This is a genomic window from Pseudomonas sp. NPDC088429, from assembly GCF_044753305.1.
GTDB lineage: Bacteria > Pseudomonadota > Gammaproteobacteria > Pseudomonadales > Pseudomonadaceae > Aquipseudomonas > Aquipseudomonas rustica.
Genome location: NZ_JBIVMX010000032.1, coordinates 1 through 56,230 on the forward strand (window position 1 = coordinate 1; position 56,230 = coordinate 56,230).

The following is a 56,230-nucleotide window of genomic DNA, read 5'->3' on the forward strand; positions in this document are numbered from 1 at the left end:
CCTGGGCAAGCGTTACGCTACCCGTGAGGGTGGCTACCTGCGCATCCTCAAGTGCGGTTTCCGCACTGGCGACAACGCGCCTATGGCGTACGTCGAGTTGGTTGATCGTGCTACTGCTGGCGAAGCTGTATCCGCCGAGTAAGACGTCAGTCTGAAACAAAGAACCGGGCCTAGTGCCCGGTTTTTTGTGTCTGCATGAAAAATGCGCTGTTCGTACAAGCTTCTGACATAGGTCAGCTGTCACCATGGGGCGGGAATCATAATTAGTAATTATCTATCGATGTGCACGAGTTAATGAATTTGTGGCTCTCACGTCGATGATCAATACTTCCCACCAAGCCGATTAGCCGGCAGTTCCAAGACTGACAGAGGAAGAAGACCGTATGAGCCAGATCAAAACGCTTACGACCGCCAGTGGCGCACCTGTCGCTGATAACCAGAATTCTCGCTCCGCCGGCCCACGTGGCCCGCTGCTTCTCGACGATTTCCACCTGCTCGAGAAACTTGCTCACTTCAATCGTGAAAACATTCCTGAACGTCGTGTCCACGCTAAAGGCTCGGGCGCTTACGGCACGTTCACTGTCACTCGTGATATCACCGAGTACACCAGAGCCAAACTGTTTGAATCTGTAGGCAAACAAACCCCGACGTTCCTGCGTTTCTCTACCGTGGGTGGCGAACGTGGTTCTGCCGACACCGAGCGAGATCCACGTGGCTTCGCGCTGAAGTTCTATACCGAGGAAGGCAACTGGGACATCGTTGGCAACAACACCCCGGTGTTCTTCATCCGTGATCCTCTGAAATTCCCGGACTTCATTCACACGCAAAAGCGCCTGCCGCAAAGCAATCTGAAAAGCGCGCAGATGATGTGGGACTTCTGGTCGCATTCGCCTGAGGCGCTGCACCAGGTGACCATTCTGTTCTCCGATCGCGGCATTCCTGACGGCTACCGTCACATGCACGGCTTCGGCAGTCACACGTACAGCCTCATCAGTGCGCAAGGCGAGCGTCACTGGGTGAAGTGGCACTACAAGACAAAACAAGGCATCAAGAATCTGGCGCCTGCGGATGCTGCCCGTGTTGCCGGAACAGATCCGGATTACGCCCAGCGCGATCTGTTCGAAGCGATCGAGCGTGGTGATTTCCCGAAATGGCGCGTGTGCATTCAGATCATGACCGAGGCGCAAGCGGCGGCGCATTACGAGAACCCGTTCGACGTGACCAAAACCTGGTCGCAGAAAGAATTCCCGCTGATCGAAGTGGGCGAGCTGGAACTGAATCGCAACCCGCAGAACTACTTCGCTGAAGTTGAACAAGCCGCGTTCGGCCCAAGCAATATGGTGCCAGGTGTCGGTCTGTCGCCGGATCGCATGCTGCAAGGTCGCGTCTTCGCTTACGCCGATGCGCATCGCTACCGCGTAGGCACCAATCACCAGCAGCTGCCGGTGAACGCGCCACGTAGCCCGGTAAATACTTACCAGCGCGACGGTTCGATGGCGTTCGGCAGCAACGGTGGTGCGGCGCCTAACTACGAGCCGAACAGCTACATCGAATCGCCGAAACAAGCTCCGCATTACGCCGAGCCTGCGCTGGCCCTGAGCGGCTCGGCTGATCGTTACGATCACCGCGAAGACACCGATTACTACAGCCACGCCGGTGCGCTGTTCCGGTTGATGAGCGACGATCAAAGAGCACTGCTGGTCAGCAACATTGCCGGTGCAATGAGTGGTGTTTCGAGCGATGTCGTTGATCGCCAGTTGCAGCATTTCTACAAAGCCGATCCGGCGTATGGAGAAGCAATCGCAAAGCTGCTCAACGTACAGCTTAACGAAGTCTAAACGAGAAGCAGAACCGCCCTCATTTGGGCGGTTTTTGCGTTATTTAGGCTGCTTTTCTCAGAATATCTTCGCTTTTATTGCGCTAAACGGGTGACCTTCAGGTCAGGTTGGTTCAAACTACAGCCTTTCAAGTAGGGAGATGTAGGGCGATGCAAGGCCACCCAGACGTAATCGATTACCTCAACACGTTGCTGACCGGCGAACTGGCCGCGCGTGATCAATATTTCGTTCATTCGCGGATGTATGAGGACTGGGGGTTCACCAAGCTCTACGAGCGAATCAATCACGAGATGGAAGAAGAAGCGGGTCACGCTGATGCGTTGATGCGCCGCATTCTGATGCTCGAAGGCACACCGCGCATGCGTCCGGATGATCTGGATGTCGGCAGTACTGTGCCGGAGATGCTCGAAGCGGATCTGCGCCTTGAGTACAAAGTTCGTGCAGCGCTGTGCAAAGGCATTGAGCTGTGCGAGCAGCACAAAGATTACGTCAGCCGCGAAATCCTGCGTGTGCAGTTGAACGACACCGAAGAAGATCACACCTACTGGCTGGAAAAGCAGTTGGGCCTGATCAAACTGATCGGTCTCGAGAACTACCTGCAATCGCACACCTCCTGATCGCAGTAGGTACAAAAAAGCCCCTGTCACTGTTGAAGTGACAGGGGCTTTTTCATTCCCGGCGTTTAAGCCCGATCGCGGATCAGCAACGGCTTGAGGTAATGGCCAGTGTGAGACTGTTTCATCTCGGCCACTTGCTCCGGCGTACCCACGGCGATGATCTGCCCACCCTTGGAACCACCCTCCGGCCCGAGATCGACCAGCCAGTCGGCCGTCTTGATCACGTCGAGGTTGTGCTCGATCACCACCACGGTGTTGCCGTGATCGCGCAGGCGGTGCAGCACGTCGAGCAATTGCTGGATATCCGCGAAGTGCAGGCCTGTGGTCGGCTCGTCGAGGATGTACAGAGTTTTGCCGGTGTCGCGCTTCGACAGCTCGCGGGACAGCTTGACGCGCTGCGCTTCACCGCCGGACAACGTGGTCGCCGACTGCCCGAGCTTGATGTATGACAGGCCGACATCCATTAACGTTTGCAGCTTGCGCGCCAGCGCTGGCACCGCATCGAAGAACACCCGCGCTTCCTCGATGGTCATTTCGAGGGTTTCGTGGATATTCTTGCCCTTGTATTTGATCTCAAGGGTTTCGCGGTTGTAGCGCTTGCTCTTGCACACGTCGCACGGCACATAGATGTCCGGCAAGAAGTGCATTTCGACCTTGATCAGACCGTCGCCCTGGCAGGCCTCGCAGCGACCGCCCTTGACGTTGAACGAGAAACGCCCCGGGCCGTAACCACGGGAACGCGACTCGGGCACGCCGGCAAACAGCTCGCGGATTGGCGTGAACAGCCCGGTGTACGTCGCCGGGTTGGAGCGCGGCGTACGACCGATCGGGCTTTGGTCGATGTCGACAACTTTATCGAGATGTTCCAGGCCCTTGATGCTGTCATGCGCGGCGGCTTCCAGCGTCGTCGCGCCGTTAAGTGCGGTGGCGCTCAGCGGAAACAGCGTGTTGTTGATCAGCGTCGATTTGCCCGAGCCGGACACGCCAGTCACGCAGGTCAGCAGGCCGATCGGAATTTCCAGGTCGACATTGCGCAGGTTGTTACCGCGCGCGCCCTTGAGCGACAGAGTCAGCTTCTTGTTGCGTGGCGTACGTTTGGCCGGCACTTCAATCTTCACCCGGCCCGACAGGTATTTACCGGTCAGGGAATCCGGGTGCGCCATGACTTCGGCCGGCGTACCTTCGGCAACAATCTGCCCGCCGTGCACACCGGCGCCCGGGCCAATATCCACGACATAGTCGGCCAGACGAATCGCATCTTCGTCGTGCTCAACCACGATCACCGTGTTGCCGATGTCACGCAGATGTTTGAGCGTGCCGAGCAGGCGATCGTTGTCACGTTGGTGCAGACCAATCGACGGTTCATCGAGGATGTACAAAACACCGACGAGGCCGGCACCGATCTGGCTGGCCAGACGAATACGCTGTGCTTCGCCGCCGGACAGGGTGTCGGCGCTGCGATCCAGCGACAGATAGTCCAGACCGACGTTGACGAGGAATTGCAGACGCTCGCGGATTTCCTTGAGAATCTTGTCAGCGATCTCGCCGCGACGCCCGGTCATCTTCAGTTCGCCGAAGTACACGCAGGCATCGCCGATCGGCAGATTGGTCACCGCTGGCAGTGTCTTCTCGCCGACCCACACATGGCGTGCTTCACGCCGTAGACGCGTGCCACGGCAATCCGGGCAGGACTGGGTGCTGAGGAACTTGGCCAACTCTTCGCGCACGCTCGCCGATTCGGTCTCACGGTAGCGACGTTCCAGATTCGGCACGATGCCTTCGAACGGGTGCGAACGTTTGACGATATCGCCACGGTCGTTCAAATATTTGAAGTCGACGTTCTGCGAGCCGCTGCCATGCAGGATTTGTTTTTGCTGCTCGGCGGTCAGTTCGTTGAACGGTTTTTCCAGGCTGAACTTGTAGTGCGACGCCAGCGAGCCCAGCATCTGGAAGTAATAGACGTTGCGCCGATCCCAGCCGCGTATCGCGCCCTCGGCCAGGGTCAGCTCGCCGTTGACCAGTCGCTTGATGTCGAAGAACTGCTTCACCCCCAGACCATCGCACGTCGGGCAGGCGCCGGCCGGGTTGTTGAAGGAGAACAGCTTCGGTTCCAGCTCGCTGATCGCGTGGCCGCAGATCGGGCAGGCGAAGCGTGCGGAGAAGATCATCTCTTCGCCCGGCTCGTCGTCCATCGGCGCAACCAGTGCGATGCCGTCTGCCAGTTTCAGCGCGGTTTCGAACGATTCGGCCAGACGCTGTTGCAGATCGGCGCGCACCTTGAAGCGGTCGACGATCACGTCAATCGAGTGCTTCTTCTGTTTATCCAGTTTCGGCAGCTCGTCGAGCTCGCAAATACGCCCGTTGACGCGCGCGCGGACGAAACCTTGCGCACGCAGCTCTTCGAAAACTGAAAGGTGTTCACCTTTGCGCTCGCGGATCACCGGTGCCAGCAGCATCAGTTTGCTGCCTTCGGGCTGTGCCAGCACCAGGTCGACCATCTGGCTGACGGTCTGCGCTTCCAGCGGAATATCGTGATCCGGGCAGCGCGGCGTACCCACGCGTGCATAGAGCAGACGCAGGTAGTCGTAGATTTCGGTGATGGTGCCGACCGTGGATCGCGGGTTGTGCGAGGTCGATTTCTGTTCGATGGAAATCGCCGGCGACAGGCCTTCAATGGTGTCGACGTCGGGTTTTTCCATCATCGACAGGAACTGGCGGGCATAGGCCGACAGCGATTCGACATAGCGGCGCTGACCTTCGGCGTACAGTGTGTCGAAAGCCAGGGACGACTTGCCGGATCCGGACAGGCCGGTGAAGACGATCAGTTTGTCCCGTGGCAGGGTCAGGTCGATGTTCTTCAGGTTGTGGGTACGGGCCCCACGTATCAGGATCTTGTCCAAAGTGGCCTCGCTCGGCGGGCGTCGAAAGCGTAAGAGTATACGGGCAAATACTGGATGGATGCACACTATCAAGCGTAGCGTTGTTTGCCCTGAATGAAGAGTGTTTCATCTGTACGCGTCAAAGCGTCGCGATCTACCCCGTCTTTCGATGGGACTGGTAGAATCGCCGCCGGTTCACACGAGGTTTATCCATGCACGATCCCCACAGCGAACGCATGAGTGGCAGCGAGACCCGCGCAGCGAGCGGTCTGGCCCTGGTGTTCGCCTTCCGTATGCTTGGCATGTTCATGGTGTTGCCGGTACTGGCAACCTACGGCATGGATTTGGCGGGAGCGACCCCGGCCCTGATCGGGTTGGCCATCGGCGCTTACGGCCTGACCCAGGCGATTTTTCAGATCCCGTTCGGCGTCATTTCCGACCGCATTGGCCGTCGCCCGGTTATTTACCTCGGGCTGATCGTCTTCGCCCTCGGCAGCGTGCTGGCCTCTCAGGCCGATTCGATCTGGGGCGTGATCGCCGGGCGAATCCTGCAAGGCGCCGGGGCGATTTCCGCAGCGGTCATGGCGTTGCTTTCCGACCTGACTCGCGAGCAGCACCGTACCAAAGCGATGGCCATGATCGGCATGACGATTGGTCTGTCGTTCGCCGTGGCCATGGTCGTCGGGCCATTGCTGACCCGTGCGTTTGGCTTGTCCGGACTGTTTCTCGCCACCGGTGGCATGGCGCTGGTGGGCATCGTCATCGTCATGTTCATGGTGCCGAAATCGACCGGGCCGCTGACTCACCGCGAATCCGGTGTGGCGCGTCAGGCGTTGATGCCGACGCTCAAACATCCTGATCTGCTGCGCCTCGATCTGGGCATCTTTGTGTTACATGCCATGTTGATGTCGAGCTTCGTCGCGCTGCCTCTGGCACTGGTCGAAAAAGCCGGTTTGCCCAAGGAACAGCACTGGTGGGTCTACCTCACCGCGTTGCTGGTTTCGTTCTTCGCCATGATCCCGTTCATCATCTATGGCGAGAAGAAACGCAAAATGAAACGAGTTTTGCTCGGCGCCGTGACGACGCTGATGCTGACTGAGCTATTCTTCTGGCAGTTCGGTGACAGCTTGCGGGCTCTGGTGATCGGCACGGTGGTGTTTTTCACCGCGTTCAATCTGCTGGAGGCTTCATTGCCGTCGCTGATCAGCAAGGTTTCACCGGCGGGCGGGAAGGGCACGGCCATGGGCGTGTATTCCACCAGCCAGTTCCTTGGTTCGGCACTCGGCGGGATACTCGGCGGCTGGTTGTTTCAGCATGGCGGTCTGTCGGTTGTGTTCCTTGGATGTGCCGGGCTGGCTGCACTTTGGCTGGCCTTTGCTGTTACCATGCGCGAACCTCCCTACGTGACGAGCCTGCGCTTGCCGTTGTCGCCCGAGGCGATCCGCGAAGCGGGTCTGGTCGAGCGCCTCAAGGCCCTCGTAGGGGTAACCGATGCAGTGATAGTTGCTGATGAAGCGGCTGTTTACATCAAACTGGACAAAGAATTAGTGGATCGCGACACCCTCGAACGCCTGGTGAACAACCCGGCCGGGGCTGCTTGCGACGCCTAGGAGAACGTTATGGCCCGTGGGGTTAACAAAGTCATATTGGTCGGCACTTGCGGCCAGGATCCCGAAGTTCGCTACCTGCCTAACGGTAACGCCGTGACCAACCTGAGTCTGGCAACCAGCGAACAGTGGACCGACAAGCAAACCGGTCAGAAGGTCGAAAAGACCGAGTGGCACCGTGTTTCGATGTTCGGCAAAGTCGCCGAAATCGCCGGCGAATACCTGCGCAAGGGTTCGCAGGTTTACATCGAAGGCAAGCTGCAGACCCGTGAGTGGGAAAAAGACGGTATCAAGCGTTACACCACCGAAATCGTGGTCGACATGCAAGGCACCATGCAACTGCTCGGCGGCCGTCCACAACAGGGCGACCAACAAGGCGGTGGCAACAACTATCAGCAGTCCGCTCCGGCTCCACGCCAGCAGGCGCCGCGTCCGCAGCAGTCGGCTACGCAACAGCGTTCGGCCCCGGCTCCTCAGCAGGCCGCACCGCAACCGGCTCCGGATTTCGACAGTTTTGATGACGATATCCCGTTCTGATTTGCCCGCTGAATCACCTTTGATTTAGCCTCGAAGCCCCCGCATTGCGGGGGTTTTGTCGTTCTGGACGGGCCAAAGATGTCGTCTCGTTCAACTCATGACCGATGAGTCGTTTGGTCTGGTTACGGAAAGTTTCGCACTGAGTCTTGAAGGCTGCCGCCAGTCGCACCATGATCCTTACCTGCGACTGGAGATTCAGGCGCCTTTTTGCAAAAGCAGGATCCCGGGGAGCTGGGCTGCGTCCATCACAAAAACAAGAGAAAACGATGAGCAGTAGCAAGAACAAGGAAATCGAGTATCTGCGCGGCGTGGCCATCCTGATGACGGTGTTGGCCCATAGTTCGTTGTTGTTGCCATTCCATAGCGACTTCATGCAGAAAGTGTTCAATGTGTTTTCCCCGTGGTCAGGGGTGGACCTTTTTTTCTGCATTTCCGGTTACGTGGTCAGCAAAGCGTACCTCGATTATTTTGATAAAAATCGTGAGCAGGGCCGATTCGGCCTCGCGGCCACCTCGTTCTGGATCCGGCGGGCCTACCGCCTGCTGCCCACGGCGTGGCTGTGGGTATTGATTCCGCTGGCGTTCTCGATCTTCTTCAACCAGTCGAATGCATTCCAGTCGTGGTTCGATAATTTGCGCAGCTTCACGGCCGTCGCGACCTTCACCGGCAATCTGGCGAACCAGTACGGTGTGCTGCTGGGGCCGAACTCGGTGTACTGGAGCCTGGCGCTGGAGGAGCAGTTTTACTTTATCTTCCCGCTGTTTCTGCTGCTGATCACATCCACCCGTTGGCGAGTAATCGCCCTGCTCGCACTGATTGCCGTGCAGTTCCCGTTCAATCGTTATGCCTTCGGCGGGCCAACGGCGGCCATGCTCTTCTCGTTCCGTCTGGATGCGATGATGTGGGGCATTCTTCTGTGCCTGTTCACGCGCACCTCACTGTACAAAGACATTGAGCCAGTGGCGCTGGGCGCCAGCCTGATCAAGCGGTTCGGGTTGACGCTGTTCCTGCTGTACATGCTCGGGGCCATTGCCGGGCAACTGATCGCCATGCCCATCGCGGTGGGGCTGATCGCATTGAATGCATTGGTTCTGGTCTGGCTCTCCAGTTATCAAAAAGGCTATGTCTACTGCCCGGCGTTCTTGAGTGGAATTGCCCAATGGCTAGGCTCGCGTTCTTACGCTTTGTACGTGATACACATGTTCGCCTACCACTTGAGTACCGAAATCTGGAGTCGAGTAGCCAGCGACAGAGGTGTCGAACTGGGGCCTGAGTTCACCGTGGAAATGTTGCTCACCTCGTTTGCGATCATGTTGGTCTGCAGCGAGTTGAACTACCGTTTTGTCGAAACTCCGCTGCGTCGTCGCGGCGCGGAAATCGCACGGCGCAGAATGGCTGGTGTGAGCACGTCGGAAACCGCCAGGGACAAACTCCCGGCAGATCGTCCGGTACGCTCGACAGAGCTGTCTTGACCGAGGGCGAAAAAAAACCGTAGAGCTCACGCGCTACGGTTTTTTTATGGCTGAGAAGTGGCCTATGACTCAGTCGAGGATCAGGTGCGGCAGGAAGCGGCTCGAGTCTTTGGTGATCAGGCTGTTGTCTTCGCGCACGCCAATGCCTGCGGCTTGATCGCCAATCACCCACGAACCAATCAGCGTGTAGCTGTCGCCAAACTTCGGCAGCGGCGCGAATTCCTGCAGGATAAACGGCGCATCGGTGTAGGGCCCGTCCTCTTTGACGATCAGACCTTCAGCCGTGTGCAACTCAATGTTCGCGCCTTCACGGGAAAAGTACGGCTTGCGCACCCAACCCTTGGGCACCGCACTGGCCGGGTTTGGATCAAGGTGCGCCGCGAGCAAGTTCGGATGACCCTTGTGCAGTTCCCACAATAAAGGGAGCGCACCTTTGTTCGACAGAATCGCCTTCCACGCCGGTTCAAAAAACTGCGTATCGCACTCGGCAATCGCCGCGCCGAAAGGTTCGTGGAAGATGAACTCCCAGGCGTGCAGCTTGAACAGGTGCGGGATCCAGCGATCCTGCAGATCGACAAAGCGGCCCTCAGAAGTCAGGCCAATGTCTTCAATGTCGATGTGCCGCGATTCGATGCCGACTTTTTCTGCGATCAGCCGCAGGTAATCGGTGGTGCCCTTGTCTTCGATCGAGTCTTTCATCGAAGAGAAATAGAACGGCCGCGTCAGCTTCAGTTCGGCAAAGGCCTGATGCAGTTTGGTGTCGATGCTGTTGAACTGGTCGGCATTCGCCGGCAGCGTGCCGCGCTCGATGCATTGCTCCAGCCAGCCCCACTGAAACGCCGCTGCCTCGTACAGGCTGGTCGGCGTGTCGTAGTTGAGCTCCAGCAGTTTCGCCGGGCCGTTGCCGCTGTAGGAAAAGTCCATGCGCCCGTACAGATGCGGATGACCTTCGCGCCAGGAGGTGCGGATCATGTCGTAGTACGGCGCCGGGATGCTCAGACGATCCAGCAACTCTTCGCTGTTAACCACGCGGTCGACCAGATCCATGCACATCTCGTGCAGCTCGGTGGTCGGATCCTCAAGATCGTTTTCGATCTGCGCGAGCGTGAACTGGTAGTACGCGCTTTCGTCCCAGTAGGGCTCGTCGTCGATGGTGTGAAACATAAAGCCGAGGCTTTCGGCGGTCTGTTTCCAGTCCGGGCGCTCGGCGCAGAGGGTTTTCTTCATCGTCAGCTGCTCGAACGACCGGAACTGCTGCCCCAGCCACCCCAACCGCTGCGAGCACTCGACTGGCTACCGAAGCCGCCGCGCGAGGTCGACGAGGCAACGTTGACCGGTTTGCTTTTGCTGCTTTCGTAATCCGTTTGGCTACGCGTCGTCGTTTCGGCTCTGCGGTATTGCGTCGAAGTGTTGTAGGGCTGGCGCGTGTCGCGATCGCGGTACACCGTGTGATTGACGTTGTTGCTCATCGCGTTGCCGATCAGCCAACCGGTCAGCCAGCCACTGCCGCCGCCACTGGAGGTGTGCGAAGTGTTTTGCACATTCTGCGCGGCGGCTGCGTCACCCGCCGGCATTTGCGCACCGGCGATGGCGTCGAGGTTCTGCGCCGGTTCACCGTTCTGCGGCACTTTGAAGCCGCCGAGTTTCGGCACGAAGCGGCCATCGGAATTTTTCTGACACCAATCGGCGGCGAAATCCGCGTCGCACTTGGCCTTGTCGTCGTACGCCGGGGCGATGCGCCGGTGTTCGGTCAGGGCAGCGACGTAAGCGTTGGAGCAGATATCGGCGGCCACTTCGGCATCGACGCACTGTTCCACGCTCTGGAAGTTGCGCGGCTGCTCGACCGCTGCCGCTTCACCGGAGATGGCCATGGCCACCGACGCGGCGAGGGACAACTGCACATATTTACTGCGTTTCATCGAAGGCTTCCTGCCGGTCAGTTGGACGGGGTCATGCACGCGGCGTTAAGCATGCCGACGCTGATGGCGACCGCTGCCACGTAAATGCCCGAAGCGATTTCACCGTTGGCAATGCGCTGCGAGGTGCCCTTGAGCACCAGGCCGGTGGCGAGGAATGCCAGCAGTTGCACAACCGCGGCAATCACCGCCCAAAGGACGAAGTCGAGGACATTGACCGAGAAGGCGATCACGTTGCTGGCCGGGATCGCGAAACCGATGATCGCACCGGACAGGGCGATGGCGGCGGCGACGTTGCCGGAGCGAATCAACTCGAACTCTTTGTGCGGGGTGATGCGGGTGTAGACGAATTGGAACAGCATGAACAGCAGCACGGCGCCGATCAGGTAGACGACGAAACCGACCAGCGCGGTTTTGTTCAGGGAAACGGCCAGCACTTCCAGCATGAAAAACTTCCTTTTTTAGATGGGGCTCAGATCAGTCGTGTACAGCGAGATACCCAAAGAGGTGCTCAGGCTGACGGTGCCTTCTTCGTCCTGTTCGACGGAGAACAGCAGCAATTCGCGGCGATCGGTCAGGCCGGTTTCGCGTGCGTAGAGCATCGAGTGGTGTTCGATGGTGTAGGACTCGTCCGGATTGATGACTTGTTCGGTCATCGGCACCAGTTCGGTCTGGCCCTGTTCGGTGCCCCATTCGCGGGTGTACTCGACGCCATCGTGGGTGTAGGTCGGCAGGCCGATCGCGCTACTTGGGCCGGCCAGGCGCTGCAGTTCGGCGTCACTGTTGACGGTCACGTAACTGAGGTAGTTGAACAGCGTGACCGATTCGATCTGGTCGTCGCCGGTAACGTGGATCTGCAGCCAAAAATCCTCGTCGTTCATGTAATAGCGGTGCAGTTTGTTGGACTGGCCGAGGTCGACCCAACCGGCGCTCCAGATCGCTTGATCGAAGGGCACGCGCACCGTGGTCGAACCGTCGAGCAACAGCGCCAGCGTCGTATCGAACCTGACAGCCTTGCCCTGGGCCATGCCGAGTGGGCCACTGGCAACGGTCGGTGTCGGCGCAGCGGTCTGCCAGTTGCTGGTGCCCAGCAAATCTTTAAACCATCCCATGGGTACGTTCCTTGAGGCGGGTGGAAGTGTTCGTCGGCGGAAAAAGCGTGGCTAGTGTACCGGGCCGGGATCCCATGTAGGAGCTGCCGAAGGCTGCGATCTTTTGATTTTGTTTTTAAAGACAAGATCAAAAGATCGCAGCCTTCGGCAGCTCCTACACAGGGCAGGTTGCGATGTTACTGAGCGGATTTCTGCTTCAGGCGCTCAAGGATCGCGTTGGCGCTGCCAGCATTCGGCGTGATGCCGGCTTCTTGCAGCTTGCGATCCAGGTCATTGCCGGTCGCGGCGTCTGCCAGTTCATCGGCAGCGCTCAGTTCGGCAGCGCGTTGTTGCTGTTTGGCTTGCAGGCGGTTCAGCGTACCCACGGCGGTTTCCAGTTTGCCATTGGCGCCGCCGCTGGCGATGGATGCACTGACCTGAGCCTTTTGCACGCTGTCGCGGGCCTTGGCCATGTCGACTTGCTGGCGCAGGCTCTTGATGCGGGCTTCGGCCTTGTTGATGTCTTTGCGCATGTTTTCGGCGTAGACACCAAACTCGTCGCTCTGCTTTTTCTCGGCATCGAGGTCGTTGGTCAGGGTCGAAATCGCTTCGGCCACTTCCAGCGCCAGATCTTCACGGCCAGCGTTCAACGCCGACACAGCCTTGGCTTCGAGATCCTTGATCTTGGCGTCGTACTCGCTCACACGGTCGGCGGCCAGTTTGTGCTTGGCCATGATGGTGACCAGCTCGCGACGTGCGTTCGACAGGGCGGTGTCGGCATCGCGGATTTCCTGATCGAGGATGCGCAGGGCCTGTTGGTCGACGATCGATTCGCCGACTTCATTGGCGCCGCCGCGCAGTGCGGTGAACAACTTGCTCCAGATGGACTGAGTCATTGGATTTTCCCTGTTGATTACTTGAAGAAGTGTTCGAAGGCTTCGCTCGCGCGCTGCACGTTGTCGACGAGGGTTTTCACCTCGGTGACGACGTTGGTCAGGCTCGAGTCGGCGCTGAGGGCGCCAAACATGTTGTAAACGGTCTGCCCGTTGGGCATCGACTCGATACCGATCGACGACAGCGGGAACATTTCCCGGCTGCGCAACACGGCGTCATTGAAGGCGTGCACGTCGGTGATCGAATCAATATCGACCAGCACGGTGTCAACGATGATCTGCTGACCGGCGACGGCGATGTGAATCGGCAGACCGCCGAATTCGTTCATTTCCAGCTTGATGCTGGGTTCAGAGCTCTGGATCAGCGACAGCGTGATCTCGTGCGAAGCCACCTCGTCCAGGGCCTTGAGGGCGTTGAAGAGGCTATCGATGTTCCAGTTGTTGCCTGCGCTCATGTAATTCTCCGACATGAAAGAGCCAGCCAGAATCGGTTGGCGTAGCTGTTGCTCCATTTGCTTGAGCAAGCTTCGGTTTTCGGGAAGCACCCAAGTTTCGTGTTTCACATAACCGGCAGCGGCCAGGCCCGCACGCATCTGCTTCATATAAAAGCTCGACGGTTTTTTTGCGGACGCCTTCGCGCGCTCTCCCTTGGGACTTTCGGATTTCGCGGTGGGGGAACGGCTTTTCATGGCTATGACTCGGTTATGAACATCTCACGCGTGAGCCACACTACAACCAATCCAAAATGCCATCAATGGCTCACGCGTGAGTTTTTTATGACAGACGAAAAAAGGCCCGCAACGTGGCGGGCCCTCTGTTTATAGACTGTTTGCAAAGTGTTGCTTAGCGATCAGCCGACAGAAATTCGTCCGTCGAGATCACATTGGCGTAGGCAAAGCCCAGTGCTGACATGAACGCGGCGTGTACATGGGCGGCAGGCACGGTCAGGCCATTGAATTCCAGATCGCGGCTGGCGCAGGCGTCGTGAATCACCGTCACGGTGTAGCCCAAATCCGCTGCCGCGCGAGTGATGCCATCGACGCACATGTGGCTCATGCTGCCGACCACCACCAGCTCCTTGATGCCTTGTTCATCGAGGATCGATTGCAGTTCAGTCTCGCGAAACGAATTGACGAAGTGTTTGAGCACGACCGGCTCGTCGGCGCGGTTGAGCACTTTCGGGTGCAGCTTGGCGCCGTCTGAGCCCGGGGTGAAAAACGGCGCATCCGGCGAAGTGAATTCGTGGCGGATGTGCACCACTGAATCGCCCGCTTCGCGGAACGCTGCAATCAGTCGCACGGCGTTGTCGGCGGCGGCATCCGCGCCGACCAGCGGCCACTTGCCTTGGGGGAAGTAGTCGTTCTGGATATCGACTACGATGAGTGCTTGCTTGGCCATGGGTGTGTCCTCGAAGTGCTTGTTGGTGTGGTGCAAGTATTGGCGCTGGCCGATGATTCGAGGATTGGCCGCACCGACAATAGACAGGGGAAAACTGACAATGGGCGTTGAAAAAGCCGCCACCGCTGAACTCGGCGTGCTGATTTATCCCGGCGCGCAGATGGCGGCGGTGCATGGCTTGACCGATCTGTTCGGCGTGGCCAACCGCATTGCCGCTGAGCATCAGACCGCGCAATTGCCGGTGCTGCGGGTCAGTCATTGGCAGGTCGACGGTGATCAGCCGCCCGTGCGGGTTTACGACAGTCATCCGAGCGACGAAAGCGATTTGCTGGCGGTGCTGATTCCGCCGTCAATTGGCGGCTTCAGTTCGGCAAACATGCCAGCCAGCCTTGCGCAGTGGTTGCGCGATCAACATGCCCGTGGCGCGACGCTCGGCGGTGTCTGCGTGGGTTCGCTGATGTTGGCGGAAAGCGGTTTGCTCGATGGCCGTAGCGCCACCACCCACTGGACATCGGCCAAGGCGTTTGCCGAGCAATACCCGAAGATCAAATTGAAAGCCGATACGCCCATCGTCGATGACGGCGACCTGATTACCACCGCTGGATTGATGGCCTGGTCGGAGCTTGGCTTGCGCCTGGTCGACAGGTTGCTCGGGCCGAGCATCGCCACCGGTACCGCACGTTTTCTGGTGATCGAACACAGCGACAGTGCCAGTGAGTGCGGGAGCAATTTTGCGCCGATTCTCAGTCATGGCGATGCGGCGATTCTCAAGGTTCAGCATTGGCTGCAAAGCACCGGCGCGACGGATGTTTCGCTGACCGCGATGGCCGAGCGTGCAGGGCTGGAGGAGCGCACGTTTCTGCGGCGGTTTCGCGCGGCGAGCGGGTTGAAGCCGACCGAGTATTGTCAGCATCTGCGAGTGGGCAAGGCGCGCGAGATGCTTGAGTTCACCAATGGCACGATCGATCACATTGCGTGGACAGTGGGGTATCAGGATCCGGGAGCGTTTCGGGTGATCTTCAGGAAGATCACCGGGCTGGCGCCGAGTGATTATCGGGCGCGGTTTGGTGTGACCCCAACCCCAAAAGCAACGAATGCCTAATGTGGGAGCAAAGCTTGCTCGCGAAGGCAGTGTGTCAGTCACATATTTGCCACCTGACACAGCGTTTTCGCGAGCAAGCTTTGCTCCTACAAGGGCCACAGATCGTGCAATTTGCCGGGGTTTAGTTAGCGGTCGTGCAGATTGAAACAGGCGTGGTGCCAGCACGATTTCGGCAAGTTTTTGATTAAACGAGAGTTTCCGTAGAGCAGCCGTTGGCCTGATCTCTGCACCCTTCACCGCTACAGTCATCGAACCGAGGGAAGGGGGACGCATGACCCCGATCACCCGCAGGAAAATCGTCGTCGCCCACTCGGTGCGTGCCGGCGCGCCGCAGCATGAAGTGCAAACCAACAAAGCGCTGGCCCGCTGGCTGGCGCAAATTCTCGGGTTCAAATTCGGTGGCAGTTACGACCCGGAAAAACATCGCGGTCGTGACCTCTACTTGCTGCCGACGCAAACCATCGTCGGCGCCACCCACGCTCACGAGCTCGGCATCAAAGGCCCGGAAGATTTGTGGGGCGGATTTGTCGAGCACGACTTCATTTGCACCAAAGCCATCAGCCACGGTTTGCGCAGCCACTTGGCCCATGCGCCTGAGGGCTGGTCGCCGCTGTTTTCCGAACGGGTGCGCAACGTGGTGCTCGACGGCCTCAGCGTGTTTTCCCTGGAAGATGCGCGACCCGCCGCCGAGCATTTGCTGTACAGCGGGCCGATTCGTTTGAAGCCGGTTCATGCCTGCGCCGGTCGCGGCCAGGAAGTGATCAAGAGCCTCGACGCCTTCGATGAAATCCTCGCCCGGCCCAATATCGCAAAACAGTTCAGCGAAGGCGTGGTACTGGAACAGGACTTGAGCGACGTCGTCACCCACAGCGTCGGCCAGACGTTCATCGGCGACAAAGTGCTGAGCTACTGCGGTGATCAATACTTGACCAAAGATGCCCACGGCGAAGACGTGTATGGTGGTTCGAACCTGCTGGTGGTGCAGGGCGGCTATGCCGATCTGCTGGCGCTGGATCTGGCGGATGATGTCCGGCTGGCCATCGAACAGGCGCAGATTTTCGACAGCGCTGCCGATGAAGCTTATCCGCGCTTCTACGCCTCGCGGCGCAATTACGACATCGCCCAAGGGTTGGACAGCAACGGCAAAACCCGCAGCGGCGTGCTCGAACAATCCTGGCGCATGGGCGGTGCCAGCAGTGCTGAAGTTGCCGCGCTGCAAAGCTTCGTCAACGACCCGGGGATGCGCGCGATTCGTGTGTCGTCGGTGGAAACCTACATCGATCAGCCGCTGCCGGCGGACGCCATCGAGGTGTATCGCGGCCCGGCCGAAAACAGTGAATTTCTCCTCAAATACGTAACGGTCAAATCTTATGACGGCTAGAAGCGAAAGCATTCAAATCGACATTGATGATGAACAGATGAGCGGGACGTTTCTCAGTCCCAAATCGAAAGTCCCGGGGGTGTTGTTTGTTCACGGATGGGGCGGCAGTCAGGAGCGAGATCTTGAACGGGCCAAAGGTATTGCAGGGCTAGGGTGCGTGTGCCTGACCTTCGACTTGCGCGGGCATACCGGTGGCACCGGGATTCCGCTGACTCGCGTCACCCGTGAAGACAATCTGCGAGATCTGCTCGCGGCGTATGACCGCTTGCTCGCGCATCCTGCGCTCGATACCTCGGCGATTGCCGTGGTCGGCACCAGTTATGGCGGTTATCTGGCTGCAATCCTGACGTCGCTGCGCCCGGTGCGCTGGCTGGCGCTGCGGGTGCCGGCGTTGTATCGCGACGAGCAATGGCACACGCCGAAGCGGGAATTGGATAAAGCGGATTTGCGTGATTATCGAAGTACGCTGGTGCGCGCCGACAGCAACCGTGCGTTGCATGCGTGCTCGCAATTCACCGGGGATGTGTTGCTGGTGGAATCGGAAACCGATGACTACGTGCCGCACGCGGCGATCATGAGTTACCGCGCGGCGTGTCAGCAGACGCATTCGCTGACGCACCGGATTATCGATGGCGCCGATCACGCGCTGAGCGAGCCGGTTTCGCAGCAGGCTTACACCTCGATATTGGTGGACTGGATTACCGAGATGGTCGTCGGCGAACGGTTGAGCATTATTCAGTCTTGAAGATCAAAAGATCGCAGCCTGCGGCAGCTCCTACAGGGAGAATGCATTCCAACTGTAGGAGCTGCCGAAGGCTGCGATCTCTTGATCTTAATGCCTAGGTTTCTTCTCTATCCGCAACGCCTTGGCTTTGGCCTCTACCACCAAATACATCACCACCGTAATCAACAACGGCAACAGAAAATAAATCGCCCGATACGCCAACAACCCCGCCACCAGACTCCCTCGCGAAGCTTCATGCTGCAGCAGCGCAACAAACACCGCCTCCAGCACGCCAAGCCCCGCCGGAATATGCGTGATCACCCCGGCAATCGCGCTGATCAACAGCACACCCAGCACCAACGGATAATCCAATTTGCTCGGCAATAACGTGAAAATCACCGCCGCCATCAGCGACCAGTTCAACGCGCCCAACAGCAGTTGCAACACTGCCATGCGCAGCGATGGCAGGTTGATTTCCACGCCACGAATCGACCACTCGCGTCGCTTGGAAAACTGACACGCCGCGAGGTAACCGGCGCTGACCAGCAGCAACAAAACCCCGATGCCCTGCAACGCGTCGCTGCTGACTTTCCACCCCGGCGGCATAGTCACCAGACCACTGCTGAATACCGCACCGGCAATGGTCATATAGCCAAACCAGTTAGTCGCCAGGCTCAGCCCGAGAATCTTGGCAATGTTGCCTTTACTCACGCCCAACCGTGAATACAGCCGATAACGCATAGCGATGCCGCCGACCCACGCGCTCAGGTTCAGGTTGAACGCATAGCTGATAATCCCCACCGGCAGAATCTGTTTCCAGGTCAAATCCTGACGAATGTAGGTGCGGCCGATCAGGTCGAAACTGGCGTACACCAGAAAGCTCAGCAACGTCAGGCTGGCGGCAATGATCAAAGTGCGCACTTTGAAATCGGCGAGGGTTTCCAGTACTTCTTTCCATTCGATGCGCGTAGCGAACATCGTCAGCAACACAATCAGTGCGAGGAAAAACAGCAGCGTCAGCGGGCGTTTCCAGCGGCTCCATTTCGAGTGCGTCGCTGGCGCCGCGTGACCGCTCGGGTGCGCTTCGGAATGGCTCATGAGCGGTTACCTCGAAACGGCTTGAGCCGCGGTTTGTGCGCCGGCAACCAACCCGCCATCGCCGGGAAATGCCGCAGAAAGTGGAACACCAGAAAGCCCACGGTCATGTGCCAGATGCGCCCGCGTGGCGACTTGCTGGCGTCCATGGCTTTGCAATGGTTTTGGCTGAGGTCTTCGAGGCGCTCGAACAGATGCTGATTGAACGCGCGATCGCGGATCAGCACGTTGGCTTCCAGGTTCAGCGACAGACTCAGCGGATCGAGATTGCTCGAACCGACGGTGCTCCATTCTTCATCGACCAGCGCGACTTTGCCGTGCAGCGGACGCTGGCAATATTCGTGAATCTGCACGCCAGCCTTGAGCAAATAATCGTAGGTCATGCGCGCCGCGAGTTTCGCCACCAGCATGTCTGGCTGGCCTTGCAGGATCAGCCGCACATCGACACCGCGCCGGGCGGCATTGCGCATTTCGCGCAGCAAGCGGTAACCGGGAAAGAAGTAGGCGTTGGCGATCACCACACGGCGTTTGGCGCGGCGCAGCACTTGCAGATAAACGTCTTCGATATCAGTGCTGTGTTGGTCGTTGTCGCGGAACACCAGACGCACCTGACCGTCATGATCATCGAAGGCCATTTCCGCGCGACGCTGGCGCCGGCGTTGCCACCAGAACCGCGCGCGACCCGGCCGGCCACTTTGCAGCAGGGCGAAATGATGGATGTCGGCGACCGCCGGGCCCTGAATTTCCACCGAATAATCCTGCTTGGCTTCGGGGCCGAAATCGGCCAGATGATCGCCAGAAAAATTGATCCCGCCGATGAACGCGACCATGCCGTCGACCACGACAATTTTGCGGTGCAAGCGGCGGAACCAGTTGGTACGAATGCCGAGGCGTTTCGGCGCTGGATCGAAAATCTGCAAATGCACGCCGGCCTCGCTCAATGCGGCGAGATAACCGGTGGTCAACTCGCCACAACCGAAGCCGTCGAGGCTGACGGTGGTGCGCACGCCGCGCTTGGCCGCATCAATCAGAATCTCCTGCAGCTCGGCGCCGACCTTGTCTTCGAAAACGATGAAAGTCTCGAGGATAATTTCACTCTTCGCCGCGCGCATCGCTTCAAACACACGCGGGAAATATTCCTCGCCGTTTTCCAGCAATTGCACATGGTTGCCGCCCTGCCAGCGGTACTCGACGTCGACCTGACCGGGCTCGCGCACCGGTGGGGTAATGCTGATGGGTTCCACGGCGGATTTCTCCAGCGGCGCGCTGTTCATAGTTCGATCTCCACCGATAACGGTGCGTGGTCGGAAAGGTGAGACCAGGGCCGGTTGGCAAGGACTTTCGGCTGGCTGGCTTTAAGGTTACGGACATAAATACGGTCGAGGCGCAGGGTCGGCAGACGTGCGGGGAAACTGCGCGCCGGTTTGCCGTGGTGCTCGGCGAACACTTCACACAGGCCCGAGGGTTTGAGCAACGCATCGGCGCGCTGGCGCCAGTCATTGAAGTCACCGGCGACGATCACGGGCGCGTCGTCCGGCAGTTCGGCCAAGCGTTCGCCGAGTAGCTTCAACTGCGCGTTGCGATGACTTTCACGCAGGCCCAGATGCACGCAGATCGCGTGGATCTCGGCGCCGTCGCCGGGCAGGCGCAGCACGCAATGCAGCAGACCACGGTTCTCGTGGCCGCTGATCGACACGTCGAGATTGTCGTGGCGGATGATCTGGAATTTCGACAACAACGCATTGCCGTGATCGCCGTCCGGGTACACCGCGTTGCGCCCATAGGCGAACTGCGGCCAGAGGCTGTCGGCGAGGAATTCGTACTGCGGCATCGTCGGCCAATTGCTGTAGCGCTTGTGATGATGCTCGTGGGTGCCGTGGACTTCCTGCAGGAACACCACGTCGGCGGCGACGCTGCGCACCGCTTCGCGCAATTCCGGAAGGATGAAGCGCCGGTTGAGGGCGGTAAAACCCTTGTGGGTGTTGACCGTCAGCACGGTGAAAGTACGCACCGACGGCGCGACGACCGAGCCTTCATCGGTGAAGCCGACCGGTTCTGAAATACTCATGCCAGCACTCCTTCGCCAGCGGGTTCACCGGGGGTGGTGGCGAGGTCTTTATCCAGCTCGAAACGGTGCAGCAGATCACGGGCGTCGTAGGGCGCGCGGACTTTGATGTCGTTGTCGAAATAGCAGAACACTTCGCGGGATTTGCGTGCGCGCGGCTTCAAGCGCGGGGCGATCAGATGGGCATCTTTCGGTTGCTCGCCATGGTGCCAGGCGTCGATGCGCTCGGCCCAACGCTTGAGGGCTGGCGCGGTGTAACCGCTGGCGTAGAGTTCTTCGGCGCCGTGCAGGCGCAGATAAACGAAGTCGCTGGTCAGGTCTTCGCGGTAGGGCCATTTATCGGCGGTGTCGGCGATTACCAGCGCGGTGTTGTAACGCTTCAGTAACCGCACAAATTCGGGATCGAGGAAGCTGTCGTTGCGGATTTCCACGGCATGACGCAGCGGCTTTTTGCGCCAGGCTTTCATGCTCGCGTGGCCGTGCAGGTGGGAGTCGTGTTGATGGGCGAGGGCGGCCGCCGCTTCGGTGTCGTGCGGCAATAGCGCGAGGAAATGCTCGAAACGCTCGGGCTCGAATTTGAAGTTCGGCGGGAACTGCCAAAGGATCGGCCCGAGTTTTTCCTTGAGCTCCAGAATTCCCGAGGCGAAGAAATTCGCCAGCGGTTTTTCGATATCGCGCAAACGGCGGATATGGGTGATGAAGCGCGGGGCTTTGACGCTGAAGACGAAGTCGTCGGGTGTTTCGGCGTACCACTGCGCATAGCGTTCGGGTCGTTGCAGGGCATAGAACGATCCGTTGATTTCGATGCTGTTGACCGCCCTCGACGCGAATTGCAATTCGCGCTTTTGCGCCAGTCCCTTGGGGTAGAAGTCCCCGCGCCACGGTTCGTAGCGCCAGCCGGAAATACCGATGTGAATCGTTGCCATGCCACCCTCCCGTTGAAAGCCCTCGTGTTGCCGCTGTCTTTTGATGACTGCGGGCGGATCGGGAAAGTTTCGGCGGTATTACGGACGGTCACATCTAAGGCGAAGATCAAAAGCGCTCCCCCTCACCCCAACCCTCTCCCCCAAGGGGGCGAGGGGGAAGGGAGCAGATGTGCGTGGTTTTGAAGGCCTGAGTTCGACTGTAGACCTTCAGGTCGATGCACCAAGACCAGTCGACTCGGTCAGTTCCCTCTCCCTCTGGGAGAGGGCTAGGGTGAGGGGGCTCTTGAACTTGCCGCGCAAAACTTGATCAGTTCCTTACAGGTTCAGCCACGGGAGATCGGAGTTTTGGTCAAGTTCAGGATCGCCATTCTGCTGGGAGCATTGCTGTTTCTCGGTGCCAGTGAAATCGACGCCGCCGCGCTGCCGGGTGTTCCGGCCGCTGCCGAAGAACCGGCCAAACCCGAGCCGCTGGTGCAGGGCGGTCTGCTCGGTGCGATCAGTTCGAGCATCGACGACGTGCAGGACAAACTCGACATCAACGAGCATCTGGTCGACGCCTGGCGCCTGCGCGCCGACCGTGCGGCCGATGAAGTCGACAAACTGGTCAACCAGCCGTCGAACCGCTCAGGCTGGAGTGTCGCCGGAGATTTCCTCACGCTGTCCGGCACTTGGCTCGGCAGTTTTGCGCTGCTCACCGTACTCGGCAGTTTGTTGGCCAACCGTATGCGTGGAGGCCGCTGGTTACGCACCCGCCAACGCAGTCAGGATCTGATCGGCTACTTGCTGCCGTACACGCTTCCGGCGCTGATCTGCCTGCCGTTGACCCTGTATGTCAGTCATTTTCTGCAAGCTTCGGTGGGGCGCGCGCTGGCGCTGTGTCTGGCTTATGCCACCAGCAGCGGCATCTTTTCCACTTCGATGCTGTTATGCGTGGTGGTGATGTTCAACGTCGGGCACAAACGTCCCGCCGCACGCATCATCCGCAATTATTGCCCGCGTCCGTTGTTCCTGATCGGCTTCCTCGCCGCCCTCAGCGATGCGCTGACCAGCCCGCAAATCGCCCGGCAACTGGGCGGCAATATCACCAGCAGCGTCGCCGTGTTTACCGGCCTGATCGCCTCGGTGATTTTCGGACTGTTGGTGATTCGCTTGCGTCGCCCAGTGGCGCATCTGATCCGCAACCGCTCGCTGGCTCAACGTTTGAAACAGCCCTCCTTGCAGGAGTCACTGCGGATTTTTTCCGGGCTGTGGTATTGGCCGATTGTCTTGATGGTGCTGGTCTCGGCGGTCAACCTCATCGGCATCGGCGAGGACAATCAAAAAGCCCTGCGCTGCGCGTTGTTCACCACGGTGCTGCTGATCGGCACGGTATTTCTCAGCACGATTCTGCAGCACTTGTTCAAGTCACGAAAAGCCGAAGCGATCCAGCGCAGCAGCGCTTACAAGGAACGCTTCCTGAGCCTGTTGCACGCCTTGCTGCGGATCGTGATCGCCATCGCCTTCATCGATATTCTCGGACGGATCTGGGGCGTGTCGCTGCTCGATTTTGCCCAGAGCAGCACGGTCGGGCGAGCGATCAGTAACGCGTTGAGCAGCATCGGTTTGATCTTCCTGGTGACCTGGCTGTTGTGGGTGGTGCTCGACACGGCGATTCAGGAGGCACTGAAACCGCCGCTCAGCAAACGCGCGGCGCGCCAGCCGAGCACACGGGTGAAAACCATCCTGCCGCTGCTGCGCAACGCGATCAAAATCATCCTCGTGGTGATCTGCGCGATCACCACCATGGCCAACCTGGGGATCAACGTTGCGCCGCTGCTGGCGGGTGCCGGGGTGGTCGGTCTGGCCATCGGTTTCGGTTCGCAGCAACTGGTGCAGGACGTGATTACCGGGCTGTTCATCATCATCGAAGACACCCTGTCGATCGGCGATTGGGTGGTGCTCGATTCCGGGCATGCCGGTACGGTCGAAGGGCTGACCATTCGTACCCTGCGGCTGCGTGACGGCAAGGGTTTTGTGCACTCGGTGCCGTTTGGCCAGATCAAGGCTGTGACCAACCAGTCGCGGCAGTTCGCCTATGCGTTTTTCTCGGTGCAGTTCACCTATGACACGGACGTGGATAAAGCCATTGAGTTGATTCGCGAGACCGGCGATTCGATCCGCGAAGACCCGTTCCTCAAGTACAACCTGCAAGGGCCGCTGGATGTATTTGGCGTGGATCGGATGGATTTGAATGGCGTGGTGCTGACGGCGCAATTCAGAACGGTGTCGGGCGGGCAGTATGCGGTGAGCCGGGCGTTTAACCAGCGTTTGAAGAAGCTTGTGGATAACACCGAGACGGTGCATTTCGCGCAGACTTATCCACAGCAGGTTTTGTTGCCGAAGCGGCAGGTGCAGGAGGGAGAGGTGGTGGCGACCGAGGTGCCGCAGGGGTCGCGGACTTAACGCAGGTCTCGTGTTGCTAATACTGGCCTTATCGCGAGCAGGCTCACTCCTACAGGGGAATGCATTCCAAAATGTAGGAGTGAGCCTGCTCGCGATGAGGCCAGAACAGTCACCCTCAATGCCGGATCAGCTTGCCGCGCAGCTGCTCCATATCGATCTGATCCAGCTCCAGCCAGAACTGCTGCTTGCCGGCAATCTCCGCCGCCGCCGGCAACCCATCGCGATACACCAATCGATTGCTCACCAGCGCCGGCACTTTCACCCCCGGCAACAACGTCCCGGCCAGGTTCAGCGGATCAACCCCGCACACCGCCACCAGACTGCCGTCATGCGGCCGCCGCCGTACCTCGCGCAAGAGTGGAATGGCTTCGGGCAAGGCAAACTGTTCCCCCGCCAAACCACTGACAAACCGCCCGCCCCGAATCTCGCCGCGTGCTTCCAGCCGATGAAACGTGCGCAGCAATTCCCGCCAACTCGGCAGCCAATCCGCCTCACGCTCCAGCAAGCGCCAGAACACCACGCCGTAACGGCGCAGCAAGGTCATGGCGACATGCTCCAGGGTTTCGCTGTTATCCACAGCCGCCCCGCGCCGTAGCAACGCCCAGCGCCCGGCATCATCCATGCCGCCAACAAACGCCCCGCGTCCACGCCGACTGCTGCGCTGCTGGCGCTTGCTTGCCGGGGTAATCAGCGCGCGCAGGCCGGCGAAGCTGTCGGCGTTCACCAGCCCGGCGCCGACCAGTTCCTGCAAGGCGATTTCCAGTTCGGTGCGCAGCAAATGCGCTTCATGAATCAGCTCATCGAAAAACAGCGCACCGTGCTGACTAAGCGCTTCAAAGACCTTCTGGGTTTTCGGCGAGAGTTCGCTCACGGGCGTCTGTTCGGCCAGCGCGCTCCATAAGCCAACCTGACTGCGCGGCAGCAACACGATCGGCGTGCTGCGCAACGCCGTGCCGCTGACTTTTTGCCGGGCACTGAGGCGTGTCCACACCAGTTTGCCGTTGCGGCACAGCTCATCCAGCCAGCTCGGCGAATAATCCTTGAGACGCGCCGGAAGAATATCGCTGTCCCACGCCGAGGCCGCCGCCGCGTAACCTTCAAACTGGCCGACAATCGCTGGCAACACGGCGCTGCCCTGACCCCGCGTCGCGGGCGAAAGATGTTGCCAGTCGAACAGAAAGCGCATGAAATCCTGCAACGCCACCGGTTCGATTTCCCGGCGCAGACGCTTGACCGTGTAGCGATGAATACGTGCGAGCAGATGCCGTTCGCACCATTCCTCGATGTTCAGTTTCGGCGTGAACTGGCCGCGCAGCACGTAGCCTTCACGCTCCAGTTGGGCGAGGGCTTGATTGACTTGAGCGGTTGGCAGCGCGAGCGGTTCAGCTATGGCGGGTAACGGCAGTGGGCCGAACGCACCGAGGCGCGCGCGGATTACTTCGACCAACGCCTCATCGAATGTCCAGACCTCATTGAATCCCGGCAACGCCTCCAGCTCAGGTTGTACTTTGGCCTGTGGATAAAGCGCTTGCAGGCAGCTCAGGCGTTCGCGGGCCAGCCATAAACAATGTTCGGGATCGACCTGCAATCGGCAGGCGCGACCGCTGCCGGCCAACGTGTCCAGCCATCCACGCCAGCCTTCGTTCGCTCGCACTTCAGCCTCGCTGATACACGCCAGACTCATCAACGCCTCGTGCATTTCATCGACAGCGTTTGGCGACGGCCAGGCTTCTTCGCGTACAGCGTTAATCGCGTCCGCATCCAGCGCACCGAGATCGTCGGTCGATTGCGGATCACTCCAGCGCCGGTTGATCACCGCTTGGGTACGACGTTCTTCCAGCGGTGCATCGTCGAGAAAGGCGTACGGCCGCGCACTGAGAATTTCCGCCGCGAGCGGTGAGGGCGCCGGCAAATCGCGGCTGATCAAACGCACCTCGCCACGCTCCATGCGTCGCAGCAGATTGAGCCAGCCTTCGCAGTCCATCGCCTCGTGCAGGCAGTCGTCGAGGGTTTGCTCAATCAACGGATGCTCAGGAATTTCGCGTTCACCAGCGAGATTTTCCAGGCAGGCAATCTGATCGGGAAACACGCTGGCAATCAGGTCTTCGCTTTTCATTCGCTGCAACTGCGGCGCGACTTTGCGCCCTCCGGTAAAACGCGGCAGCGCCAATGCCACCCCGGCATTCCAGCGCCAGCGCACGCCGAACAGCGGCGCATCGAGCACCGCTTGAATGAGGATCTGCTCAGCGCTGTTGCTGTGCAGGTAACGCCAGATCTCATCCAGTTCAAAGCTGTGGCTGGTGGACAGCGATAGGACGATGGCGTCCTCGCTGGCCGCTGCCTGCAATTCGAAATTGAACGTACGGCAGAAACGCTTGCGCAGGGCCAAACCCCAGGCGCGGTTGATGCGGCTGCCGAACGGTGAATGGATGATCAGTTGCGTGCCGCCGGATTCGTCGAAAAATCGCTCCATCAACAGCGTGTCCTGCGAGGGCAGGGCGCCGAGGGTTTGCCGGGCGCGGGCAAGGTATTCGACCAGTTGTTCGGCGCTGGCGCGGTTGAGGCCGAGGGTCTGCGTCAGCCAGTCGAGGGCTGGTTGCAAGTCTCCGGGGCTGGCGCCAAGCAACGTGTCGAGGTGCGATTGCAGGCGCGCCACGGCGAACGACAGTTCATCGCTGCGCCCCGGTGCTTCGCCGAGCCAGAACGGAATGGTCGGCGGCTGGCCGTGGGCATCCTCGACCCGTACTTTGCCGGTTTCCACACGGAGGATGCGGTAGGAGGTATTGCCGAGCTGGAACACATCGCCGGCAATGCTTTCCACGGCGAAGTCTTCGTTGACGCTGCCGATGTTCAGGCCTTGCGGCTCAAGCATCACGCTGTAATCGGCGTTGTCGGGAATGGTGCCGCCGCTGGTCACGGCAGCGAGTTTCGCACCACGGCGGCCACGCAAAGTGCGGCTGACGGCGTCGCGGTGCAGGTAGGCGCTGCGAATGCCTTGGCGACCGTTGTAGCCTTCGGCGAGCATGCTCAGCAGGGCTTGATAGTGTTTTTCGTCGAGGTCGCGATAGGGCGAAGCTTGGCGGAACATCGCCAGCAAGGCATCTTCTGACCATTCCTGACAGCTGACTTCGGCGATGATTTGCTGGGCGAGTACATCCAGCGGCGCGACGGGAATATGCAGGGTGTCGAGTTCGCCACGGCGTACGCAGTCGAGCAGGGCGGCGCATTCAATCAAGTCATCGCGGGTAGTGGCGAACAAACGGCCCTTGGGCGTGCCGCCGACCTGGTGCCCAGAGCGACCGACCCTTTGTAGAAACCCGGCGATGGAGCGCGGTGAAGCGATCTGACAGACCAGATCGACTTCGCCGATATCGATGCCCAGTTCCAGCGAAGCGGTGGCGATCAACACCTGCAACTCGCCACGCTTGAGGCGTTGTTCGGCGTCGAGACGAAACTCCTTGGCCAGACTGCCGTGATGCGCCGCCACTGCATGTTTGCCGAGGCGCTCGCTGAGGTGCCGGCTCAGGCGTTCGGCGAGGCGTCGGGTGTTGACGAAAATCAGTGTGGTGCGGTGCTCGCGGGCGAGTTCGGCGAGGCGGTCGTAGACCAATTCCCAGACATCGTTGGCCATGACGGCCGACAACGGCACGGGCGGCACTTCGATGCCGAGATCCCGTGGCCGGGCGTGACCGATGTCGATGATTTCGCAGGGGCGATCATGGCCGACGAGGAACTGCGCCACGGCTTCGACAGGTTTTTGCGTGGCGGACAGGCCGATGCGGGTCAGCGGTTCGGCGCACAGTGCTTGCAGGCGCTCCAGGCTTAAGGCCAGGTGACTGCCGCGTTTGCCGGCGGCCATGGCGTGGATTTCATCGATGATCACCGTGCGCGTGGTGCCGAGCATTTTTCGCCCGGATTCCGAGCCGAGCAGGACGTAGAGCGATTCCGGGGTGGTCACCAGAATGTGCGGCGCGGTTTTGCGCATGGCGGCGCGGTCTTTTTGCGGGGTGTCGCCGGTGCGCACGGCGGTGGTGATGTGGATTTCCGGCAGGTTCATCTGCCGCAGCTGTTCGGTGATCCCGGCAAGTGGATTTTGCAGGTTGATGCGGATGTCGTTCGACAGGGCTTTGAGCGGCGAGACGTAAACCACCAGGGTTTCGTCGGGCAGGCCGTCGGGGTTTTCCAGACCACGGTGGACGAGGTCGTCGAGTACGGCGAGGAACGCGGTGAGGGTTTTGCCCGAGCCGGTGGGCGCGGCGATCAGCGTCGAGCGGCGCTGGCGGATCAACGGCCATGCGCGGGCCTGGGCGGCGGTGACCGTCGGGAAGGTCTTGCGGAACCAGGCGCTGACGGCGGGGTGAAAGCCTGCCAGAGCGCTGTCGGCGGGGAGGGGCAGATTCATGGCTTAAGTTATGCGGTCGCAGGGGGGAAGATGCAAGTACCGTTCGGGCCTCATCGCGAGCAGGCTCACTCCTACATATTGGAATGCGTTCCCCTGTAGGAGTGAGCCTGCTCGCGATGGCGCCAGTCGAGGCACTACAAATATCCGGGATGTACACTTTACGGATGACGGTTGCGCACTAAACCCGCAAAATGCAACGATTCCGGCAATTATCGGCGACGCTTCCACAAGATCCGTCGCTCAAGCCATCGTTCCAATCAGACTGGGCCTGCTGACTCTATGCGAATGCGCCTTATGTTACTGGGCGGCGGAAATGCCCTTGGGCAGGCGCTGATTCGCCTCGGTGCAGAGGAAGACATCGGTTTCCTCGCCCCCCGCCCGCCCGAAAACGGCTGGGATGCCGCGAGCCTGACCCAATTGCTCGACGACACCCGTCCCGATGCGTTGATCAACCTCGCCTACTATTTCGACTGGTTCCAGGCCGAAACGGTCAGCGAAAGCCGTATGGCCGGGCAGGAGCGCGCGATCGAGCGTCTGGCCGAATTGTGCCAGCACCACAACATCGTCCTCGTGCAGCCCTCCAGTTATCGGGTGTTCGACGGCTCGCGCGCCACCGCTTACAGCGAAAAAGATGAACCAGTGCCGCTGGGCCTGCGCGGTCAGGCGTTGTGGCGTATCGAACAGAGCGTTCGCGCGACTTGCCCGCAGCATGTGTTGCTGCGTTTCGGCTGGCTGCTCGATGACAGCGCCGACGGCACCCTCGGCCGTTTCCTCGCCCGCGCCGAGCAACCGGAAGAATTGCTGCTGGCCGATGATCGCCGTGGCAATCCGACCCCGGTCGACGACGCTGCGCGGGTGATCATCTCGGTGCTCAAGCAACTCGATTGCGCGGCGCCGCTGTGGGGCACTTATCATTACGCCGGCCACGAGGCGACCACGCCGCTGGCGCTGGGTCAGGCGATTCTGACCGAAGCGCGCAGCCTGCACGCCCTGGCCATCGAAGCGCCGACCGCTCAGGCTCACGCCGCGCGCCCGGACGCTGCCGAAGAACCGCAACACGCGGTGCTGGCCTGCAAGAAAATTCTGCACACTTTCGGGATCAAGCCGCGCGCCTGGCGTGCCGCGCTCCCGGCTTTACTGGATAGGTTTTATCGTCATGGCTGAAGGCCCTGTTTTAATCACCGGCGGCGCCGGTTTCATCGGCTCGCACCTGACCGATGCCTTGCTCGCCAAGGGCCATTCGGTGCGGATTCTCGATGACCTGTCGACCGGTAAGCGCGCCAACCTGCCGCTGGACAATCCTAAGGTTGAACTGGTTGTCGGCGATGTTGCCGATGCGGCGCTGGTCGCTCAGGCGATGCAGGGTTGCAGCGCCGTGGCGCATCTGGCCGCTGTGGCCTCGGTGCAGGCTTCGGTGGATGATCCGGTGAAGACGCACCAGAGCAATTTCATTGGCACGCTGAATGTCTGCGAAGCCATGCGTCAGGCCGGGGTTAAACGTGTGCTGTTCGCCTCCAGCGCGGCGGTGTACGGCAACAATGGTGAGGGCGAGTCGATTGATGAAGACACGCCGAAAGCACCGCTGACACCGTATGCCTCGGACAAATTGGCCGGTGAGCATTACTTCGATTTCTATCGCCGCCAGCACGGTCTGGAACCGGCGATTTTTCGCTTCTTCAACATTTTCGGCCCGCGCCAGGATCCGTCCTCGCCGTACTCCGGGGTGATCAGCATCTTCAGTGAGCGCGCGCAGAAAGGGTTGCCGATCACCGTGTTTGGTGATGGTGAGCAGACGCGGGATTTCCTTTATGTCGAGGATCTGGTCGACGTGCTGGTGCAGGCGATTGAAAAGCCTGAAGTGGAAGCGGGCGCGGTGAATGTTGGCTGGAATCAGTCGATGAACCTCAAGCAGATGCTCGCGGCGTTGCAGACGGTGGTGGGTGAGTTGCCGCCGATCAGCTACGGGCCGGCGCGGTCGGGGGATATTCGGCATTCGCGGGCGAATAATCAGCGCTTGCTGGCGCGGTTTAAGCTGCCGGAGCAGACGCCGATGAGTGTGGGGTTGGCGCGGTTGTTGGGGCGTTCCTGAGAAGAGCCCCTCACCCTAGCCCTCTCCCGGAGGGAGAGGGGACTGATTGCGGTGGATGGTCGAGTTGCGCCGACGTGAAATACCGAGTCGAACTCAGGTTTTGAAAAACATGAAGATCGGCTCCCTTTCCCCCTCTCCCAGAGGGAGAGGGCTGGGGTGAGGGGGTTGGATTTCAGCCACCCAACAATTCCAGCAGACATGAAAAAGGCGCCCTTCAACAGGCGCCTTTTACACGGCCGGAATGTACCGCTATCCCTTGTGGCGAGGGGATTTATCCCCCGATCAACTAACTGGCAGTCGCCTTCAGATTCAAGTCTGCCCACCACCAAGCCTCATCCACCACCACGCGAATGTTCCTTAGAACTTGTAGCCCAACCCCACCATGTACACAAACGGATCGACATCCACATTCACCCGTGCCCGAGTACCCGGCGCCACCGCGTTGTTCTCCACAGTCGCGCGAGTATCGATGTCGATATAACGCACTTGGGCGTTGATCATCACCTTGTCAGTCAGCATGTAATCGGCACCGACCTGCCACGCCAGACCCCAAGAGTTTTTCGCCTTGAAGTTGCTGAAGCCTGCAGTCTGCGCTTCGCTGCCGACGTGTTCGTCATAGATCCAGGTGTAGTTGATGCCGCCGCCCACATACGGTTGGAAGGCCGACTTCGAATCCAGCGGGTAGTAGACGACGCTAAGGGTCGGCGGCAGGTGTTTCAGGGTGCCGAGTTTGCCGTTGGCTGCTGGCAGGGCTGTGTTTTTGAGCTTCACGTCATGTTCGAACGGCGAGGCCGCCAGCAACTCGATACCGATGTTGTTGGTGATCATGTAAGCGAAGTTGAGACCCAATTGGGTGTCGCTGCTCATGGTCGCCTTGCCGCCCAGGTTGGCGCCGCTCAGCGGACCCTGATCGACCTTGACGCTGGAGCTGTCGGCCTTCGGGTTGACGGTGATTGCACCGGCGCGAACGATAATGTCACCGGCATCGTGGGCGTGGGCGAGCGGGGCTGCGAGCGCGAGGGCAAACAACGAAGCGCTGAGCAAGGACTTGTTCATGGGGGCTCCAAAGGACGTTAAAAATTTCTGATGTCCTATGATACGAAGCCAACTGATACGGTCTTTTGACGCAGCTCAATGAAACAGTGAAGTCCGCAAAAGATCGCAGCCTTCGGCAGCTCCTACAGAGAAACATGATCCCCTGTAGGCGCTGCCGAAGGCTGCGATCTTTTGATCTTGAAACTACCGGGATTTACTCCGGCAGCTCATACACATAAATCTTGTCCGCCTCCATCTGATACCCGGCATCCGCCAGCTCGCTGCTCGACGCCTTGACCTGCAACGGCCCCTCGATCCAGTACGGCTGATACAGCTCATCCAGCTTCACACCCAACTCGCTTTTCACATGCACGATCTGGTTCGACGGCGGTGGCGGCACATGGATGCACGCGCCGAAATACGGCACCAGCAAGAAGTCCGTGGTGCGCCCCTCTTCATTGACTTCCAGCGGCACGATGTAACCCGGCAGTCGAATAGTCTGACCGTAGAGCGACTGCACCACCGGCGCATTCGGCATGTCCTGCTTCGCCGCTGGCGCCGACTCCGCCGACAGCGCATCGCTCATTTTCGACATGTCGTGCAGCGGGGTCATGTTCGGCACTTCCGGCGCGGCGTCCGGCGGGATCATTTCCGACCATGTCAGGTCTTTCGGCCCTGCGGCCCACACGGGCAGGGCAACCAGCAACAGCAGCGCAAGTACGGCGCGGGGCATGGTGAACATCCTCATAAACGGATCGACAGGCCATCGGCCAACGATTGGCGATAAGCGCGCCAGGCCGGCACGCTGCCCATCAGCAGCGCGGCCGCCAGAATGCCACCGAGCAGCGTCCATTCATACTCGCTCGGCCACGCCAGCGGCAGAAACAAACCGTAATTGGCCTGCACGTAACCCTGCGCAGCGGCGATGCCGATGTACAGCAACGCAACGCCGGCGATCACCCCGGTCAGCGCCAGAGCGAACGCTTCCAGCACCAGCAGACTCGCGATGTGCCACGGCCGCGCACCGACCGAACGCAGAATCGCCATCTCGCGGCGACGCTCGTTGAGGCTGGTGAGAATCGCCGTGAGCATGCCGATCAAACCGGTCAGCACGACGAACAGCGAAACCACGAACAAGGCTTTTTCAGCGGTGCTCATCAGGCTCCACAACTCCTGCAATGCCACGCCCGGCAGGATCGCCAGCATCGGTTCGCCACGGAATTCGTTGATCTCGCGTTGCAGCGCAAAAGTGGAAATCTTGCTGTTGAGACCGAGCATAAACGCGGTGATCGCTTGCGGCGTCAGATCCATGTTGCGCGCCTGATCCGCCGTGATTCGGCCATTGCCACGTGCCGGCACGCCGTTGTGCCAGTCGATGTGAATCGCCTCCATGCCACCGAGGCTGATGTGCAACGTGCGATCGACCGGGGTGCCGGTGCGCTTGAGAATGCCGACCACGGTGAACGGTTTGTCGTCGTGTTTGACCAGACTGATCGCCGCCACTCCGTGGGCCAGCACCAGTTGGTCGCCGAGTTTGTAATGCAGTGCATCGGCGACTTCAGCACCGAGCACCACTTCAAACGGATCGGTGGCAAACGCACGACCGTCGGCCAGTTGCAGATGCTGCTTGCGACCGTACTGGTAGTGCTCGAAATACGCTTCAGTGGTGCCCATCACGCGATAGCCGCGATGGGAGTCGCCGAGGGACATCGGGATCGCCCACTTCACTTTCGGGTTGTTGGCGAAGTGTTCGAAGCTGTCCCAGCGAATGTTGTTGGTGGCGTTGCCAATGCGGAACACCGAGTACAGCAACAGATTCACCGAACCGGAGCGCGCGCCGACAATCAGGTCGGTGCCGCTGATGGTGCTGGCGAAACTGGCTTTGGCTTCGGTGCGCACCCGTTCAACAGCGAGCAGCAGGCACACTGACAAGGCAATCGCGAACGCGGTGAGGAGGGCGGTAAAGCGGCGGTTAGCCAGGCTGGCCATGGCCAGACGAAACAGATACATCTCAGACCTCGGCAGACGTGGCGGCGCGATTGAGTTCGGCCAGGGACAGATGACGGTCGAACAACGGCGCCAGGCTCTGATCGTGGCTGACGAACAGCAGACTCGATCCGGCTTCGCGGCACTCGGCGAATAACAGACGAATGAAGTTTTCCCGGGCGTCGTAATCCAGCGCCGAGGTCGGTTCGTCGGCGATTACCAGTTCGGGCTGACCGATCAAGGCACGCGCGGCGGCCACACGTTGTTGCTGACCAATCGACAACGAATCAGCGCGACGGCTGAGAATGCTTTCATCCTTCAGACCCAAGTGGGCGAGTAAGGTCGCGGCGGCCTGGTCGACGCTGCCGTGACGCTGTTTCGCCCGTTGCGCACGCAGTTTGGAGAAGTGGCATGGCAGCTCAACGTTCTCGCGCACCGAGAGAAACGGCAGCAAGTTGAACTGCTGAAAAATGTAGCCGGTGTGATCGACGCGGAAGGTGTCGCGGGCGCCGGCGGAGAGTTCGGTCAGTTCCTGGCCGAGCAAACGAATGCTGCCGCGATCAGGTTTCTGCACACCGCCGAGCAGGCCGAGCAGGGTGGTTTTGCCGCTGCCGCTCGGGCCTTTGAGAAACAGGGTTTCGCCCGGTTCCAGACGAAACGCCGGGATGTCCAGCAACGGCGGGTGACCGGGCCAACTGAAGCCCAGGTCGGACAGTTCGATGAGTGCTTGGGTCATGGCACCAATATCATGAGTTTTCATAGCCCTGTAGGAGCTGCCGAAGGCTGCGATCTTTTGATCCTGATCTTCTTAAAGCAAGATCAAAAGATCGCAGCCTTCGGCAGCTCCTACAGGGGGATTTTCGGTGTGATCAGAATTTCAGGGAGGCAGCCTTGGCCGTCACTTCAGCACCTTGCTGGCCGCTCGCGCTGATCAGTTGTACCTGAATTTTCTGGGTCGCCGGGAAGGTATTGAAGATGTTCGCCAGATCCAATGTCTTCAACGCGCCGGGCGTTGCGCACTTGATCTGGTAGTGCGCGTGGATTTCGCTGTGGTCGTGGTGATGTTCGTGACCGTCCTTGTCCGCTTCATCTTCGTCATGATCGTCGGCATCCGGTTTGTCGCCAAACAACGGGCTCTCGAGTTCCTGACCGACGACTTTGCAACCGGCAGCGGCTGGCAGACTGAACAGCGCCAGCGGTTTCTCCAGTTGCGCACGAGCGGCGGCGACTTTGGCTTTATCGGCATCCGTGGTCGCGAGGTGTTCGAAACCCACGAGGTTCATCGCCGGGCTTTCCAGCTCCAGTTCAAGGGTCTGACCGTCGAGCGCGGCGTTCAGGCGACCGACACCGTGCTCATGTGCGCCGAGGCTGCCGTGTTCATGATCGTGGTCGTGCTCATCGGCAGCATGGGCGACGGCCAGCGGCAACAGGGCAAACGGCAAAGCGAGCAGCAGACGGCGCATGGCGAACTCCGGGAGTAAAGTGAAGAGTTTGTTATGTAATCTTATAACGAAAGTCCGCAGAGTTTGCCCGTGCGCTTGGCGTTGCACAAGTCCCGTGGGAGCATGCAGGTCAGAAAAGTGCAGGAGCGAACTCAATGTTGCGGATACGCGGAACCGTCGGTGACCTGCCGGTGGATTTGACGGTGGAACTGGATGACAGCGACTGGGCACGGCTCGGCTCGGCCCTGAATGGGCAAGCGCAGACGGCGCAGCCTGAAGTGGCCACGTCGGCGCCAGCGGCGAAAACGCTGAATCAGGATGATGCGTTGTGGCAGGTGGCGCGGGATCTGTTGCGCAAGGCCGGGCAACTCAGCGGGCCGGATCTGCTTGATCAGCTTGAAGGGCTGACCGGCAGCGCGGTGGCGGGCAAGCGCTTGCTGGTGCGTTTGCGCCACAGTTCGGACGTGAAAGTGGTGAGTGGCGGGGATACGCCGCTTTACAGCTGGATCGAGTGAATCGCAAAAGATCGCAGCCTGCGGCAGCTCCTACAGGGATGTACACGATCCCAATGTAGGAGCTGCCGAAGGCTGCGATCTTTTGATTTTAATAAAGGGCAGCAAACATCTTACGGCGGTAAACGCTGACCAATGGATGATCGTTGCCCAGCAACTCAAACACCTGCAGCAACGTCTTGTGCGGCAACCCTTCGGCATAATTGCGATTGCGGATAAACAGCTTGAGCATCGCCTCCAGCGCGGCTTCGTACTGCTGACGCGCCAGTTGCTGGATCGCCAGTTGATACACCGCCTCATCGTCCTGCGGATCTTTCGCCAAACGGGCTTTCAAGTCAGCCGCATCCGGCAGATCACGCGCCAGACCGAGAAACTTGATCTGCGCCTTGGCCCCGGCCAGCGCGGCTTTGTGCTCGTCGCTTTTGACCGCATCCAGCACGGTCTGCGCTTCGCCCAGCTCACCGCGTTCAGTCAGGCAACGCGCATAGAGAATCAGCGCTTTGGCGTTGGTGTTGTCTTCATTGAGCATCACCACCAGCGCCGCTTCGGCATCGGCATAACGGCCGTCATCGAACAACGCTTGAGCCTGTTCGAATGGATCGGCTTCGGCCGGCGGTGGCATCTGCACATGCGGCTCAAGCAGGGCACGCACGGCGGATTCCGGTTGCGCACCGGCAAAACCGTCGACCGGTTGACCGTCCTTGAACAGCACCACGGTCGGCAGGCTGCGAATGCCGAAACGGGCGACGATGTCCTGCTCGATGTCGCAGTTGACCTTGGCCAGCAGCAACTCGCCCTGGTAACTCTCGGCAATGGTTTGCAGCATCGGCATCAGCGCCTTGCACGGCGCACACCATTCGGCCCAGAAATCCACCAGCACCGGTTTGCTGAAAGAAGCCTCGATCACCGACTGGTCGAAATCGGCCGTCGTGGCGTCGAAGATGTACGGCGTTTGCTCACTCATGGGGGATCTCGTCAAAGCGTGGATGGGGCAACTATACGGCTTGGCGGGGGGTGGCCGGAAGCGGGGCAGATCTTGGAGGTGTGTTGTCTGGCAGGGCCTCTTCGCGGGCAAGCCTTGCTCCTACAAGGATCACCGCTGACCTGTAGGAGCAAGGCTTGCCCGCGAAGCTTTTAATTAACGCCGCGCATGGTAAAGGCTGACATGCCGAAATTCCTCAGGCTCCGCGAGATCCGGCAAGGTCATCGCCTCAAGCATTTCAATGCGCGGATACAACGGATGGCGAAAATCCCGCACCCGCGAATCCGCCACCAACGCCTCACGGCCACGGCTCAAAAACGCATCGAGCAACGGCAGATTCGCCCGGTCATACAACACGTCCGCCACCAGAATCAGATCAAAGCGGTCGGCCTCGGCAAAGAAATCCGTCGAATAACCCATCTCGACATCATTCAACGCGGCGTTCGCCCGGCAGGCGGAAATCGCCAGTGGATCGAGATCGCACGCCACCACCTCCAGTGCCCCGGCCTTCACCGCCGCAATCCCGGCAATCCCCGAGCCAGCGCCGAAATCCAGCACGCGTTTGCCGCGCACCCACTCGGGAAACTCCGCCAGATAACGCGCCACCGCCAAACCGCTGGCCCAACAGAATCCCCAGTACGGCGGCTCATGCAGAATTCGCTGGATTTCTTCTTGGCTGAATTGGCGATCCATGTTGTCGCCATCGATCAGCCATAGCTGCAAATCGGTGTCGGGCAACGCGCAGACCTTGAGTCTGGCGTCGCCGAGCAATTCACCTAACGCCTGTTGCAGGTCGAGCGGTGCCGTCATGGTGCTTTGACAAATTGCAGTTGGCCCAACGCCTGAGTGGTCGGCTGGCTGATGGTTTGCGAAGGCAAATGCAGGATCAACTGGCCGGACTGGCTGGCGCGGCCACGCAGCTCAACCCGCGCACCGGCCGGGAAAGCGTCCGGGTTGAAGCGCAGGCGGAACGGCAGGATCTGGTTGTTGCCGATCAGGCTGGAACTGGCGAGCAATTGTTGCGGGCGATCCTTTTCATCGATCACCAGCAGCGCCAGTTCGACTTCGGCGCCGGCCGGCACGCCTTGCAGGGTGCCGCTCAGTTCACGTTGATAAGCCGGCAGCGGGCCGAGCTCGGCAGCTTCTTTGGCTTTTTTCTGCGCCTGTTGTGGCGCCGGCCCCGGAGTCGGCGGCTGGGGCTTGGGTGCATCGCTGCCACAGGCCACCAGCAGGCTGAAAAGACTGAGCAAAACGAGCGGACGTAACGGCATTGGAGGCTCCGGCAAAATGAAATCCATGGATCAAACGATCATGCCGTTCTGTATACCGCAAACCCTATGGCTTGTCTTGCCACCGGGATGCGCTACCATGGCCCTCCCTTTTTTTGTTGCCAGCCACCATGCACTGTCCCTTCTGCGGTGCCAACGACACCAAGGTCATCGACTCGCGTCTGGTCGCCGAGGGAGAACAGGTGCGCCACCGGCGAACGCGAGGTCAAATCCCTCGTGGTCGGCGAACTGGTCATGGCCGAATTGCAGAAGCTTGATGAAGTCGCCTACATCCGCTTCGCTTCGGTGTACAAGCGCTTCCAGGATCTCAATGAATTCCGCGAAGAAATCGACCGCCTCGCCCGCGAACCGGTGAAAGAATGACCACCGTCGCCGAGCAGGCCATCCTCGACGCCCACTTTATGGCGCGTGCGCTGGAACTGGCGCGCAAAGGTCACTACACCACCCATCCCAATCCTCGGGTCGGCTGTGTGGTGGTGCGCGACGGGCAGATTGTCGGCGAAGGCTGGCACGAACGCGCCGGCGAACCGCATGCCGAAGTCCACGCCCTGCGCGCCGCCGGCGAACTGGCCCGTGGCGCCACTGCTTATGTGACTTTGGAACCGTGCAGCCACCATGGCCGCACGCCGCCGTGTGCCGATGCGCTGGTGAATGCCGGGGTTGCTCGGGTTGTTGCGGCAATGCGTGACCCGAATCCGCAAGTTGCCGGCCGTGGTTTGCAGCGTCTGGCCGATGCCGGCATCGCCACCGAAAGCGGTGTGCTCGAAGCCGAGGCGCGCAAGCTCAACCAGGGTTTCCTGAAACGCATGGAACACGGCTTGCCGTTCGTGCGGGTCAAGTTGGCCATGAGCCTCGACGGTCGCACGGCGATGGAAAACGGCGAAAGCCAATGGATCACCGGCCCGGCCGCGCGTTCGGCGGTGCAGCGTTTGCGCGCTCAGGCCGCCGTGGTGCTGACCGGCGCTGACACCGTGCTGGCCGATGGCGCGCGTTTAACTGTGCGCGCCGACGAGTTGGGTCTGGATGGCGAACAAACCGCGCTGGCCATGAGCCGTCCGCCGTTGCGCGTGCTGATCGACGGGCGCCTGCGCGTGCCGCTCGATGCACCGTTCTTCAAGGCCGGCCCGGCGTTGGTTGCCACTTGCATGGCGGTCGAAGAGCAATACGCGAATGGCCCGGAATGCCTGATCGTGCCGGGTGATGACGGTCAGGTCGATCTGCATCAACTGCTGATTGAACTGGCCAATCGCGGCGTCAACGAAGTGCTGGTCGAGGCTGGCCCACGTTTGGCGGGCGCCTTCGCTCAGCTCGGTCTGGTGGATGAATTCGTGATCTTCATCGCCGGCAAGTTCCTTGGCTCCACGGCGCGTCCATTGCTCGACTGGCCGCTGGCCCATATGAAGGATGCCCCGGAGCTGAAAATCAGTGAAATTCGTGCGGTGGGCGATGACTGGCGAGTCACTGCCATCCCTGTGCCATCGGCGAGCGTATAATTCCCGGCCATCGCGTTAGCGCTGGCTTAGTTCTCAAGGAGAACCCCATGTTTACCGGCATCATCGAATCCATCGGCAGTATCCGCGCACTGACCCCAAAGGGCGGTGATGTGCGGGTACACGTCGCAACTGGCAAGCTCGACTTGAGCGACGTCAAACTCGGCGACAGCATCGCGGTCAACGGCGTGTGCCTGACGGCCGTTGAACTGCCGGGCGACGGCTTTGCCGCCGACGTCAGCCGCGAAACGCTGGACTGCACCGCCATGAATGACCTGAAAAGCGGCAGCCCGGTCAATCTGGAAAAAGCCCTGACCCCGACCACCCGTCTCGGCGGGCATCTGGTCAGCGGCCACGTCGACGGTGTCGGCGAAATCGTCTCGCGCTCCGACAATGCCCGCGCCGTGGAATTTCGCATCCGCGCGCCGAAAGAACTGGCCAAGTACATCGCCCACAAAGGCTCGATCACCGTCGACGGCACCAGCCTGACCGTGAACGAAGTCGATGGCGCCGAATTCATGCTGACGATCATCCCGCACACCCTGAGCGAAACCATCATGGCGTCGTACAAGCCAGGCCGCCGGGTGAATCTGGAAGTCGATTTGCTGGCGCGTTATCTGGAGCGTCTGCTGCTCGGTGACAAGGCTGCAGAGCCAAGCGCTGGCGGCATCACTGAAAGCTTTCTGGCCGCCAATGGCTATCTCAAATCCTGACTGAAGGGGGTGCCTTGTGGCGCTCAATAGCATCGAAGAACTGGTTGAAGACATCCGCCAAGGCAAGATGGTCATCCTCATGGATGACGAAGACCGCGAGAATGAAGGCGACCTGATCATGGCCGCCGAATGCTGCCAGGCCGAGCACATCAACTTCATGGCCAAGCACGCCCGTGGCCTGATCTGCATGCCGATGAGCCGCGAGCGCTGCGAACTGTTGAAGCTGCCGCTGATGGCGCCGCGCAACGGTTCCGGTTTCGGCACCAAGTTCACCGTTTCGATCGAAGCGGCCGAAGGCGTCACCACCGGCATCTCCGCCGCCGACCGTGCGCGCACCGTGCAAGCGGCGGCGGCCAAAGATGCCAAGGCTGAAGACATCGTCAGCCCGGGCCACATCTTCCCGCTGATGGCTCAGGCTGGCGGCACCCTCGCTCGCGCTGGCCACACCGAAGCCGCCTGCGACCTCGCGCGCATGGCCGGTTTCGAGCCGAGCGGGGTGATCTGCGAAGTGATGAACGACGACGGCACCATGTCCCGTCGCGCCGAACTGGAAGCTTTTGCTGCCGAACACAACATCAAGATCGGCACCATTGCCGACCTGATTCACTACCGGATGATCCACGAACGTACCGTTCAGCGGATTGCCGAGCAGCCACTCGACAGCGAACTGGGCCAATTCAACCTGGTGACCTATCGTGATTCGGTGGAAGGCGACGTGCACATGGCGCTGACCCTGGGCACTGTTTGCGCCGAAGAGCCAACGCTGGTTCGCGTGCACAACATGGATCCGCTGCGCGACCTGTTGATGGTCAAGCAACCGGGCCGCTGGAGCCTGCGCGCCGCGATGGCTGCGGTTGCCGAGGCCGGCAGCGGTGTTGTTCTGTTGCTCGGTCACCCGCTCGATGGCGACGTGTTGCTGGCGCATATCCGTGAAACCGGTGATCAGCCAGCACCGAAAAAACCGACCACCTACAGCATCGTCGGTGCCGGTTCGCAGATCCTGCGAGACCTCGGTGTGCGCAAAATGCGCCTGATGTCTGCGCCAATGAAATTTAATGCGATATCCGGTTTCGATCTGGAAGTTGTAGAATACGTGCCCTCCGAATAATGACCGGTCGTTTCCGGCATTGTTGACATGGATTCTTGTGGTGAGGGGATTCATCCCCGACGGGCTGCGCAGCGGCCCCTGTTTTTGGGACTGCTGCGCAGTCCATCGGGGATAAATCCCCTCGCCACAGTTTGTAATCAGTCAGCAATGCGGTTTTTTCCGGCCATGTATTCGTGGCTAATATCACTGAGGGATGCGTACGAGACGCGTCCCGGCTCTTTAAGAGATCTGACGAATGACCCTGAAGACCATCGAAGGTACCTTCATCGCCCCAAAAGGCCGCTACGCTTTGGTAGTAGGCCGTTTCAACAGCTTTGTTGTTGAAAGCCTGGTCAGCGGTGCAGTTGATGCCCTGGTTCGCCACGGCGTGAGCGAAAGCGACATCACCATCATCCGCGCGCCTGGCGCCTTCGAAATCCCGCTGGTTGCGCAGAAAGTCGCTCAGAAAGGCGAGTTCGCAGCCATCATCGCCCTCGGCGCGGTCATTCGTGGCGGTACTCCGCACTTCGAATACGTGGCTGGCGAATGCACCAAGGGTCTGGCCCAGGTGTCCATGGAGTTCGGCGTGCCGGTCGCGTTCGGCGTCCTGACCGTTGATTCCATCGAGCAAGCCATCGAACGTTCCGGCACCAAGGCCGGTAACAAAGGTGCCGAAGCTGCCCTGTCCGCTCTGGAAATGGTCAGCCTGCTGGCACAGTTGGAGGCCAAGTGATTAGCGACGAAAGCGATCGTTTCAACCCGCGCGAGCCGCGTCCAACCGACGCCGGCAAGCCTTCGAAAAGCGAAAAGCGCCGCGCTGCCCGTCAGTTGGCGACGCAAGCGTTGTACCAGCGCCACATGGCCGGTGCTTCGCTGAACGAAATCGAAGCGCAGTTTCGCGTCGATAACGACTTCACCTTCGCCGACCAGAGCTACTTCCACGACATCCTGCACGGTGTTCCGGCCAGTCTGACCGAGATCGACACCGCGCTGGCGCCGTGCCTGGATCTGACCATCGAAGAGCTCGACCCGGTTGAGCTGTGCGTACTGCGCCTGTCGACCTGGGAACTGCTCAAGCGCGTCGACGTGCCGTACCGCGTTGTGATCAACGAAGGCATCGAACTGGCGAAAGTCTACGGTTCCACCGACGGTCACAAGTTCGTCAACGGTGTGCTCGACAAGCTGGCCCCGCGCCTGCGTGAAGCTGAAGTGAAGGCGTTCAAGCGCTGAAACGCGCTTGATACTTCAATGGGCGAGTTTGAGCTGATCCGCAATTTCTTCGCCGCCGCGCCTTGTGCGCAGGGCGGCGAAGGCGTTGCTCTCGGGATTGGCGATGACTGCGCCTTGCTCGCTGTTCCCTCCGGGGAACAGTTGGCAATTTCCACCGATACGCTGGTGGTCGGTGTGCATTTCGCCGACCCCTGCGATCCGTTTCTGCTCGGTCAGCGCTCGCTGGCCGTTGCGGTCAGCGATCTGGCCGCCATGGGCGCCACGCCCGTTGCCTTTACCCTTGCCCTGACTGTACCGACGGTGACTGCCGATTGGCTGCAAGCCTATGCCCGCGGTTTGAACCGCATGGCGCAGAGCTGCGGCGTTGCGCTGGTCGGCGGCGACACCACGCGCGGGCCGTTGAGCCTGACGGTGACTGTGTTTGGTCGCGTGCCTGCCGGTCAGGCGTTGACCCGCAGCGGCGCGCAACCGGGCGACTTGCTCTGTGTCGGCGGCGAGCTGGGCAATGCTGCCGGCGCGCTGCCGCTGGTGCTCGGTCAGCGTGATGCCGAACCTCATATCGCCCAACCGCTGCTCGATCACTACTGGTCGCCGCAACCGCAACTCGCCCTCGGTCAGGCCCTGCGCGGCAAAGCCACGTCGGCGCTGGATATCTCCGATGGCTTGCTAGCCGACTGCGGCCACATCGCATTGGCATCGCAGGTGCGACTTGAGATTGAACGCGAGCGCGTACCGTTGTCGGATGCTTTAGTGGCGTTTCTCGGTCAACGGGGTGCCGAGCGCGCGGCGTTGAGCGGTGGCGATGATTACGTGCTGGCGTTCACCCTGCCGTCCGTCGAGTTGTCGGCGCTGCTGGCCAATGGCTGGCCGATCCATGTGATCGGTCGCGTGGCCGAAGGGCAGGGCGTGGTACTGCTGGATCGCGAAGGGCACGACATCACCCCGCAAACCCGGGGCTATCAACATTTTCAGGAGACACCGTGACAGATCACCCGAAACAGGTTCCGGCCGAATTCGTTCCGCCGTCGGTCTGGCGCAATCCCTGGCATTTCCTCGCGTTCGGCTTCGGTTCCGGCACGCTGCCGAAAGCGCCGGGCACGTGGGGCTCGTTAGTTGCGCTACCCTTTATCCCGTTGTGGCAGATGCTGCCCGACTGGGGTTACTGGCTGATGCTCGGGATCACCATGCTGTTCGGCTTCTGGCTGTGCGGCAAAGTCGCCGACGATCTGCGGGTACACGACCACGAAGGCATCGTCTGGGACGAAATGGTCGGGATGTGGATCACCCTGTGGCTTGTGCCGGAAGGCTGGTACTGGTTGCTCGCGGGTTTTCTGGTATTCCGCTTTTTCGACATTCTCAAGCCATGGCCGATTCGCTGGATCGACCGGCATGTTCACGGCGGCGTCGGCATCATGCTCGACGACGTGCTGGCCGGCGTATTCGCCTGGCTGGCCATGCAGGGACTGGTGTGGATTTTCGCCTGATCCGCGCCGTACAGGGTTAAGTGAGGACACTAGGGATGGCTCGACGCTGGCTGGCGCTGCTGATGTTGACCTTGTTGAGCACTGTCGTCAGTGCTCAGGAAGCTGTGCATGCGCCGGCGGTGATTCATCTGGCCAGCGAAGACTGGGAAGACTACACCGCCGCCGACGGCCACGGACTCGCCTGGGATGTGCTGCGCAAGGTTTTTGAACCGGCCGGCGTCAAAGTCGAGATCCGCAGCGTGCCGTACACCCGCTCGATCGGTTTGGTGCAGTTGAAGGAAGTCGACGCGCTGGTTGGTTCCTATCGTGATGAAGCCGAGCAAGTGCTGTATCCGCACTGGAATTTCGATTCCGATCACATCTACGCGCTGGGTCTGGCGAGCAACCCGCCGCCGACCTTGGCGACCCTCGGCAAATACCGACTGGCCTGGGTGCGCGGTTATCGCTACGAAAACTACCTGCCGAACGTCAAACGCTACAACCAGATCGAGCGCCGCACCGGCATCCTGCCGATGCTCAAGCAGGGGCGGGCGGATTACTACATCGACGCGCTGACCGAGATCGAAGCGGTGATGCGCAGTGCGCCGGATCCGGCGCAGTATCGCTATTCACACCTGGTCGAGTTGCCGCTGTACCTCGGCTTCGCCGACACCCCGCAGGCTCGGGTCTTGATGGCGCTGTATGACCAGCGCATGGAGCAACTGGTGAAGGGCGGCGAGCTGAAGCCGATCTTCGAGAAGTGGAAGCAACCCTACCCCTTCGCCACAAATCCCCTGTAGGAGCTGCGGCACGCTGCGATCTTTTGATCTTGATTCTAAAAAACAGATCAAAAGATCGCAGCCTCGTTTCACTCGACAGCTCCTACAGGGATCCATGTCGACCGGGTAGTTATCAAACTTTTTGATCGTTATCCCCGATAATTCAGCCTAAGCGCCGGTAGGAACCTGCTGTTACAATGCCGGCCTGCGAATTTTCAGACTCTTTAGATCAGGAGCACACCGGTGCCTGTCGTCTTTGTCGCCGCTTCCAAGCTGCCAACGCCTTTTGCGCAATTCACCATGCACGGTTTTCTCGATGAAGCCACCGGCCGCGAGCACGTTGTGCTGAGCCTCGGTGAGTTCACCGACGGTGCCCCGGTACTCGGCCGCTTGCACTCCGAATGCCTGACCGGCGATGCCTTGTTCAGCCAGCGTTGCGACTGCGGCTCGCAACTCGAAGGCGCACTCAAAGCCATCGCCCGCGAAGGCCGCGGCGTGTTGCTCTATCTGCGTCAGGAAGGTCGCGGCATCGGGCTGTTGAACAAGATCCGTGCTTACGAGTTGCAAGATGGCGGCGCCGACACCGTGGAAGCCAACGAACGTCTGGGTTTCGCCGCCGACCAGCGCGACTACGCGATGTGCCTGCCGATGCTTGAGCATCTGGGCGTGAAATCCCTGCGCCTGATGACCAACAACCCGCGCAAGGTCAAAGCCTTGACCGACATGGGCATCACCGTCGCCGAGCGCGTGCCGCTGCACACCGGGCACAACCCGCACAACAAACTCTACCTGGCGACCAAGGCCAGCAAGCTCGACCACATGATGGGCAACGAGCATCAGGGCGAGGTAGACCGGGCGTGACCCGTGGTCAGGTGCGGCGCCGATTGTCCGTCGCCTGGTGGAAATACCTCGCGCTGGCACTGGTGCCGCTGTTCGTGATCAACGCATTATTCGGTCAGAGCGACGGCATTTTGCCGGTGCTGGCGATGCCGCTGTTCATTGCCGGCGTGGCGTCGATGTTTGTCAGCCTGAAGTTTTTCGGCCGCTACAAACACGCACTGATCGCCACGCAAAAAGCCCTCGATACCCCTGAAGAACCCGGCGCGTGGATTGCCCTTGCGGCGAACCGTCGCTCGGCGTTTCTCGCGGCAGCCTTGCCAGCGTGGATCGGCGCACTGGCGGTATTCGTCGGTCTCGAAGCGGTGCCGTTGATGCTGCTGGCGCTGTCCACCGCCGTGCTGTTTTATCTCTACCGCATCCCGCGTCAACTCGGCTGATGCACCGTCTCTGGCTGGCGGTTCTGCTGCTGGCCGTCAGCGGCCCGGTGCTGGCAAGCCTGCGGGTGGTCAGCCTGGCGCCGTCGCTTTCTGAAATTGTCGTTGAGCTGGATTCGGCCGACCTGTTGGTCGGGGTGCTGGATGCCGGTGAACGTCCTGCGGAAATTGCCAACGTTCCATCGGTGGGTCGTTACGGCCAGCTCGACATGGAACAGTTGCTCAGCCTTAAGCCTGATTTGTTGCTGCTCTGGCCCGGCAGCGTCGGCCCGGCACAACGGGATCAGTTGAAGCGTCTGGGCATTCCGACTTTCGTCGCCGAACCGCATTCTTTAGATCAACTCTCCACGCAGATTGAAGCCATTGCCAAGCAATTGGGCAGGTCTGAGCGTGGGGTGAAACTGGCAGGGGATCTGCGGCAAAAACTCGCGGATCTACGCCAGCGCTATCACCGGGAAGTGCCGTTGCGGGTGTTTTATCAGGTGTGGGACAAGCCCCTGTACACCGTTGGTGGCGGGCAGATCATCAGTGATGCGCTGCAAGTGTGCGGGGCGCGCAATGTGTTCAGTGATCTGACCTTGCCTGCGCCGCAAGTCAGCATCGAATCAGTGTTGCAACGTGATCCCGAAATGATTCTGGCCAGCGACCAGTCCCAGCTCAACGCCTGGAAAAACTGGCCGCAGGTCGCCGCTGTAAAACAGCAGCAATTACTGCTGGTCACCGACAAAGGCCTCGAACGCCCAAGCGGCCAGATGATCGACGCCACCGCCAAACTCTGCCAACTCATCCAGCCGCACCGATAACCCCTGTAGGAGCTGCCGAAGGCTGCGATCTGTTGATCTTGCTTTGGGGCTGAGTCGGGATTGCCGAAGATCAAAAGATCGCAGCCTTCGGCAGCTCCTACAGGGAGTTGGGTGATATCCAGATGCGGGGTCTTAGCGGATTTCGGGTGTCCAGGTGACACCAAACATCCACATCCGACCTTCCTCGCGATAATCATACTGACCGCCGTCATAGCTGTAATTCGCGCGGCTGTAACCCTTGTCGAAAACGTTATCGACCTTCAGATCCAGCTTGATCTCGCGGTTCAGCGCCCAACTGCTGCGCAAGCCGAACAGTGCGTAGCCACCCAGCGATTGATTGTTGTCGCGATCGTCATAACTGCTGCTTACCGCCTGCCAGCTCGCACCGACACTGATCCGATCAAACTGCCGATCCAGATCCCAGCTCAACGTCCGCCGCGCACGACGCGCCAGGGTATGCCCGGAATCGCGATCGCGCGGATCAATGATCGACACGCCCAGGTTGCTCTGCCAGTCGAACAGTTCCTGTTTCAGCGCCGCTTCAAAACCGTTGATTCGCGCCGAAGCCACGTTCTCTGGACGTGAGTTGCTGCCGAAGATAATCGCGTCCTGCAGATCCGTACGGTAAATAGACGCTTCCAGACGGCTGTTGTCGCTCAACTGGCTGCGCCATTGCAGCTCGTAGCTCTTCGACGTTTCCGGTTTCAGATCAGGATTACTGAAGTCCGGGTAGTACAGGTCGTTGAACGTTGGTGCGCGGAAGCCTTCGCTATAACTCAGCAACAGATCGTTATCCGGATTCAGCGGCAGGGTGAACGTGCCGCTCCAGGTGTTCTGGCTGCCAAATTGCTGATTGTCATCGTGGCGCAGACCGAGTTCGGTGGAGAAACTGTCGGCCTGATAACGATGCTGGATAAACGCCGCGCGGTTCCAGCGGCTGTCCTCGTCAAACGCGGTGCTGCTGTTGACGCGATCCTCGTACCAGTCGCCGCCGAGGATCAAGCTGTTGCGCGCGTTCAAGGTCAGGTCGTTCTGCCAGTTCAGCGAATCGCGATAGGTGTTGAACACCGTGCGCTCGTCGCTGAGTTTATCCAGGGTCTTCTCGCGGTTCTCGGTATGGCCGAACTCGACGCGGGTTTTCCAGAGGTCGTTGACCCGGGCGTCGAAGTAGCTGCTGACGCTGCTGACATTAAAATCACTGTAAGGCTGCTGCTGCACCGACTCGAAGGTGTTCATGTCGAAGCGGCCGAACGGGTTGTCGAACTCGCTCTTGCCACGGTTATCCAGCAGATTGGCGCCGATTTCGATGTCATCGGTCAGCGCATGGCTGAGGCTCAGGCTGATGGATTTGTTGCGATAGGCATCGTGATCGCCATCGCTTGGATACGACTCGTGCGTACGATCAATCCCGGCAGTTTCATCAAGGCTGGCGCCGAGGTTGAAACGGGTTTTGTCATCGCCGCCGGACAATCCGAGGCTGCGCTCCCAGGTCTGGTTGCTGCCGAAACCAACGTGCATGCGTGGCTGCAAACCCTGCTCAGTACCGCGTCGGGTGAAAATCTGAATCACCCCGCCAATCGCATCGCTGCCGTAAATCACCGAACGCGAACCGCGCAGCACTTCCACACGCTCGATCTGCTCGATGTTCAGATGCTGCAGATTGCTGTCGCCCGAAGTCGAGTTGCCGATGCGCTGACCATCGACCAACACCAGACTCTGCGCCGATTGCGTGCCGCGAATATAGATCCCCGGCAGACTGCCGCGTCCGCCAGTCTGCGCCACTTGCACACCCGGCACGCGACGCAGCAGATCCGGCACGTCGCTCGGTTGCAGGCGGTCGATGTCTTCACGGGTGAATACGGTGTTGGCGGCGCTGCTGTCGTTACGTGCTTCGACCTGACGGTTGGCGGAGATCAACGTGTCCGGGAGCTTCAACGCCTGATCACGCTCGAAGTTATCGGCGACGGCGCTGGTGGTCGGCAGCAAGAAGAAGAGCAGGGCGAGGCGCGAGAGTTTCATGGCAATCCATGGTTTGTGCAAAACCCTGTAGGAGCTGCCGAAGGCTGCGATCTGTTGATTTTGCTTTTTTGGAAGGTCTGGAGCCGCCGAGAAGCAGGATCAAAAGATCGCGGCCTTCGGCAGCTCCTACAGGGGGAACGTTTAGCGGTTGAGTAGGGCCAGACGCTGACGAATCGACGCTTCGATCCCGGCCTCATCCAGCCCACATTCCGCCAGCATTTGCGCAGGCTTGGCGTGTTCGACGTAGATATCCGGCAAGCCCAGATGCAGCATCGACTTGAGGATGTTCTCGCGGGCGAGGAACTCACTGACCGCGCCACCGGCGCCGCCCATGATCGCGTTCTCTTCGATGGTCACCAGCAACTCGTGGCTGCCGGCAATCTCGCGCACCAGTTCTTCATCCAGCGGTTTGACGAAACGCATATCGACCACGGTGGCGTCCAGCTTCTCGGCGACTTTCAGCGCTTCGGTCAGTTGCACGCCGAACACCAGCAGGGCGACTTTGTTGCCCTGACGGCGGACGATGCCCTTGCCGATTTCCACCGGTTCGAGATCTTTTTCGATGGTCGCATTCGGGCCGTTTCCGCGCGGATAACGCACCGCCGCCGGGCCGTTGTAGAGGTGACCGGTGGTGAGCATTTTGCGCAGTTCGTTTTCATCGCTCGGGGTCATGATGACCATGCCCGGGATGCAGCGCAGGTACGACAGGTCGAAGCTGCCAGCGTGGGTCGGGCCGTCTTCGCCAACCAGACCGGCACGGTCGATGGCGAACAGCACGTCGAGGTTCTGCACCGCAACGTCATGCACCAACTGGTCGTAACCACGCTGCAGGAACGTCGAGTAAATCGCCACCACCGGTTTCGCGCCTTCGCAGGCCATGCCGGCGGCGAACGTCACCGCGTGTTGCTCGGCAATCGCCACGTCGAAGTAGCGCAGCGGGAAGCGTTCGCTGAACGCCACCAGATCCGAGCCTTCCTTCATCGCCGGGGTGATCCCGACCAGGCGTGGATCCGCCGCCGCCATGTCGCACAGCCACTCGCCGAACACCGCCGAATACTTCGGCCCGCTGGCCTTCTTCGGCGCAGCGGCCGGAGCGTCCAGTGGTTCGAGTTTGGTGATGGCGTGGTAACCGATCGGGTCGACTTCCGCCGGAGCGAAGCCTTTGCCTTTTTTGGTGACGATGTGCAGGAACTGCGGGCCTTTGAGGTCACGCATGTTGCGCAGCGTGGCGATCAGGGTCGGCAGGTCGTGGCCGTCAATCGGGCCGATGTAGTTCCAGCCCAGCTCTTCGAACAGCGTGCCGGGAACCAGCATGCCCTTTGCGTATTCTTCGGTACGACGGGCGATTTCCCAGGCGCCGGGCAGGCGCGACAGGACTTTCTTGCTGCCTTCACGCATGCTCGCGTAAGTGCGGCTGGAAAGGATCTTCGCCAGATAATTGGACAGACCGCCGACGTTGCGCGAGATCGACATGTCGTTGTCGTTGAGGATCACCAACATGTTGGCGTTCACTTCCGGCGCGTGGTTCAGTGCCTCGAAGGCCATGCCGGCAGTCAACGCGCCGTCGCCGATCACCGCGATCGCCTTGCGATCACTGTTTTGCAGGCGGGCGGCAATCGCCATGCCCAGCGCTGCACTGATCGAGGTGCTGGAGTGGCCGACGCCAAAGGTGTCGTATTCGCTCTCGGCACGGCGCGGGAAGGCAGCGATGCCGTCCTTCTGACGCAGAGTGCCCATGCGCTCGCGACGACCGGTGAGGATCTTGTGCGGATAAGCCTGATGACCAACGTCCCACAGCAACCGGTCGTCCGGCGTGTCGAAGACGTAATGCAGCGCGATGGTCAGCTCGATCACGCCCAGGCCGGCACCGAAATGCCCACCGGTCTGACCGACCGTGTAGAGCAATTCCAGGCGCAACTCATCGGCCAGGGTTTCCAGCTCGGCTTCGCGTATCCGGCGCAGGGCGTCCGGCGGATTCGCGCGGTCGAGCAGGGGCGTGGTCGGGCGCTTGCGGGGAATCTCATGAAACGTCGTGGGCATCAGGCGAATCGTTATAGGTATAAAAGATGCGGCAGTTTACCTGATGCATCGCCCCCTGCCCACGCGTTGGTATTTTTTGGCTGCTCGGCGCTCAGTTGCGCCGCTCAACGATATACCGGGCCAGCTCACGCAAAGGCTCAGCCGCCGCGTCAAACGGTCGCAGCGCATGCAGAGCCTGATCGCGCAGTTCCAAGGCGTAGGCCTTGGCGGCGTCGAGGCCGAGCAATGCCGGGTAGGTTGGTTTGTCACGAGCGATGTCAGCGCCCTGGCGTTTGCCGAGGGTTTCGGTGTCGCTTTCGACGTCAAGGATGTCGTCCTGCACCTGAAACGCCAGGCCGATGGCTTGTGCATAAGTCTGCAGGGCGCGCAGTTCGTCTTTCTCGGCACGGCCGCTGGCCAGAGCGCCGAGTCTGACGCTGACTTCGATCAGCGCGCCGGTCTTGTGCCGGTGCATCTGTTCGAGGGCTTTTTGATCGAGCTTGAGGCCGACCGAGCCGAGGTCGATGGCCTGGCCGCCAACCATGCCCGCCGGGCCGGCAGCCTGCGCCAGCGCGGTGACCATTTGCAGACGGATATCGCTGCTGCAATCGCTCAGGCGCGGATCGAGCAGGGCGCTGAAGGCCAGACTCTGCAAACCGTCACCGGCAAGAATCGCGCAAGCTTCATCGAATTTTTTGTGGGTGGTCGGCTGGCCGCGGCGCAGATCGTCATCGTCCATCGCCGGCAAATCGTCGTGAACCAGCGAATAGGCGTGGATCAACTCAACCGCGCAAGCCGCGCCGTTGGCTTGCTCAGCCTTGCCGCCCAACGCTTCGCAGGCAGCATAAGCCAGCAGCGGACGCACGCGTTTGCCGCCGTTCATCACGCTGTAGCGCATGGCTTCATAAAGACGTGCCAGCTCTGGCAGCGGCGCATTGAACAGGGTTTCCAGTGCCGCATTGACGCGGTTCTGGCTGGTCGCCGTATACGCTGCAATCATTCTGGCTGTTCCGCGTCGAAGGGTTCCTCGGCGAGTTCGCCATCGCGCTCCAGCAGCACTTGCACCTTCTGCTCGGCCTGCGCCAGCGCTGCCTGGCAATCACGGGTCAGACCGATGCCCTGCTCGAAAGCGGTCAGCGAGTCTTCCAGCGACAATTCACCATTCTCCAGACGCTCGACCAATGCTTGCAGGTCGGCGAGGGACTGTTCGAAATCCAGTGCAGCTTTTTTGCGGGCCATGGCGGCGATTTCCGGTTGACGTTAAACCGGCGCGACACTAGCAGATAGGGGGGTTGTGGGCAAATGAGCAGGGCGATGCGCGCCAGAACAAATGATCCTTTGTGCAGGATAAAGATCCCCTCTGAATGAAAAGATCCCTTGTGAGAACAAAGATCCTTTGTGGCGAGGGGATTTATCCCCGTTCGGCTGCGCAGCAGTCGCAATCAATGCTGACTCGGTAGACCTGAAAATAGGTGCTCGTAACTTTTGGGGCTGCTGCGCAGCCCAACGGGGATAAATCCCCTCGCCACAGGGTTAGCGGTGATTTTGGAATGCAGAGGCTTATTCGGCTCATTTTGTGAGCCGAATAACTTTCCTAATCGGCTCACAACCTTCAAAAGGCCAGTTTCCTACAGCCATCGCACCTGTATCCGATTGTTAAAAAACCACCAAATGGCTAATCTTCGCGCCTTCTACGACCCGACAGTCACGGGTCTTTCAGACGAAACGCAGTTTCACCGCTGTGAAGTACCGAGGATCGGGTGCAAGGTTTCGTTCAGGCATGGCAGGAGGCATTACATGCGTTCACTTCTTTTGCTGTTTATCGGTCTGGCCTGCGCGCCAGTGCTGTGGGCCGCGCCGACTGCCGAACTGTCTGAACCGGTCGGTGGCTGGCGCTATCACGGCTTGCTCGATCGTACGGAAAACCCGCAAGTCGCCTACCCGACGCCGCCGATCGATCGCGGCATTCAGCGCAATCGCACGATGATCCAGGGTCAGCTCAAAGCCATCGGGCATCAGCGCCCGCCACACAGCCTTGCGGTAAATGGCAATCCACTGAATTTGTACACCGATGACCAGGGGCGTTTCGCCCGGCCGTATGCGTTCGGCGCGGGCTCCAACAGCGTCGAGGTGATGAGCGCCGAGGGCCAGTCGCTCAAGCGCGTGCAATTTTATGAAGCAAACAATTTGCGCACGCCGGCGCGAATTCGTCTTGTCTTGGGATGGGACGATCCGAAAGCCGAGCTCGATCTGCACATTGTCACGCCCGACGGTCAGCATGCGTTTTGGGCGCAGCCGGCGTTGAGCAATGGCGGCGGTCTCGACCCGGATGGTGTCGATGGCCCCGGCCCGGAAATGTTCACCATGACCGCGCCGTTGCATGGCACCTATCTGGTTTACGTCAACTATTGGGGCAACTTCGGCAACGGCGGCTATAACTTCGAGGAGACCAGCAATCAGAACGAGGTGATCACCTCGCAAATCACGCTGGTGCTCAACGAAAACACCGTCGACGAAAAACGCGAAACGTTCATCGTGCCCCTGCGGGCGATCGGTGATCTGCTGCTGGTAAAGACTTTCAACTATTAATAAGCATCCCGCTGCACGGATGAAATCGGGCTTTGAAAAGATGAGCGAAAACACTGTGACTTCGGCTGTCGACACGCCAGCGGCGAAACCTTCGCGGCGCTGGCCATTGCTGCTGGCCGGGTTGTGCCTGATGGCTGGCGTGGCGGGTGGTTTTGGCTGGCTGTTGCTCAAGCCCAAAGCGCCGCCGGCGGAATTGGCCAGTGACAAGCTCGGTCTGAGCCGTCCGGACGCGCTGCTTGAAACACATTCCCTGAGCCAGTTGCCCAAAGACTTGCTGACGGTGCCGTTCCTCAAAGCCACGCTCACCGAAGATTTCGTCTTCTATTACGAAACCCACGCCGATCGTCTCGGCCTGATCGGCAGCCTGCGCCGGATCATCTACGAGCATGATCTGAAGTTGCAGGACAGCCTGATCGAAGCGCTTTTCGATCAACCGGCCGACGTGGCGCTGTGGCGCGGGGCGGATGGTCGCCTCAAGGATTTCCTGTTGGTGATGGATCGCGGCGGTCTGGCGAAATTGCTCGAGCCGCTGGCGAAGGTCGCACTGGATGACACGCAACTCAGCCAGATTGCCGAAATCAAGGTTGGTGGCGACACCGTGCCGCTCTATCAGTTGACTTACAACGCGAGCAAAGCCCTGCTGTTCGCTTCTCACGGCGACAAACTGGTGGTGCTGTCCAACCCGGCCAAGTACTACGACCCGGAAAGCGGCGCCTCCGAAGAGTCGGGTCACGTTTCACCGCAGGCATTCGCGGCGCTGCTCAACGGTGAAAAACTGTTCCCCGAAGCCTTCGGTCTGCCAGCGAAAACACCGGAAACCAAACAGCGTCTGTCTGTCAATTCCAGCGTCCTCGCCATGGGTTATCAGCGTTTCATCCCGAACTTCGCCGGGCTGCGTTTCGACATGGACGACAAGGGCTGGCACAGCTACCTCGCGATGGATGAACTGGAAAACCAGCCGGACTTCGATTTCAAACCGGTCTGGCAGGCGATGCCGCTCGGTGCCAGTGCCTGCGTGACCTTGCCGGTCGCGGCCGAACCGCAAAAACCGCTGCTGGTAAAACTCGGTGCCGAAGAAGCCGTGGCGCAAACCCTCACCGAACATGTCGCGGGTGCAGCGGGCCTGTGCTGGTATGCCGATTCGCGTTTGTACACGCCGCTGTTGGTCGCCAGTCTGAAAGATGAAGACAGCGGCAAACTCGACGGCGACCTCGGCAAATTGTTCGGCTCGATGGTCGGCGCGTTTGAGTCCAATGTTGAAGAAAACGTGTTTCCGGTGGTCGAGAAACACGAAGGCCAGAACCACGTCTGGCAGCGTCAGGTCAGCTCCAACTTCGGCCCTTACGCAGCCAAAGATGCCGAGAACCCGGAGGCTATTTCCGGCAAGGCTTTCATGAAAGTCAGCCTCGCGCGCCACGGTTCGACGCTGCTCTTCTCCCTCGATGACAAACTTGTCGACAAGGCCCTCGGCACCCTCGACAAACGCTTCCCGCCGATGGCCGACGTGCTGCCCAAAGATGTGCTGATGCCGATCTACTTCGGCCCGGATTCGATGGCGCAACTGATGCAGCAGGAAACCCTCGACAGCCTGCCGCAGGACATGGAACCGGTGTTTTACAACGCCGCGCAAACCTACCTGATCCCGAAACTGCGCACCCTCGGCGGTTACGGCAAATACGCGCTGACCTTGCCCGAAGGCAGCGAGCCTGACGGCCACTGGCAATGGCTGCCGCTGGAGTGGAAAGCGCTGTGACGACACTGATCCGCAGTCTCGGCTTGCTCGCACTGTTACTCAGTGCGGGAGCCCGAGCCGTCGAAGCGCCGGCGCTCGATCCGGCACAGTCCCAAGTGTTTCGCGCCTGGTTCGTGCGCATCGCCCAGGAGCAACTGAGCCAAGGCCCGAGCCCGCGCTGGTATCAACAGGATTGCGCCGGGCTGGTGCGTTTCGCCGCCAACGAAGCGCTGAAAGTCCACGACGACAAATGGCTGCGCAGCAATGGCCTGTCCAATCGTTATCTGCCGCCGGAGCTGTCGCTGACCGATGACCAGCGCAAGCTCGCCCAGCAATGGCAGCAGGGTGGCGGCAAGGTCGGGCCTTACGTCAACGCGATCAAACTGATTCAGTTCAACAGCCATCTGGTCAGCCGCGACGTGTCGCAGGCGCGGCCGGGTGATTTGATGTTTTTCGATCAGGGCGACGACCAGCACCTGATGATCTGGATGGGCCGCTACATCGCCTATCACACCGGCACCACCACCCCGACTGACAACGGCATGCGTTCGGCAAGCCTGCAGCAACTCATGACATGGAAGGACACCCGATGGATACCCGACGCAGCCAACCCCAACTTCATCGGCGTCTATCGACTGAACTTTCTCTCCCAATGACCGGTGCCCGCATGTTGCGTTTCCTGCCCCTACTGTTGGTATTAGCCCTGCCTTTTTCGGCAGTGAATGCCGAAGATACCGTCGAGCCGAGCGGCTATACGCCGGTCTCCGGTGAAAGCTTTTTCCTGCTCGCCGACAGCAGTTTCGCCAGTGATGAACAGGCAATGGTTCGCCTCGAAGCGCCGGGCCGCGATTACCGTCGATTCCGCATGGAGCCGTATGGCGGCGCCGACATTCGTGTGTACCGCATCGACAAGCCGCTGGACTTCCTCAAGCGCCAAAAGAACCTGCATCGCGTGGTCAGCGACGGTCAGTTCAAGGGTGAAGGCCTGTCCAACACTCTCGCGTACCTGTGGGATAACTGGTACCGCAAATCCCGTCGGGTGATGCAGCGCGCGTTCTCTTATGAGTCGCGCAAACAGGTCACCGAAGAAGTGCCGGAACTGAAGATGGGCAACGCCATCGCCGCACCGACGCCGTACGACGCGCAGCCGCAATTTGCGTTGATTCCGGGTCTGCCGGTGGTCAGCCAGTTCCGCTATCCGTTGTGGCAGGCCAAGCCGATTCAGCCACCGGAAGGTGTGAATCTGGCGGGGTCTTCCAGTGATTTCGTCAGCGTCGCACCGGGCAACGTTTACATCCCGTTGGGCAATCTG

53 protein-coding genes and 1 pseudogene (1 of these 54 cut by a window edge) are annotated in these 56,230 nt (G+C 60.1%); 29 read left to right on the plus strand and 25 right to left on the minus strand.

Translation table 11 applies throughout. The annotated features are described in order from the left end of the window. The 3 genes from ACIP66_RS16945 to bfr form a co-directional block, all read left to right on the plus strand. A partial coding sequence (locus ACIP66_RS16945; RefSeq protein WP_400649373.1) for a bL17 family ribosomal protein occupies positions 1 to 142 on the plus strand: 142 nt, incomplete at its 5' end. Positions 143 to 383: 241 nt separating this feature from the next. Beyond that, positions 384 to 1,838, plus strand: coding sequence for a catalase (locus tag ACIP66_RS16950; RefSeq protein WP_400649296.1), 1,455 nt, complete (start codon positions 384 to 386; stop codon positions 1,836 to 1,838). 149 nt (positions 1,839 to 1,987) lie between these two features. Continuing rightward, positions 1,988 to 2,455: a bacterioferritin gene (gene bfr, locus ACIP66_RS16955; protein WP_053124309.1), complete on the plus strand. Its 468-nt coding sequence runs from the start codon at positions 1,988 to 1,990 to the stop codon at positions 2,453 to 2,455. A gap of 65 nt (positions 2,456 to 2,520) precedes the next feature. On the opposite strand, the gene uvrA is transcribed toward bfr, so the two are convergent. Beyond that, positions 2,521 to 5,355: an excinuclease ABC subunit UvrA gene (gene uvrA / locus ACIP66_RS16960; protein ID WP_400649298.1), complete on the minus strand. Its 2,835-nt coding sequence runs from the start codon at positions 5,353 to 5,355 to the stop codon at positions 2,521 to 2,523. Between the two features lie 191 nt (positions 5,356 to 5,546). Between uvrA and ACIP66_RS16965 the strand changes: the two genes are divergently transcribed. The 3 genes from ACIP66_RS16965 (at position 5,547) to ACIP66_RS16975 (ending at position 8,950) form a co-directional block, all read left to right on the plus strand. Then, a complete protein-coding gene (locus ACIP66_RS16965) occupies positions 5,547 to 6,944 on the plus strand; it encodes an MFS transporter (protein ID WP_053124304.1) in 1,398 nt (465 codons plus the stop codon). A 9-nt stretch (positions 6,945 to 6,953) separates the two neighbouring features. Then, entirely contained in the window at positions 6,954 to 7,478 is a 525-nt protein-coding gene (locus tag ACIP66_RS16970; RefSeq protein WP_400649301.1) for a single-stranded DNA-binding protein, read from the plus strand. A 146-nt stretch (positions 7,479 to 7,624) separates the two neighbouring features. Continuing rightward, positions 7,625 to 8,950 (plus strand): acyltransferase family protein, encoded by a 1,326-nt coding sequence (locus ACIP66_RS16975; RefSeq protein WP_400649304.1) that lies wholly within the window; start codon positions 7,625 to 7,627, stop codon positions 8,948 to 8,950. Between the two features lie 69 nt (positions 8,951 to 9,019). Here the strand turns inward: ACIP66_RS16975 and ACIP66_RS16980 are convergent, their stop codons facing one another. The 7 genes from ACIP66_RS16980 to ACIP66_RS17010 form a co-directional block, all read right to left on the minus strand. Continuing rightward, a complete protein-coding gene (locus ACIP66_RS16980; protein WP_400649306.1) occupies positions 9,020 to 10,177 on the minus strand; it encodes a glutathionylspermidine synthase family protein in 1,158 nt (385 codons plus the stop codon). Between the two features lie 2 nt (positions 10,178 to 10,179). Beyond that, entirely contained in the window at positions 10,180 to 10,869 is a 690-nt protein-coding gene (locus ACIP66_RS16985; protein WP_400649307.1) for a DUF1190 domain-containing protein, read from the minus strand. A 17-nt stretch (positions 10,870 to 10,886) separates the two neighbouring features. Further along, positions 10,887 to 11,312, minus strand: a complete 426-nt coding sequence (locus ACIP66_RS16990; RefSeq protein ID WP_053124298.1) for a DUF350 domain-containing protein — start codon at positions 11,310 to 11,312, stop codon at positions 10,887 to 10,889. Positions 11,313 to 11,327: 15 nt separating this feature from the next. Beyond that, the gene (locus ACIP66_RS16995; protein WP_400649309.1) at positions 11,328 to 11,978 is read right to left on the minus strand and encodes a DUF2491 family protein; all 651 of its coding nucleotides are present in this window, start codon (positions 11,976 to 11,978) and stop codon (positions 11,328 to 11,330) included. Positions 11,979 to 12,154: 176 nt separating this feature from the next. Then, the gene (locus ACIP66_RS17000) at positions 12,155 to 12,853 is read right to left on the minus strand and encodes a PspA/IM30 family protein (protein ID WP_053124296.1); all 699 of its coding nucleotides are present in this window, start codon (positions 12,851 to 12,853) and stop codon (positions 12,155 to 12,157) included. 17 nt (positions 12,854 to 12,870) lie between these two features. Then, complete coding sequence (locus ACIP66_RS17005) at positions 12,871 to 13,452, minus strand: YjfI family protein (protein WP_246542012.1); 582 nt, start codon at positions 13,450 to 13,452, stop codon at positions 12,871 to 12,873. 241 nt (positions 13,453 to 13,693) lie between these two features. Continuing rightward, positions 13,694 to 14,248: a cysteine hydrolase family protein gene (locus ACIP66_RS17010; protein ID WP_053124293.1), complete on the minus strand. Its 555-nt coding sequence runs from the start codon at positions 14,246 to 14,248 to the stop codon at positions 13,694 to 13,696. 100 nt (positions 14,249 to 14,348) lie between these two features. Between ACIP66_RS17010 and ACIP66_RS17015 the strand changes: the two genes are divergently transcribed. The 3 genes from ACIP66_RS17015 (at position 14,349) to ACIP66_RS17025 (ending at position 17,476) form a co-directional block, all read left to right on the plus strand. Continuing rightward, complete coding sequence (locus ACIP66_RS17015; RefSeq protein ID WP_400649314.1) at positions 14,349 to 15,350, plus strand: GlxA family transcriptional regulator; 1,002 nt, start codon at positions 14,349 to 14,351, stop codon at positions 15,348 to 15,350. Between the two features lie 271 nt (positions 15,351 to 15,621). Further along, on the plus strand, positions 15,622 to 16,731 hold the full coding sequence (locus tag ACIP66_RS17020) for a DUF3182 family protein (RefSeq protein WP_400649316.1): 1,110 nt from the start codon (positions 15,622 to 15,624) through the stop codon (positions 16,729 to 16,731). Continuing rightward, complete coding sequence (locus ACIP66_RS17025) at positions 16,721 to 17,476, plus strand: S9 family peptidase (protein WP_008081888.1); 756 nt, start codon at positions 16,721 to 16,723, stop codon at positions 17,474 to 17,476. The genes ACIP66_RS17020 and ACIP66_RS17025 overlap by 11 nt, the downstream gene beginning before the upstream one ends. Positions 17,477 to 17,563: 87 nt before the next feature. Here the strand turns inward: ACIP66_RS17025 and ACIP66_RS17030 are convergent, their stop codons facing one another. Genes ACIP66_RS17030 through ACIP66_RS17045 form a run of 4 tightly spaced genes read right to left on the minus strand, consistent with a single transcriptional unit; the run spans position 17,564 to position 21,541 of the window. After that, positions 17,564 to 18,553, minus strand: a complete 990-nt coding sequence (locus tag ACIP66_RS17030) for a lysylphosphatidylglycerol synthase domain-containing protein (protein WP_400649318.1) — start codon at positions 18,551 to 18,553, stop codon at positions 17,564 to 17,566. Next, positions 18,550 to 19,824: a cardiolipin synthase ClsB gene (clsB, locus tag ACIP66_RS17035; protein WP_212551335.1), complete on the minus strand. Its 1,275-nt coding sequence runs from the start codon at positions 19,822 to 19,824 to the stop codon at positions 18,550 to 18,552. The genes ACIP66_RS17030 and clsB overlap by 4 nt, the downstream gene beginning before the upstream one ends. Next, the gene (locus ACIP66_RS17040; RefSeq protein WP_400649321.1) at positions 19,821 to 20,618 is read right to left on the minus strand and encodes an endonuclease/exonuclease/phosphatase family protein; all 798 of its coding nucleotides are present in this window, start codon (positions 20,616 to 20,618) and stop codon (positions 19,821 to 19,823) included. Before ACIP66_RS17040 ends, clsB begins: the two co-directional genes overlap by 4 nt. Then, positions 20,615 to 21,541 carry a DUF72 domain-containing protein gene (locus tag ACIP66_RS17045; protein ID WP_159815621.1) on the minus strand — a complete coding sequence of 309 codons (927 nt, stop codon included), beginning with the start codon at positions 21,539 to 21,541 and terminating at the stop codon, positions 20,615 to 20,617. The genes ACIP66_RS17040 and ACIP66_RS17045 overlap by 4 nt, the downstream gene beginning before the upstream one ends. 345 nt (positions 21,542 to 21,886) lie before the next feature. Here ACIP66_RS17045 and ACIP66_RS17050 point away from each other — a divergent pair, with 345 nt between their 5' ends. Beyond that, entirely contained in the window at positions 21,887 to 23,983 is a 2,097-nt protein-coding gene (locus ACIP66_RS17050) for a mechanosensitive ion channel family protein (RefSeq protein WP_053124278.1), read from the plus strand. Between the two features lie 115 nt (positions 23,984 to 24,098). Here ACIP66_RS17050 and ACIP66_RS17055 read toward each other — a convergent pair whose 3' ends face one another. Next, positions 24,099 to 28,385, minus strand: a complete 4,287-nt coding sequence (locus ACIP66_RS17055; protein ID WP_400649325.1) for a DEAD/DEAH box helicase — start codon at positions 28,383 to 28,385, stop codon at positions 24,099 to 24,101. A 279-nt stretch (positions 28,386 to 28,664) separates the two neighbouring features. Here ACIP66_RS17055 and ACIP66_RS17060 point away from each other — a divergent pair, with 279 nt between their 5' ends. Beyond that, positions 28,665 to 29,549 (plus strand): sugar nucleotide-binding protein, encoded by an 885-nt coding sequence (locus ACIP66_RS17060; protein WP_201231465.1) that lies wholly within the window; start codon positions 28,665 to 28,667, stop codon positions 29,547 to 29,549. Next, entirely contained in the window at positions 29,542 to 30,474 is a 933-nt protein-coding gene (locus ACIP66_RS17065; protein WP_212551339.1) for an NAD-dependent epimerase/dehydratase family protein, read from the plus strand. The genes ACIP66_RS17060 and ACIP66_RS17065 overlap by 8 nt, the downstream gene beginning before the upstream one ends. A 357-nt stretch (positions 30,475 to 30,831) precedes the next feature. Here ACIP66_RS17065 and ACIP66_RS17070 read toward each other — a convergent pair whose 3' ends face one another. From ACIP66_RS17070 to ACIP66_RS17090, 5 genes are all read right to left on the minus strand, one after another. Continuing rightward, positions 30,832 to 31,530: an OmpW family protein gene (locus ACIP66_RS17070; RefSeq protein ID WP_053124272.1), complete on the minus strand. Its 699-nt coding sequence runs from the start codon at positions 31,528 to 31,530 to the stop codon at positions 30,832 to 30,834. 193 nt (positions 31,531 to 31,723) lie between these two features. Then, complete coding sequence (locus ACIP66_RS17075; RefSeq protein WP_400649329.1) at positions 31,724 to 32,242, minus strand: DUF3299 domain-containing protein; 519 nt, start codon at positions 32,240 to 32,242, stop codon at positions 31,724 to 31,726. An 11-nt stretch (positions 32,243 to 32,253) separates the two neighbouring features. Continuing rightward, positions 32,254 to 33,519, minus strand: coding sequence for an ABC transporter permease (locus ACIP66_RS17080; protein ID WP_400649332.1), 1,266 nt, complete (start codon positions 33,517 to 33,519; stop codon positions 32,254 to 32,256). 1 nt (position 33,520) lies between these two features. Beyond that, the gene (locus ACIP66_RS17085; RefSeq protein WP_053124268.1) at positions 33,521 to 34,231 is read right to left on the minus strand and encodes an ABC transporter ATP-binding protein; all 711 of its coding nucleotides are present in this window, start codon (positions 34,229 to 34,231) and stop codon (positions 33,521 to 33,523) included. A gap of 133 nt (positions 34,232 to 34,364) precedes the next feature. Then, positions 34,365 to 34,958: a DUF2796 domain-containing protein gene (locus ACIP66_RS17090; RefSeq protein ID WP_212546248.1), complete on the minus strand. Its 594-nt coding sequence runs from the start codon at positions 34,956 to 34,958 to the stop codon at positions 34,365 to 34,367. A 134-nt stretch (positions 34,959 to 35,092) separates the two neighbouring features. Between ACIP66_RS17090 and ACIP66_RS17095 the strand changes: the two genes are divergently transcribed. Then, positions 35,093 to 35,452: a hypothetical protein gene (locus tag ACIP66_RS17095; RefSeq protein WP_282353270.1), complete on the plus strand. Its 360-nt coding sequence runs from the start codon at positions 35,093 to 35,095 to the stop codon at positions 35,450 to 35,452. Between the two features lie 88 nt (positions 35,453 to 35,540). Here the strand turns inward: ACIP66_RS17095 and trxA are convergent, their stop codons facing one another. The 3 genes from trxA to ACIP66_RS17110 all read right to left on the minus strand — a co-directional run bounded on the left by trxA (position 35,541) and on the right by ACIP66_RS17110 (position 37,702). Then, entirely contained in the window at positions 35,541 to 36,413 is an 873-nt protein-coding gene (gene trxA, locus ACIP66_RS17100) for a thioredoxin (RefSeq protein ID WP_053124262.1), read from the minus strand. Between the two features lie 174 nt (positions 36,414 to 36,587). Continuing rightward, entirely contained in the window at positions 36,588 to 37,241 is a 654-nt protein-coding gene (locus tag ACIP66_RS17105; RefSeq protein WP_400649338.1) for a class I SAM-dependent methyltransferase, read from the minus strand. Continuing rightward, positions 37,238 to 37,702, minus strand: coding sequence for a YbaY family lipoprotein (locus tag ACIP66_RS17110; protein WP_053124259.1), 465 nt, complete (start codon positions 37,700 to 37,702; stop codon positions 37,238 to 37,240). Before ACIP66_RS17110 ends, ACIP66_RS17105 begins: the two co-directional genes overlap by 4 nt. Before the next feature lie 128 nt (positions 37,703 to 37,830). Here ACIP66_RS17110 and ACIP66_RS17115 point away from each other — a divergent pair. The 12 genes and pseudogenes from ACIP66_RS17115 to ACIP66_RS17170 all read left to right on the plus strand — a co-directional run bounded on the left by ACIP66_RS17115 (position 37,831) and on the right by ACIP66_RS17170 (position 46,559). Then, positions 37,831 to 38,083, plus strand: a pseudogene (locus tag ACIP66_RS17115) (ATP cone domain-containing protein). Continuing rightward, the gene (gene ribD, locus ACIP66_RS17120) at positions 38,080 to 39,213 is read left to right on the plus strand and encodes a bifunctional diaminohydroxyphosphoribosylaminopyrimidine deaminase/5-amino-6-(5-phosphoribosylamino)uracil reductase RibD (protein ID WP_053124257.1); all 1,134 of its coding nucleotides are present in this window, start codon (positions 38,080 to 38,082) and stop codon (positions 39,211 to 39,213) included. Before ACIP66_RS17115 ends, ribD begins: the two are co-directional and overlap by 4 nt. Before the next feature lie 47 nt (positions 39,214 to 39,260). Continuing rightward, positions 39,261 to 39,923 (plus strand): riboflavin synthase, encoded by a 663-nt coding sequence (locus ACIP66_RS17125; protein ID WP_150694725.1) that lies wholly within the window; start codon positions 39,261 to 39,263, stop codon positions 39,921 to 39,923. A 16-nt stretch (positions 39,924 to 39,939) separates the two neighbouring features. Further along, complete coding sequence (gene ribBA, locus ACIP66_RS17130) at positions 39,940 to 41,031, plus strand: bifunctional 3,4-dihydroxy-2-butanone-4-phosphate synthase/GTP cyclohydrolase II (RefSeq protein WP_008081846.1); 1,092 nt, start codon at positions 39,940 to 39,942, stop codon at positions 41,029 to 41,031. Positions 41,032 to 41,266: 235 nt separating this feature from the next. Further along, positions 41,267 to 41,743, plus strand: coding sequence for a 6,7-dimethyl-8-ribityllumazine synthase (gene ribE / locus ACIP66_RS17135; protein ID WP_003228649.1), 477 nt, complete (start codon positions 41,267 to 41,269; stop codon positions 41,741 to 41,743). Continuing rightward, the gene (gene nusB / locus ACIP66_RS17140) at positions 41,740 to 42,240 is read left to right on the plus strand and encodes a transcription antitermination factor NusB (RefSeq protein ID WP_053124252.1); all 501 of its coding nucleotides are present in this window, start codon (positions 41,740 to 41,742) and stop codon (positions 42,238 to 42,240) included. Before ribE ends, nusB begins: the two co-directional genes overlap by 4 nt. 18 nt (positions 42,241 to 42,258) lie before the next feature. Beyond that, entirely contained in the window at positions 42,259 to 43,224 is a 966-nt protein-coding gene (gene thiL / locus ACIP66_RS17145) for a thiamine-phosphate kinase (protein ID WP_400649345.1), read from the plus strand. Then, the gene (locus tag ACIP66_RS17150; RefSeq protein ID WP_007910933.1) at positions 43,221 to 43,724 is read left to right on the plus strand and encodes a phosphatidylglycerophosphatase A; all 504 of its coding nucleotides are present in this window, start codon (positions 43,221 to 43,223) and stop codon (positions 43,722 to 43,724) included. The genes thiL and ACIP66_RS17150 overlap by 4 nt, the downstream gene beginning before the upstream one ends. 35 nt (positions 43,725 to 43,759) lie before the next feature. Next, positions 43,760 to 44,503, plus strand: coding sequence for a substrate-binding periplasmic protein (locus tag ACIP66_RS17155; RefSeq protein ID WP_400649348.1), 744 nt, complete (start codon positions 43,760 to 43,762; stop codon positions 44,501 to 44,503). 222 nt (positions 44,504 to 44,725) lie between these two features. Beyond that, positions 44,726 to 45,343 (plus strand): GTP cyclohydrolase II, encoded by a 618-nt coding sequence (ribA, locus tag ACIP66_RS17160; RefSeq protein WP_053124247.1) that lies wholly within the window; start codon positions 44,726 to 44,728, stop codon positions 45,341 to 45,343. Beyond that, positions 45,340 to 45,759 carry a hypothetical protein gene (locus ACIP66_RS17165; RefSeq protein ID WP_053124245.1) on the plus strand — a complete coding sequence of 140 codons (420 nt, stop codon included), beginning with the start codon at positions 45,340 to 45,342 and terminating at the stop codon, positions 45,757 to 45,759. Before ribA ends, ACIP66_RS17165 begins: the two co-directional genes overlap by 4 nt. Then, a complete protein-coding gene (locus ACIP66_RS17170; RefSeq protein ID WP_400649351.1) occupies positions 45,759 to 46,559 on the plus strand; it encodes a cobalamin-binding protein in 801 nt (266 codons plus the stop codon). The genes ACIP66_RS17165 and ACIP66_RS17170 overlap by 1 nt, the downstream gene beginning before the upstream one ends. Positions 46,560 to 46,691: 132 nt before the next feature. Here the strand turns inward: ACIP66_RS17170 and ACIP66_RS17175 are convergent, their stop codons facing one another. The 4 genes from ACIP66_RS17175 to ACIP66_RS17190 form a co-directional block, all read right to left on the minus strand. Next, positions 46,692 to 48,578, minus strand: coding sequence for a TonB-dependent receptor domain-containing protein (locus ACIP66_RS17175; RefSeq protein WP_400649354.1), 1,887 nt, complete (start codon positions 48,576 to 48,578; stop codon positions 46,692 to 46,694). Positions 48,579 to 48,719: 141 nt separating this feature from the next. Continuing rightward, positions 48,720 to 50,618, minus strand: a complete 1,899-nt coding sequence (dxs, locus tag ACIP66_RS17180) for a 1-deoxy-D-xylulose-5-phosphate synthase (RefSeq protein ID WP_400649356.1) — start codon at positions 50,616 to 50,618, stop codon at positions 48,720 to 48,722. A gap of 91 nt (positions 50,619 to 50,709) precedes the next feature. Continuing rightward, the gene (ispA, locus tag ACIP66_RS17185) at positions 50,710 to 51,597 is read right to left on the minus strand and encodes a (2E,6E)-farnesyl diphosphate synthase (protein ID WP_400649358.1); all 888 of its coding nucleotides are present in this window, start codon (positions 51,595 to 51,597) and stop codon (positions 50,710 to 50,712) included. Further along, a complete protein-coding gene (locus ACIP66_RS17190) occupies positions 51,594 to 51,836 on the minus strand; it encodes an exodeoxyribonuclease VII small subunit (protein ID WP_159815451.1) in 243 nt (80 codons plus the stop codon). The genes ispA and ACIP66_RS17190 overlap by 4 nt, the downstream gene beginning before the upstream one ends. Positions 51,837 to 52,394: 558 nt before the next feature. Here ACIP66_RS17190 and ACIP66_RS17195 point away from each other — a divergent pair. The 4 genes in view from ACIP66_RS17195 to ACIP66_RS17210 are tightly spaced (at most 40 nt apart) and all read left to right on the plus strand, a layout consistent with a single transcriptional unit that may run on beyond the window. Beyond that, entirely contained in the window at positions 52,395 to 53,186 is a 792-nt protein-coding gene (locus ACIP66_RS17195) for a YfaP family protein (protein ID WP_400649360.1), read from the plus strand. Between the two features lie 40 nt (positions 53,187 to 53,226). After that, a complete protein-coding gene (locus ACIP66_RS17200; protein WP_400649362.1) occupies positions 53,227 to 54,939 on the plus strand; it encodes a DUF2138 domain-containing protein in 1,713 nt (570 codons plus the stop codon). Continuing rightward, entirely contained in the window at positions 54,909 to 55,574 is a 666-nt protein-coding gene (locus ACIP66_RS17205) for a DUF1175 domain-containing protein (RefSeq protein WP_178124219.1), read from the plus strand. The genes ACIP66_RS17200 and ACIP66_RS17205 overlap by 31 nt, the downstream gene beginning before the upstream one ends. Then, on the plus strand, positions 55,571 to 56,230 hold the beginning of the coding sequence (locus ACIP66_RS17210; protein WP_400649365.1) for an alpha-2-macroglobulin family protein. The gene runs 3,906 nt beyond the window's last position; the window shows 660 of its 4,566 coding nt (coding positions 1-660); its start codon is at positions 55,571 to 55,573; its stop codon lies off the right edge, out of view. The genes ACIP66_RS17205 and ACIP66_RS17210 overlap by 4 nt, the downstream gene beginning before the upstream one ends.

What these genes read in the sequence shown, in the direction of transcription:
- ACIP66_RS16950 (WP_400649296.1), top strand. Translation starts at nt 384, where the DNA reads ATGAGCCAGATCAAAACGCTTACGACCGCCAGTGGCGCACCTGTCGCT.
- bfr (WP_053124309.1), top strand. Translation starts at nt 1,988, where the DNA reads ATGCAAGGCCACCCAGACGTAATCGATTACCTCAACACGTTGCTGACC.
- ACIP66_RS16965 (WP_053124304.1), top strand. Translation starts at nt 5,547, where the DNA reads ATGCACGATCCCCACAGCGAACGCATGAGTGGCAGCGAGACCCGCGCA.
- ACIP66_RS16970 (WP_400649301.1), top strand. Translation starts at nt 6,954, where the DNA reads ATGGCCCGTGGGGTTAACAAAGTCATATTGGTCGGCACTTGCGGCCAG.
- ACIP66_RS16980 (WP_400649306.1), bottom strand. Translation starts at nt 10,177, where the DNA reads ATGAAGAAAACCCTCTGCGCCGAGCGCCCGGACTGGAAACAGACCGCC.
- ACIP66_RS16985 (WP_400649307.1), bottom strand. Translation starts at nt 10,869, where the DNA reads ATGAAACGCAGTAAATATGTGCAGTTGTCCCTCGCCGCGTCGGTGGCC.
- ACIP66_RS16990 (WP_053124298.1), bottom strand. Translation starts at nt 11,312, where the DNA reads ATGCTGGAAGTGCTGGCCGTTTCCCTGAACAAAACCGCGCTGGTCGGT.
- ACIP66_RS16995 (WP_400649309.1), bottom strand. Translation starts at nt 11,978, where the DNA reads ATGGGATGGTTTAAAGATTTGCTGGGCACCAGCAACTGGCAGACCGCT.
- ACIP66_RS17000 (WP_053124296.1), bottom strand. Translation starts at nt 12,853, where the DNA reads ATGACTCAGTCCATCTGGAGCAAGTTGTTCACCGCACTGCGCGGCGGC.
- ACIP66_RS17005 (WP_246542012.1), bottom strand. Translation starts at nt 13,452, where the DNA reads ATGAAGCAGATGCGTGCGGGCCTGGCCGCTGCCGGTTATGTGAAACAC.
- ACIP66_RS17010 (WP_053124293.1), bottom strand. Translation starts at nt 14,248, where the DNA reads ATGGCCAAGCAAGCACTCATCGTAGTCGATATCCAGAACGACTACTTC.
- ACIP66_RS17015 (WP_400649314.1), top strand. Translation starts at nt 14,349, where the DNA reads ATGGGCGTTGAAAAAGCCGCCACCGCTGAACTCGGCGTGCTGATTTAT.
- ACIP66_RS17020 (WP_400649316.1), top strand. Translation starts at nt 15,622, where the DNA reads ATGACCCCGATCACCCGCAGGAAAATCGTCGTCGCCCACTCGGTGCGT.
- ACIP66_RS17025 (WP_008081888.1), top strand. Translation starts at nt 16,721, where the DNA reads ATGACGGCTAGAAGCGAAAGCATTCAAATCGACATTGATGATGAACAG.
- ACIP66_RS17030 (WP_400649318.1), bottom strand. Translation starts at nt 18,553, where the DNA reads ATGAGCCATTCCGAAGCGCACCCGAGCGGTCACGCGGCGCCAGCGACG.
- clsB (WP_212551335.1), bottom strand. Translation starts at nt 19,824, where the DNA reads ATGAACAGCGCGCCGCTGGAGAAATCCGCCGTGGAACCCATCAGCATT.
- ACIP66_RS17040 (WP_400649321.1), bottom strand. Translation starts at nt 20,618, where the DNA reads ATGAGTATTTCAGAACCGGTCGGCTTCACCGATGAAGGCTCGGTCGTC.
- ACIP66_RS17045 (WP_159815621.1), bottom strand. Translation starts at nt 21,541, where the DNA reads ATGGCAACGATTCACATCGGTATTTCCGGCTGGCGCTACGAACCGTGG.
- ACIP66_RS17055 (WP_400649325.1), bottom strand. Translation starts at nt 28,385, where the DNA reads ATGAATCTGCCCCTCCCCGCCGACAGCGCTCTGGCAGGCTTTCACCCC.
- ACIP66_RS17060 (WP_201231465.1), top strand. Translation starts at nt 28,665, where the DNA reads ATGCGAATGCGCCTTATGTTACTGGGCGGCGGAAATGCCCTTGGGCAG.
- ACIP66_RS17065 (WP_212551339.1), top strand. Translation starts at nt 29,542, where the DNA reads ATGGCTGAAGGCCCTGTTTTAATCACCGGCGGCGCCGGTTTCATCGGC.
- ACIP66_RS17070 (WP_053124272.1), bottom strand. Translation starts at nt 31,530, where the DNA reads ATGAACAAGTCCTTGCTCAGCGCTTCGTTGTTTGCCCTCGCGCTCGCA.
- ACIP66_RS17075 (WP_400649329.1), bottom strand. Translation starts at nt 32,242, where the DNA reads ATGCCCCGCGCCGTACTTGCGCTGCTGTTGCTGGTTGCCCTGCCCGTG.
- ACIP66_RS17080 (WP_400649332.1), bottom strand. Translation starts at nt 33,519, where the DNA reads ATGTATCTGTTTCGTCTGGCCATGGCCAGCCTGGCTAACCGCCGCTTT.
- ACIP66_RS17085 (WP_053124268.1), bottom strand. Translation starts at nt 34,231, where the DNA reads ATGACCCAAGCACTCATCGAACTGTCCGACCTGGGCTTCAGTTGGCCC.
- ACIP66_RS17090 (WP_212546248.1), bottom strand. Translation starts at nt 34,958, where the DNA reads ATGCGCCGTCTGCTGCTCGCTTTGCCGTTTGCCCTGTTGCCGCTGGCC.
- ACIP66_RS17095 (WP_282353270.1), top strand. Translation starts at nt 35,093, where the DNA reads ATGTTGCGGATACGCGGAACCGTCGGTGACCTGCCGGTGGATTTGACG.
- trxA (WP_053124262.1), bottom strand. Translation starts at nt 36,413, where the DNA reads ATGAGTGAGCAAACGCCGTACATCTTCGACGCCACGACGGCCGATTTC.
- ACIP66_RS17105 (WP_400649338.1), bottom strand. Translation starts at nt 37,241, where the DNA reads ATGACGGCACCGCTCGACCTGCAACAGGCGTTAGGTGAATTGCTCGGC.
- ACIP66_RS17110 (WP_053124259.1), bottom strand. Translation starts at nt 37,702, where the DNA reads ATGCCGTTACGTCCGCTCGTTTTGCTCAGTCTTTTCAGCCTGCTGGTG.
- ribD (WP_053124257.1), top strand. Translation starts at nt 38,080, where the DNA reads ATGACCACCGTCGCCGAGCAGGCCATCCTCGACGCCCACTTTATGGCG.
- ACIP66_RS17125 (WP_150694725.1), top strand. Translation starts at nt 39,261, where the DNA reads ATGTTTACCGGCATCATCGAATCCATCGGCAGTATCCGCGCACTGACC.
- ribE (WP_003228649.1), top strand. Translation starts at nt 41,267, where the DNA reads ATGACCCTGAAGACCATCGAAGGTACCTTCATCGCCCCAAAAGGCCGC.
- thiL (WP_400649345.1), top strand. Translation starts at nt 42,259, where the DNA reads ATGGGCGAGTTTGAGCTGATCCGCAATTTCTTCGCCGCCGCGCCTTGT.
- ACIP66_RS17155 (WP_400649348.1), top strand. Translation starts at nt 43,760, where the DNA reads ATGGCTCGACGCTGGCTGGCGCTGCTGATGTTGACCTTGTTGAGCACT.
- ACIP66_RS17170 (WP_400649351.1), top strand. Translation starts at nt 45,759, where the DNA reads ATGCACCGTCTCTGGCTGGCGGTTCTGCTGCTGGCCGTCAGCGGCCCG.
- ACIP66_RS17175 (WP_400649354.1), bottom strand. Translation starts at nt 48,578, where the DNA reads ATGAAACTCTCGCGCCTCGCCCTGCTCTTCTTCTTGCTGCCGACCACC.
- dxs (WP_400649356.1), bottom strand. Translation starts at nt 50,618, where the DNA reads ATGCCCACGACGTTTCATGAGATTCCCCGCAAGCGCCCGACCACGCCC.
- ispA (WP_400649358.1), bottom strand. Translation starts at nt 51,597, where the DNA reads ATGATTGCAGCGTATACGGCGACCAGCCAGAACCGCGTCAATGCGGCA.
- ACIP66_RS17190 (WP_159815451.1), bottom strand. Translation starts at nt 51,836, where the DNA reads ATGGCCCGCAAAAAAGCTGCACTGGATTTCGAACAGTCCCTCGCCGAC.
- ACIP66_RS17195 (WP_400649360.1), top strand. Translation starts at nt 52,395, where the DNA reads ATGCGTTCACTTCTTTTGCTGTTTATCGGTCTGGCCTGCGCGCCAGTG.
- ACIP66_RS17200 (WP_400649362.1), top strand. Translation starts at nt 53,227, where the DNA reads ATGAGCGAAAACACTGTGACTTCGGCTGTCGACACGCCAGCGGCGAAA.
- ACIP66_RS17205 (WP_178124219.1), top strand. Translation starts at nt 54,909, where the DNA reads ATGGCTGCCGCTGGAGTGGAAAGCGCTGTGACGACACTGATCCGCAGT.